Origin of the sequence: Hyphomicrobium sp. 99, from assembly GCF_000384335.2 — a bacterium.
Lineage (GTDB): Bacteria > Pseudomonadota > Alphaproteobacteria > Rhizobiales > Hyphomicrobiaceae > Hyphomicrobium_B.
On record NZ_KQ031382.1, the window covers coordinates 283790 to 340255 of the forward strand.

General features: G+C 60.5%; 58 protein-coding genes (2 of these 58 only partly in view). 23 read left to right on the forward strand and 35 right to left on the reverse strand.

Translation table 11 applies throughout. From position 1 onward, the window contains the following. On the forward strand, window positions 1-1025 hold the 3' portion of the coding sequence (gene leuB / locus G359_RS01710; protein WP_045834721.1) for a 3-isopropylmalate dehydrogenase. Its footprint begins 91 nt before the window's first position; 1025 of the gene's 1116 nt are visible here — the last part of the coding sequence; its start codon lies beyond the left edge, outside the window; its stop codon occupies window positions 1023-1025. A 124-nt stretch (window positions 1026-1149) separates the two neighbouring features. On the opposite strand, the gene G359_RS01715 is transcribed toward leuB, so the two are convergent. After that, window positions 1150-1578 carry a hypothetical protein gene (locus G359_RS01715; RefSeq protein WP_245279895.1) on the reverse strand — a complete coding sequence of 143 codons (429 nt, stop codon included), beginning with the start codon at window positions 1576-1578 and terminating at the stop codon, window positions 1150-1152. Window positions 1579-1886: 308 nt separating this feature from the next. On the opposite strand from G359_RS01715, the gene G359_RS01720 reads away from it, so the two are divergent. Beyond that, on the forward strand, window positions 1887-2915 hold the full coding sequence (locus G359_RS01720; protein WP_045834722.1) for an aspartate-semialdehyde dehydrogenase: 1029 nt from the start codon (window positions 1887-1889) through the stop codon (window positions 2913-2915). A 5-nt stretch (window positions 2916-2920) separates the two neighbouring features. Here G359_RS01720 and G359_RS01725 read toward each other — a convergent pair whose 3' ends face one another. The 6 genes from G359_RS01725 to dapF all read right to left on the reverse strand — a co-directional run bounded on the left by G359_RS01725 (window position 2921) and on the right by dapF (window position 8248). Beyond that, window positions 2921-3424: a MarR family winged helix-turn-helix transcriptional regulator gene (locus G359_RS01725; protein ID WP_045834723.1), complete on the reverse strand. Its 504-nt coding sequence runs from the start codon at window positions 3422-3424 to the stop codon at window positions 2921-2923. Window positions 3425-3639: 215 nt separating this feature from the next. After that, window positions 3640-4251, reverse strand: a complete 612-nt coding sequence (locus G359_RS01730) for a septation protein A (RefSeq protein ID WP_045834724.1) — start codon at window positions 4249-4251, stop codon at window positions 3640-3642. 4 nt (window positions 4252-4255) lie between these two features. After that, window positions 4256-4888 (reverse strand): inner membrane-spanning protein YciB, encoded by a 633-nt coding sequence (locus G359_RS01735; RefSeq protein WP_245279896.1) that lies wholly within the window; start codon window positions 4886-4888, stop codon window positions 4256-4258. A 59-nt stretch (window positions 4889-4947) separates the two neighbouring features. Next, the gene (gene ftsY / locus G359_RS01740) at window positions 4948-6048 is read right to left on the reverse strand and encodes a signal recognition particle-docking protein FtsY (RefSeq protein ID WP_045834726.1); all 1101 of its coding nucleotides are present in this window, start codon (window positions 6046-6048) and stop codon (window positions 4948-4950) included. Beyond that, window positions 6045-7307, reverse strand: coding sequence for a tRNA (N(6)-L-threonylcarbamoyladenosine(37)-C(2))-methylthiotransferase MtaB (gene mtaB, locus G359_RS01745; RefSeq protein ID WP_045834727.1), 1263 nt, complete (start codon window positions 7305-7307; stop codon window positions 6045-6047). The genes ftsY and mtaB overlap by 4 nt, the downstream gene beginning before the upstream one ends. A 71-nt stretch (window positions 7308-7378) precedes the next feature. Continuing rightward, a complete protein-coding gene (dapF, locus tag G359_RS01750) occupies window positions 7379-8248 on the reverse strand; it encodes a diaminopimelate epimerase (RefSeq protein WP_045834728.1) in 870 nt (289 codons plus the stop codon). A gap of 521 nt (window positions 8249-8769) precedes the next feature. Between dapF and G359_RS01755 the strand changes: the two genes are divergently transcribed. From G359_RS01755 to rimM, 5 genes are all read left to right on the forward strand, one after another. Continuing rightward, window positions 8770-9330 carry an acyloxyacyl hydrolase gene (locus G359_RS01755; protein WP_045834729.1) on the forward strand — a complete coding sequence of 187 codons (561 nt, stop codon included), beginning with the start codon at window positions 8770-8772 and terminating at the stop codon, window positions 9328-9330. A gap of 418 nt (window positions 9331-9748) precedes the next feature. After that, window positions 9749-11341: a signal recognition particle protein gene (gene ffh / locus G359_RS01760; RefSeq protein ID WP_045834730.1), complete on the forward strand. Its 1593-nt coding sequence runs from the start codon at window positions 9749-9751 to the stop codon at window positions 11339-11341. Window positions 11342-11392: 51 nt separating this feature from the next. Then, window positions 11393-11764: a 30S ribosomal protein S16 gene (gene rpsP, locus G359_RS01765; protein ID WP_045834731.1), complete on the forward strand. Its 372-nt coding sequence runs from the start codon at window positions 11393-11395 to the stop codon at window positions 11762-11764. 121 nt (window positions 11765-11885) lie between these two features. Next, a complete protein-coding gene (locus G359_RS01770; RefSeq protein WP_045834732.1) occupies window positions 11886-12266 on the forward strand; it encodes a hypothetical protein in 381 nt (126 codons plus the stop codon). A gap of 134 nt (window positions 12267-12400) precedes the next feature. Further along, window positions 12401-12982: a ribosome maturation factor RimM gene (gene rimM / locus G359_RS01775; protein WP_045834733.1), complete on the forward strand. Its 582-nt coding sequence runs from the start codon at window positions 12401-12403 to the stop codon at window positions 12980-12982. Here rimM and G359_RS01780 read toward each other — a convergent pair. After that, on the reverse strand, window positions 12979-14163 hold the full coding sequence (locus tag G359_RS01780; protein ID WP_245279897.1) for an FAD-dependent monooxygenase: 1185 nt from the start codon (window positions 14161-14163) through the stop codon (window positions 12979-12981). The two genes, rimM and G359_RS01780, sit on opposite strands and share 4 nt — an antisense overlap. A gap of 169 nt (window positions 14164-14332) precedes the next feature. On the opposite strand from G359_RS01780, the gene tesB reads away from it, so the two are divergent. From tesB to G359_RS01795, 3 genes are all read left to right on the forward strand, one after another. Beyond that, window positions 14333-15229, forward strand: a complete 897-nt coding sequence (gene tesB, locus G359_RS01785) for an acyl-CoA thioesterase II (RefSeq protein WP_045834735.1) — start codon at window positions 14333-14335, stop codon at window positions 15227-15229. A gap of 231 nt (window positions 15230-15460) precedes the next feature. After that, window positions 15461-15799, forward strand: coding sequence for a P-II family nitrogen regulator (locus G359_RS01790; RefSeq protein WP_045837530.1), 339 nt, complete (start codon window positions 15461-15463; stop codon window positions 15797-15799). Window positions 15800-15844: 45 nt separating this feature from the next. Then, window positions 15845-17359: an ammonium transporter gene (locus tag G359_RS01795; RefSeq protein ID WP_045834736.1), complete on the forward strand. Its 1515-nt coding sequence runs from the start codon at window positions 15845-15847 to the stop codon at window positions 17357-17359. 120 nt (window positions 17360-17479) lie between these two features. Here G359_RS01795 and G359_RS01800 read toward each other — a convergent pair whose 3' ends face one another. Beyond that, on the reverse strand, window positions 17480-17923 hold the full coding sequence (locus G359_RS01800) for a L,D-transpeptidase family protein (RefSeq protein WP_371198987.1): 444 nt from the start codon (window positions 17921-17923) through the stop codon (window positions 17480-17482). A 220-nt stretch (window positions 17924-18143) separates the two neighbouring features. On the opposite strand from G359_RS01800, the gene G359_RS01805 reads away from it, so the two are divergent. Next, entirely contained in the window at window positions 18144-18830 is a 687-nt protein-coding gene (locus G359_RS01805; protein WP_045834737.1) for a response regulator transcription factor, read from the forward strand. A 197-nt stretch (window positions 18831-19027) separates the two neighbouring features. Next, entirely contained in the window at window positions 19028-19552 is a 525-nt protein-coding gene (locus G359_RS01810; protein WP_045834738.1) for a cyclic nucleotide-binding domain-containing protein, read from the forward strand. A 330-nt stretch (window positions 19553-19882) separates the two neighbouring features. Here G359_RS01810 and G359_RS01815 read toward each other — a convergent pair whose 3' ends face one another. From G359_RS01815 to G359_RS01830, 4 genes are all read right to left on the reverse strand, one after another. Then, window positions 19883-20644 carry a LolA family protein gene (locus G359_RS01815; RefSeq protein WP_245279898.1) on the reverse strand — a complete coding sequence of 254 codons (762 nt, stop codon included), beginning with the start codon at window positions 20642-20644 and terminating at the stop codon, window positions 19883-19885. A gap of 203 nt (window positions 20645-20847) precedes the next feature. Beyond that, window positions 20848-23637 (reverse strand): DNA translocase FtsK, encoded by a 2790-nt coding sequence (locus G359_RS01820; protein WP_045834740.1) that lies wholly within the window; start codon window positions 23635-23637, stop codon window positions 20848-20850. 17 nt (window positions 23638-23654) lie between these two features. After that, on the reverse strand, window positions 23655-24866 hold the full coding sequence (locus G359_RS01825) for an aminotransferase class I/II-fold pyridoxal phosphate-dependent enzyme (RefSeq protein ID WP_045834741.1): 1212 nt from the start codon (window positions 24864-24866) through the stop codon (window positions 23655-23657). Window positions 24867-24936: 70 nt separating this feature from the next. After that, window positions 24937-25695 carry a helix-turn-helix transcriptional regulator gene (locus tag G359_RS01830; protein ID WP_045834742.1) on the reverse strand — a complete coding sequence of 253 codons (759 nt, stop codon included), beginning with the start codon at window positions 25693-25695 and terminating at the stop codon, window positions 24937-24939. Window positions 25696-25792: 97 nt separating this feature from the next. Between G359_RS01830 and G359_RS01835 the strand changes: the two genes are divergently transcribed. After that, window positions 25793-26821 carry an MBL fold metallo-hydrolase gene (locus G359_RS01835; protein ID WP_045834743.1) on the forward strand — a complete coding sequence of 343 codons (1029 nt, stop codon included), beginning with the start codon at window positions 25793-25795 and terminating at the stop codon, window positions 26819-26821. Window positions 26822-26834: 13 nt separating this feature from the next. On the opposite strand, the gene G359_RS01840 is transcribed toward G359_RS01835, so the two are convergent. The 9 genes from G359_RS01840 to G359_RS01880 all read right to left on the reverse strand — a co-directional run bounded on the left by G359_RS01840 (window position 26835) and on the right by G359_RS01880 (window position 34314). After that, window positions 26835-27218, reverse strand: a complete 384-nt coding sequence (locus tag G359_RS01840) for a VOC family protein (protein WP_045837532.1) — start codon at window positions 27216-27218, stop codon at window positions 26835-26837. A 54-nt stretch (window positions 27219-27272) separates the two neighbouring features. Then, on the reverse strand, window positions 27273-28052 hold the full coding sequence (locus G359_RS01845; protein ID WP_045834744.1) for a succinate dehydrogenase iron-sulfur subunit: 780 nt from the start codon (window positions 28050-28052) through the stop codon (window positions 27273-27275). Window positions 28053-28156: 104 nt separating this feature from the next. Next, window positions 28157-28756 (reverse strand): hypothetical protein, encoded by a 600-nt coding sequence (locus G359_RS01850; RefSeq protein ID WP_045834745.1) that lies wholly within the window; start codon window positions 28754-28756, stop codon window positions 28157-28159. 84 nt (window positions 28757-28840) lie between these two features. Then, entirely contained in the window at window positions 28841-30688 is a 1848-nt protein-coding gene (gene sdhA, locus G359_RS01855) for a succinate dehydrogenase flavoprotein subunit (RefSeq protein WP_045834746.1), read from the reverse strand. 5 nt (window positions 30689-30693) lie between these two features. Next, window positions 30694-31077, reverse strand: a complete 384-nt coding sequence (sdhD, locus tag G359_RS01860; RefSeq protein ID WP_045834747.1) for a succinate dehydrogenase, hydrophobic membrane anchor protein — start codon at window positions 31075-31077, stop codon at window positions 30694-30696. Next, window positions 31077-31487 carry a succinate dehydrogenase, cytochrome b556 subunit gene (gene sdhC, locus G359_RS01865; RefSeq protein WP_045834748.1) on the reverse strand — a complete coding sequence of 137 codons (411 nt, stop codon included), beginning with the start codon at window positions 31485-31487 and terminating at the stop codon, window positions 31077-31079. Before sdhC ends, sdhD begins: the two co-directional genes overlap by 1 nt. Before the next feature lie 122 nt (window positions 31488-31609). Next, a complete protein-coding gene (locus tag G359_RS01870; protein ID WP_052699143.1) occupies window positions 31610-32137 on the reverse strand; it encodes a superoxide dismutase family protein in 528 nt (175 codons plus the stop codon). A 69-nt stretch (window positions 32138-32206) separates the two neighbouring features. Beyond that, window positions 32207-33271 carry a MaoC family dehydratase gene (locus tag G359_RS01875; protein ID WP_045834749.1) on the reverse strand — a complete coding sequence of 355 codons (1065 nt, stop codon included), beginning with the start codon at window positions 33269-33271 and terminating at the stop codon, window positions 32207-32209. Between the two features lie 143 nt (window positions 33272-33414). Beyond that, window positions 33415-34314, reverse strand: coding sequence for an HpcH/HpaI aldolase/citrate lyase family protein (locus tag G359_RS01880; protein ID WP_045834750.1), 900 nt, complete (start codon window positions 34312-34314; stop codon window positions 33415-33417). Window positions 34315-34484: 170 nt separating this feature from the next. Between G359_RS01880 and pdxY the strand changes: the two genes are divergently transcribed. The 3 genes from pdxY (at window position 34485) to G359_RS01895 (ending at window position 37227) form a co-directional block, all read left to right on the forward strand. Next, the gene (pdxY, locus tag G359_RS01885; RefSeq protein ID WP_045834751.1) at window positions 34485-35324 is read left to right on the forward strand and encodes a pyridoxal kinase; all 840 of its coding nucleotides are present in this window, start codon (window positions 34485-34487) and stop codon (window positions 35322-35324) included. A gap of 77 nt (window positions 35325-35401) precedes the next feature. Then, on the forward strand, window positions 35402-36589 hold the full coding sequence (gene nhaA / locus G359_RS01890; protein WP_045834752.1) for a Na+/H+ antiporter NhaA: 1188 nt from the start codon (window positions 35402-35404) through the stop codon (window positions 36587-36589). Continuing rightward, window positions 36589-37227: a carbonic anhydrase gene (locus G359_RS01895; protein WP_045834753.1), complete on the forward strand. Its 639-nt coding sequence runs from the start codon at window positions 36589-36591 to the stop codon at window positions 37225-37227. Before nhaA ends, G359_RS01895 begins: the two co-directional genes overlap by 1 nt. A 29-nt stretch (window positions 37228-37256) precedes the next feature. Here the strand turns inward: G359_RS01895 and G359_RS01900 are convergent, their stop codons facing one another. The 5 genes from G359_RS01900 to ccmA are packed head-to-tail and all read right to left on the reverse strand — an operon-like array spanning window position 37257 to window position 40109. Beyond that, the gene (locus tag G359_RS01900) at window positions 37257-37835 is read right to left on the reverse strand and encodes a DsbE family thiol:disulfide interchange protein (protein ID WP_045834754.1); all 579 of its coding nucleotides are present in this window, start codon (window positions 37833-37835) and stop codon (window positions 37257-37259) included. A 1-nt stretch (window position 37836) separates the two neighbouring features. After that, on the reverse strand, window positions 37837-38007 hold the full coding sequence (gene ccmD / locus G359_RS01905) for a heme exporter protein CcmD (RefSeq protein WP_045834755.1): 171 nt from the start codon (window positions 38005-38007) through the stop codon (window positions 37837-37839). Window positions 38008-38013: 6 nt separating this feature from the next. After that, window positions 38014-38769 carry a heme ABC transporter permease gene (locus G359_RS01910; RefSeq protein ID WP_045834756.1) on the reverse strand — a complete coding sequence of 252 codons (756 nt, stop codon included), beginning with the start codon at window positions 38767-38769 and terminating at the stop codon, window positions 38014-38016. Window positions 38770-38823: 54 nt separating this feature from the next. Beyond that, a complete protein-coding gene (ccmB, locus tag G359_RS01915) occupies window positions 38824-39489 on the reverse strand; it encodes a heme exporter protein CcmB (RefSeq protein WP_045834757.1) in 666 nt (221 codons plus the stop codon). Next, window positions 39486-40109 (reverse strand): heme ABC exporter ATP-binding protein CcmA, encoded by a 624-nt coding sequence (gene ccmA / locus G359_RS01920; protein WP_045837534.1) that lies wholly within the window; start codon window positions 40107-40109, stop codon window positions 39486-39488. Before ccmA ends, ccmB begins: the two co-directional genes overlap by 4 nt. Window positions 40110-40346: 237 nt before the next feature. Here ccmA and acnA point away from each other — a divergent pair, with 237 nt between their 5' ends. Next, window positions 40347-43061, forward strand: coding sequence for an aconitate hydratase AcnA (gene acnA, locus G359_RS01925; RefSeq protein ID WP_045834758.1), 2715 nt, complete (start codon window positions 40347-40349; stop codon window positions 43059-43061). A 205-nt stretch (window positions 43062-43266) separates the two neighbouring features. Next, complete coding sequence (locus tag G359_RS01930; protein ID WP_245279900.1) at window positions 43267-44073, forward strand: DUF1223 domain-containing protein; 807 nt, start codon at window positions 43267-43269, stop codon at window positions 44071-44073. A gap of 29 nt (window positions 44074-44102) precedes the next feature. Here the strand turns inward: G359_RS01930 and G359_RS01935 are convergent, their stop codons facing one another. Continuing rightward, window positions 44103-46181 (reverse strand): M3 family metallopeptidase, encoded by a 2079-nt coding sequence (locus G359_RS01935; protein ID WP_045834759.1) that lies wholly within the window; start codon window positions 46179-46181, stop codon window positions 44103-44105. A 465-nt stretch (window positions 46182-46646) separates the two neighbouring features. Here G359_RS01935 and G359_RS01940 point away from each other — a divergent pair, with 465 nt between their 5' ends. Continuing rightward, entirely contained in the window at window positions 46647-47027 is a 381-nt protein-coding gene (locus G359_RS01940) for a DUF2794 domain-containing protein (protein WP_045834760.1), read from the forward strand. Window positions 47028-47135: 108 nt separating this feature from the next. Here the strand turns inward: G359_RS01940 and G359_RS01945 are convergent, their stop codons facing one another. The 3 genes from G359_RS01945 to G359_RS01955 all read right to left on the reverse strand — a co-directional run bounded on the left by G359_RS01945 (window position 47136) and on the right by G359_RS01955 (window position 51290). Beyond that, window positions 47136-47903 (reverse strand): Bax inhibitor-1/YccA family protein, encoded by a 768-nt coding sequence (locus tag G359_RS01945; RefSeq protein WP_045834761.1) that lies wholly within the window; start codon window positions 47901-47903, stop codon window positions 47136-47138. 103 nt (window positions 47904-48006) lie between these two features. Continuing rightward, the gene (locus tag G359_RS01950) at window positions 48007-50577 is read right to left on the reverse strand and encodes an ABC transporter permease (RefSeq protein ID WP_045834762.1); all 2571 of its coding nucleotides are present in this window, start codon (window positions 50575-50577) and stop codon (window positions 48007-48009) included. Window positions 50578-50579: 2 nt separating this feature from the next. Further along, the gene (locus G359_RS01955) at window positions 50580-51290 is read right to left on the reverse strand and encodes an ABC transporter ATP-binding protein (protein WP_045834763.1); all 711 of its coding nucleotides are present in this window, start codon (window positions 51288-51290) and stop codon (window positions 50580-50582) included. A gap of 93 nt (window positions 51291-51383) precedes the next feature. Here G359_RS01955 and G359_RS01960 point away from each other — a divergent pair, with 93 nt between their 5' ends. Together G359_RS01960 and thpR are read left to right on the forward strand one after the other, a co-directional pair. Then, entirely contained in the window at window positions 51384-52079 is a 696-nt protein-coding gene (locus tag G359_RS01960; protein ID WP_052699145.1) for an arylesterase, read from the forward strand. A 36-nt stretch (window positions 52080-52115) separates the two neighbouring features. Continuing rightward, window positions 52116-52688, forward strand: a complete 573-nt coding sequence (gene thpR / locus G359_RS01965; protein ID WP_045834764.1) for an RNA 2',3'-cyclic phosphodiesterase — start codon at window positions 52116-52118, stop codon at window positions 52686-52688. A 5-nt stretch (window positions 52689-52693) separates the two neighbouring features. Here thpR and G359_RS01970 read toward each other — a convergent pair whose 3' ends face one another. Both G359_RS01970 and G359_RS01975 read right to left on the reverse strand, forming a co-directional pair. Further along, window positions 52694-53128, reverse strand: a complete 435-nt coding sequence (locus G359_RS01970; protein ID WP_045834765.1) for a DUF2865 domain-containing protein — start codon at window positions 53126-53128, stop codon at window positions 52694-52696. Window positions 53129-53249: 121 nt separating this feature from the next. Then, on the reverse strand, window positions 53250-54230 hold the full coding sequence (locus G359_RS01975) for an NADPH:quinone oxidoreductase family protein (RefSeq protein WP_045834766.1): 981 nt from the start codon (window positions 54228-54230) through the stop codon (window positions 53250-53252). 52 nt (window positions 54231-54282) lie between these two features. On the opposite strand from G359_RS01975, the gene G359_RS01980 reads away from it, so the two are divergent. Then, a complete protein-coding gene (locus tag G359_RS01980; RefSeq protein WP_045834767.1) occupies window positions 54283-54789 on the forward strand; it encodes an RNA methyltransferase in 507 nt (168 codons plus the stop codon). Then, window positions 54789-55310 (forward strand): invasion associated locus B family protein, encoded by a 522-nt coding sequence (locus G359_RS01985; protein WP_045834768.1) that lies wholly within the window; start codon window positions 54789-54791, stop codon window positions 55308-55310. Before G359_RS01980 ends, G359_RS01985 begins: the two co-directional genes overlap by 1 nt. Here G359_RS01985 and G359_RS20860 read toward each other — a convergent pair whose 3' ends face one another. Together G359_RS20860 and G359_RS01995 are read right to left on the reverse strand one after the other, a co-directional pair. After that, complete coding sequence (locus tag G359_RS20860) at window positions 55311-55955, reverse strand: Smr/MutS family protein (RefSeq protein WP_052699146.1); 645 nt, start codon at window positions 55953-55955, stop codon at window positions 55311-55313. Then, a protein-coding gene (locus tag G359_RS01995; RefSeq protein WP_045837538.1) for a murein transglycosylase A crosses the window boundary here: on the reverse strand, window positions 55952-56466 show its 3' portion. Its footprint extends 625 nt past the window's final position; the window shows 515 of its 1140 coding nt (coding positions 626-1140); the start codon falls outside the window, past its right edge; the stop codon is at window positions 55952-55954. The genes G359_RS20860 and G359_RS01995 overlap by 4 nt, the downstream gene beginning before the upstream one ends.

Consider the following 56466-nt stretch of genomic DNA (forward strand, 5'->3'; position numbering starts at 1 on the left):
ACAAGAGCAAAACCGTCCGCTTCGACGTCGAACGCGATCTCGTCGGCGGCGCAGCATACGACGCTCACGGCGTCGCTATCACCGACGAAGCCATGGCCAAGGCTGAAAAAGCCGACGCTGTGATTTTCGGCGCCGTTGGCGGACCGAAGTGGGCAAATGTTCCCTATCAGCATCGTCCGGAAGCGGGCCTCCTTCGCCTCAGAAAGGATCTCGATCTCTTCGCCAACCTTCGCCCGGCGATCTGCTATCCCGCGCTCGCCGACGCTTCGAGCTTGAAGCGCGAGCTGGTCGAGGGCCTCGATATCATGATCGTGCGCGAACTGACCGGCGGTGTCTATTTCGGCGAACCCAAGGAAATCGTAACGCTTGAAAACGGTGAGCAGCGCGCCGTCGATACGCAGGTCTACACCACGCACGAAATCGAACGCATTACGAAGGTCGCATTCGACCTCGCCCGGAAGCGCAGGAATCTCGTCCACTCGGCCGAGAAGCACAATGTGATGCGCTCCGGCGTGCTTTGGAAGAAGGTCGCGACCGAAGTCCACAAGTCCTACGCGGCCGACGTCACGCTCGAGCATATCCTGGCCGACAACTGCGCGATGCAGCTGATCCGCAATCCGAAGCAGTTCGACGTCATCGTCACGGACAATCTGTTCGGCGACATCCTCTCCGACGAAGCCGCGATGATGACGGGCTCGCTCGGCATGCTGCCGTCGGCGTCGCTCGGCGCCCCGGATCCCAAGACAGGCCGCCCCAAAGCGCTCTACGAGCCCGTTCACGGTTCGGCACCCGATATCGCAGGCAAGGGCCTCGCCAACCCGATCGCGACGATCGCTTCGTTCGCGATGGCGCTGCGCTATTCGTTCGATCTCGGAAAAGAAGCCGATCTCGTCGATAAGGCGATCGCGCGCGTTCTCGAAAAGGGGCTCCGCACCGGCGACATCATGCAGCCGGGAATGACCAAGGTCGGCACGAGCGAAATGGGCAAGGCCATCGAAACTGAACTGCAGGCGCTCGCCGCCTGATCGCACTTCACAAAGTGCTCTAGATCGAGCTCTCCGCTTCGCTACGGCGGGGATGACAGCCGAAGAACGAAGACACATCCCGCGCTTGGCGGCCGGCTCGCGTAACGCAAGTCGCCAAGCGCAATTAAACGCTCGGCTCGTCCTTGCACGCGCTTGGTTGGCCTTGAATAGCTCCGCGCGCAGTCCAGCGCGGCTTGCCATCGCTCGGCCCTGGCGCCGCCTGTTCGGTACGCGACACGAAATAGAATTCGTAGCAGTTCGTATCGACTTGGGCGACGCGATAGCATCCGCCCGTCTCGTCGTAATCATAGATCGTGCACAAGGTGCCTTGGGTAATCGACCAATGGCCCGTGAGCGTCATGTCGCGCTCGACGTACTTGAGCCGTCCATCAGCGCCGTAGTGCTCGGTGAAAACCTTCCCGCTCACATAGCGGCCATCGAGCGTCGCGTCCTTGAACCGCTGAAGCTCCTCGTCGTCGAGCCAGGCGCTCATCGCCGATGTCGACGGCGCGAATGCTGGAGCGCACAGCGCGAGCGCTCCAATGACAAGCATCGTCAACGTCTTCAACGGATACACGGGCGGCCCCCTTCTCTTCTGTCGCGCACTGCGAGCTGCGGCCGCTACTAACCGCATAAATTGTTTCCTTCGCGGCGTCGTCAGACGATCCGCATGGCAGACCATTCGTCCTAGTCGAAGTTCCATTAAGAACGCGTGCAACGGCGCGCGCCGCGGCTACATCGCCTCGAACCTCAAGAATCCTTGAAAATCATGGGCTGGCCGCGTATGTGAAGCCCCTAGAAGACATGCGTCGTGCGGGCAAAATTCGTCGACAAAACCAAGATTTTCAAGGACATAACGTCATGGGCTATAAGGTCGCCATCGTCGGCGCCACGGGCAACGTAGGCCGCGAAATGCTGAATGTGCTCGCGGAACGGAAATTTCCCGTCAGCGAGCTTCATGCATTGGCTTCGCGCCGTTCGCTGGGCACGGAAGTTTCATTCGGCGATCGCGTCATCAAATGCGAGGACCTGGAGACGTTCGACTTCAAGGGCATCGACTTCTGCTTGATGTCGGCAGGATCGACCGTTTCGAAGGAATGGTCGCCACGCATCGGTGCTCAGGGAACGATCGTCATCGATAACTCGTCGTGCTGGCGCTACGACCAGGACGTGCCCCTCGTGGTGCCGGAAGTGAACGCCGACGCCGTGCGCGGCTTCGCGAAGAAGAACATCATCGCCAATCCGAACTGCTCGACCGCTCAGCTCGTCGTCGCACTGAAGCCGCTGCACGACGCGGCAACCATCAAGCGTGTCGTCGTTTCGACCTATCAGTCCGTCTCAGGCGCCGGCAAGGACGCCATGGACGAACTTTGGCAGCAGACCAAAGGCAAGTACGTGCCCGGTCAGGAAGTCGATCCGAAGAAGTTTCCCAAGCAGATCGCTTTCAACTGCATTCCTCACATCGACGTCTTCATGGAAGACGGATACACGAAAGAGGAATGGAAGATGCTCGCCGAAACGAAGAAGATCTTGGATCCCAAGATCAAGCTATCGGCGACGTGCGTCCGCGTGCCGGTGTTCGTCGGCCACTCGGAATCCGTCAACATCGAGTTCGAAAAGCCGATCAGCCCTGAGGAAGCCCGCGAGATCCTGCGCGCGTCCCCCGGCATCGTCGTCATCGATAAGCGGGAGCCCGGCGGCTACATCACGCCGGTTGAGGCTGCAGGCGAATTCTCGACGTTCGTATCCCGCATCCGCGAGGACGCAACCGTCGAGAACGGCTTAGCGATGTGGATCGTCTCCGACAACCTTCTGAAAGGCGCTGCACTCAACGCCGTCCAGATCGCAGAGACGATCGTCAATCAGCGCCTCATACCCAAGGCCGCTTAATAATTTCAGCGTCGCTGAGCTGAAGAGAGGGCGCCTGCAGATTTGCTGGCGCCTTCTTTGTCACTCAGGCGATTGAGCGCCTGAATGATCGCACCGAGATCCTGAAGAAAACGATCTCTGTGCTGCGCGGGCAAGCCCGACAGAATGCGTTCATCGACCTTGCGCGCCAGCGGCTCGCGGGCTTTCAGAACCTTCGCGCCCTCGTCCGTCACCTTGACAGCATAAGCACGCGCATCGTCACGCGTACGCCGCCGCTGCAGCAAGCCCTTCTTGATCATACGGCGAACCACGTCCGCCAGCGTCGACCGGTCGATGCCGGTAAGATCGACGAGCTGGGTCTGGCTGACGCCCTCATTCTGAGCAACCGTCAGCAGAATGGCATACTGACGAGGTGTTAGATCGTCGCCGCCAAGTTCAGTTTGGAAGAGTTCGGCCGCACATTGTCCGGCTCGATGTAGAAGGTGCAAAGGCGACCGCTCGAGGCGGTTGATTGCGATTTCACGTGCCATTCCATGCCCCAGTGCATTCCGCCCATCTCCCCCCGGGGACGACCGGCATTCCGAGACCACGGCCTCGGCCGGCGATAAGACGAAATGATCAAACCCTCAGTTTTAATCCGTAGTTCCTGTAAAGAAACACTACACGGAGTGCTCAGTCCAGCGAAAACGGAAACGCTGTTCAAAATTTTGCGAATAGCGGAAGGGCAGCGAGGAGGGCATGCGAATTACGACGCATTCGGACGATTATCGGCAGCGGACTCGTGTTTCTTCAGAAGACCTATTTGTGCAAGCGCAAAAAGGAATGTGATCGGCATGATGCCGAAAACTTTGAACGCCACCCACGTGTCGGTGGAGAAGAAGCGCCACATCACTTCGTTGAGGATCGCTAGGAACACAAAGAAAAGCGCCCAGCGAAGCGTCAGGATTCGCCAACCCTCTTCCGATAGGCGCATGACGTCTCCAAACACGATCTTGAGGAACAGACGCCCCGAGAGCAGGCCCGCGATTAAAATAGCGGCGAACAGCCCATTCACGATGGTCGGTTTGATCTTGATGAAATGATCGTCCTGCAACCACAGCGTCAGGCCGCCGAACACCAATACGAAAACGCCCGTGACGAGCGGCATCGTTGCGATGCGTCCGAGAAGGATCCGCGAAGCTACAAGCGAAATGACTGTTGCGACCATGAAGGCCCCGGTCCCAGCGAAGATACCGAAGCGGCTGTTGCCGATGAAAAATACAACGAGCGGGCCAAGCTCGACGAGCAGCTTGATGAGCTGCTTGCGATCGAACTGCGGCTCCTCGCTCGTACCCGGCACCTTTTGCTGATCCGACATGTCTCTAGCCTTCAACGTGAGCCGGGTCTGGGAGGCGATATTTCTGCATGAATCTCGTCAGGATCCATGCGTAGAGGCCGGATACCGGCAGGACAATGGCGACCTTGAACAAGATCCAAACGTTCACGCCGTCCATCTCATGGCCCAGGATTTCGTACATACGGTTTTCTTGAAAGGTCTGGCGCACATATTCGTTCGCCGCAGCCGTCAAGAAAAAGAAGAGCGCGAAGCTCCACGTGAACTTGTGCCAGCCTTCGTCGGTATAGTGAAACGTCTTGTCGAAGACGTACTTGAAAAAATTCTGATTGAGCCAAAGCCCTGAGATCAGGAACACGCCGAACAAGGCGTTGAAAATTGTAACCTTGATCTGCACCCACATCGGATCGTGCGTGATGATCGTCAGCGTCGCGAAGACGATGGTGACGCTCGACGCGATGAGCGGAAAGATCGGCGGCCGGTGGAACATATAAAGCATCACGGCGATGGCCAGAAACGTTGTGCCGATGAGCGCCCAGGTGCCCGTGTTGATGCCGAAGAACGCGTTGACGACGAACATCGTCACCAACGGGCCGAATTCGCTGAGAATGTTGATCGTCTGCTCTGCGTTGAATGGAAAAAAGCGCTTCCGTGCCTTCATCAGTGGAGCATTCCCGATATTTAAGTCCTGGGTCATATGAAGTTCAGTTCCCTGAAAGGTCAGATACCTGCGATGGCTTGCGCAAAATCTGCGGCAGAAAAGGCTTGCAGATCGTCCGCCCCTTCACCAACGCCGATGGCATGCACAGGCAGACCGAACTTGGCTGCAATCGCGACAAGAATGCCCCCGCGAGCTGTCCCATCGAGTTTTGTCATAATCAAACCTGTCACTCCCGCGCGATCCCGAAAGACTTCGACTTGGTTTAACGCGTTCTGACCCGTCGTCGCGTCGAGCACAAGAACAACGTCGTGCGGCGCGCTTGGATCTAGTTTCTTTAAAACGCGTGTGACTTTTTCGAGTTCTTCCATGAGCACCTGCTTGTTTTGCAGGCGTCCTGCCGTATCGAGCAAAAGTATATCTGCGCCAGTCGCTTGCGCCTGCTTCAACGCATCATAGGCAAGACCTGAGGAATCGCCGCCGACATCCCGCGCAACAACGGGCACGCCTGCGCGCTCGCCCCACACCTTCAACTGATCGATGGCCGCGGCGCGAAATGTATCACCCGCAGCGAGCACAACCGATTTGCCTTCGGCTTTGTATTTATTGGCGAGCTTGCCGATCGTCGTCGTCTTGCCCGTCCCGTTGACGCCGACCATCATGACCACATGCGGTTTATGCGACGTCTCGATGACAAGAGGCTTTGCGACCGGCGTCAGCACGCGCTCGACCTCGGTCGCTAGAACGGCTCTCACCTCGTCGGCCGAGATGCCCTTCTCGAAGCGACCTTTCCCAATGGCGTTGGTGATGCGGCTTGTCGTTTCGAGGCCGAGATCCGACTGGATCAACAGGTCTTCCAAATCGTCGATCGTATTGGCGTCGAGCTTTCGCTTCGAGAAGAGATCCGTGATACCGGACGTCAGCTTCGACGACGTTTTGCCGAGCCCCGATTTGAGCCGCTGAAACCAGCTCTGCTTAACGGGCGCAGGCTCGGCTTTGACGGTGACGTCTTTCGGCGGAGTTGGAGCGACAGTCTCCGGTGCCGCGACTTCGGGCACCGCTTGCTCCTCACCGTGCTTTGGTGCCTGTTCTTGGACCGGTTCGGATGCACCTCTGAAAAAGCGGCCGAAGATCCCTTTGCCTTTTTCCTTGGATTCGCTCACGAGGCTGCCTCGCCGACGAGCCGCTGCGTGTCAGCGCGCTTGATGTGTGTTCGAACGATTGTCCCCGCGCGGTGCGCGCGTTCGCCCTCCATCAGAACCTCAGCATATTGGGGCGTGCGTCCATTGCCATCGCGCTCGATCAGCACGTCGACCACCTGTCCGCGTTGACTTTCGAGATAGGAACTCAACACCGCGCTGCCTTTTGCACGAAGCTTCGCCGCGCGCTCCTTGGCGATGTTTCCCGGGACTTGCGGCATACGCGCCGCCGGCGTCCCTTTGCGAGGAGAAAATGGAAAGACGTGCAGATACGTCAGTCCACATTCATCCACGATATTCAGAGAATTTTCGAACATATCATCCGTTTCAGTTGGAAATCCCGCGATGAGATCGGCGCCAAACACGATGTCAGGTCTGAGCGCTCGCGCTTTCTCGCAAAAGGCAATTGCATCGGCGCGCAGATGACGCCGCTTCATCCGCTTCAATGTTAAGTCGTCGCCGGCTTGCAACGACAGATGCAAATGCGGCATCAACCGCTCCTCTTCGCCGAGCGCGATCATCAAATCGGCATCGGCTTCGACTTGATCGATCGACGACAGTCTGAGACGCGCAAGCTCCGGCACATGCTTCAACACTTGGCGAACGAGTTTACCGAGCGTCGCAGTTCCCGGAAGATCGCGGCCATACGAGGTGATGTCGACACCCGTCAGCACGACTTCGAAGTACCCACGTTCGACGAGCGCCCGCACCTGATTGACGACCTCGCCCGCAGGAACCGAACGCGACGGGCCACGCCCGAACGGGATGATGCAAAACGTGCAACGATGATCGCATCCATTCTGAATCTGCAAGTAAGCACGCGTGTGAGACTGGAAACCATCGAGCATATGAAGCGCCGACTCGCGCACACTCATGATGTCGTTTACCAGAACCCGCTCACTCGTCGCGGTCGATAATCCGGCGAAGGTCTCGGCCTTCATCTTCTCGGCATTGCCGATGATGTGATCGACTTCTGCCATATCGGCAAAGCGTTCAGGCTCGATCTGCGCCGCGCATCCGGTAACGATGATGCGCGCGTCGGGTCGCGTACGCCGCAGCTTGCGAACAGTCTGCGCGGCCTGTCGCACGGCTTCGCCTGTCACAGCACACGTATTGACGATGACGGCGTTATCAAGCCCCGCTTCGCGCGCGTGGCGTCGCATAACCTCGGACTCGTAAACGTTCAGCCGGCAGCCGAGCGTTATGACTTCAGGTTCGGACATGGGCTCTGTTGTCGTTCCTTTTGAGAGGCGCCCGCGAAAGGTTCGGCTCGAGATCCGATTGAGACGCCGGACTAAACCGACACCTTCGCCAATTTCGAAAAATCGATCGCGCCCTCGTACTCGAATTCAACGGGACCGGTCATCAGGATATGGTTGTTGGCCGCCCATTCGATGCTGAGATCGCCGCCAGGCAAAGTCACTTTGACACTACGGCCCGTCAACTTCTTTCGCGCTGCCGACACCGCCGCAGCGCACGCCGCTGATCCGCATGCCAACGTCAGGCCCGCACCACGCTCCCAGGTTCTGAGCAGAATGGATTGAGGCGAAGTCACCTGGGCCAGCGAAATGTTCGCGCGCTCCGGAAAAATCGGATGGTTCTCGAGCAATGGTCCGAACCGCCCGAGATCGTAAAGATCGAGATCCTCGACCCAGAAGATCGCATGCGGATTGCCGACATTCACGACTGATGGCGAATGCAGCACCGGATCGTCGATCGGCCCGACTTGCAATTCGATCGCGCGCGTATCGTGAAACTCTTCAGCTAGCGGAATGTCCTGCCAGTCGAATTTGGGCTCGCCCATATCGACTGTTATCGACGCCTGGTTTTTGACGACGGTCCCGAGAACGCCCGCGCGCGTTTCGACCAGAAAGCGCTCGCCCGCGCCGCCTTGCGCCAGAAACCACCCGACGCAGCGCATGCCGTTACCGCACGCGCCCGCTTCCGATCCGTCGGCATTGTAGATGCGCACGTACGATAGCGTGCCCGCCGTTTTAGGCGCGTGCAGCACCATCATCTGGTCGAACCGCGAGATGCGATCGGCGGCCACGGCCGCAACCTCTTCCGGCGTGAACGTGCGGGAGCTGTTCCGCAGATCGACAACGACGATCTCGTTGCCGAGTCCGTTCATTTTGAGGAAGGGGATGGTCGATGCGCTATTCATGCGAGCCTATATGGCGAGAAGCGCCAAGATTGACAATCGGAACGCGTGACGCCCCTGGTAGCTTCGCCACGGGCAGTCTTGCTATGATCGAGTGCCGGACAGCTAACTCGACCTCCGGCGGAACAAACCAGCAGCCTGCCCCGTTGAGGGAGGCAAAAGCTTGTTTTGTTTCAGTTAACGGCATGCGTCGTTCAGATCCCATGAGATTTTAAATGGCGCGATACTCGAAGCCGCTCCTCTTCAAGTTTGCCCTGGCCCGCGCTCGCCCCTGCTATTGCTACGGTTGTATTTGCCTCACCCCCGACGAACGAGCCTATGAGCGCCGCGTCTTCAGATTGGCACGCGCATGGGGACGGCACCGCAAGCGAACACATCCGGCTTTGCAAGGTTAGCAACTAGGCCGACCGGACAGTGTGACAAGGGCGCAAGCTCGCTCGCGATTCTGTGGCGCGTGCCTTGCCGCAAATACCGAAACCCTGCACAACTACCACCTTAAGTCGTTGCAGACGGGGCGGTTTGGAATGAGGGTTTTCGCGCGCATCGCCGCGACGGTCGGTCTGGCCGCCATCTTGGCGACAGGAGCGGCAAGCGGCGCGTCGGCCGATGGCCTTCTCTACGCCCTGAAAATCGGCGTTCTCGCCCACGACGTGCCGGACCTGTGGAGCGGCTTCCAGGTCGAACACAACGCGGCCGACATCAACATAGAAGCGCAGTTCGCCGCAGCTTGGGCGCTCCCCTGGGGCGCCATTCGCCCGGTAATCGGCGGCTCGATCAACACCCGTGGCGACACCAGCGACGGCTATGTCGACGCCCGCTGGCAGGGCGACTGCCCGTCGGGACTATTCTTCGGCCTGGGCCTCGGCGCCGCCATCCACGACGGCGAAATCGGCGGACCCGGCTCCGATCCCGACAAGAAATGGCTGGGCTCGCGCGTCCTGTTCCACATTCCGCTCGAGGTCGGCTACCATCTTGACGCACATAGCGACGTCTCGGTCTATTTCGAGCACATGTCGAACGCTTATACCGAGAAATACAACGAAGGCATGGACCGCATCGGCCTCCGCTACGGCTACCGGTTCTAGGCGCACGTGCGGCCGGCTCCCGCAAGGCGGGTGTCGCACGCGCAAAAGAAAGAGCCTGCGCGTGCGGCCGGCTCCGAAGGCGGAGTCGCACGCGCCATAAAATTTGACTTTTAGGGCCCTTTCCCCCATACCCACGACATTCCGACGGCCCTGACTTCAGTGCCGCCGCCCTGCACATGGCCTTTTTTCGCGAAAAGCGTCCGGGAGGCAGGGGGGTTAACATCCGGCGGCGCGTGGCGCTCCCGGGTGCGTTTGTGCTTTGCGCGCGATACGGATTTGCGCATGGGACGGACGTTCCCACATCTAACGTCATCCCGGCGAAGGCCGGGATCCATCCAGGCTTCAGGCTTGGGCGGATCCCCGCCTGCGCGGGGATGACGACCGAAACGAGTTAGGAAGCACGGGTTTGCAAGGCTGAATGTTTCAGAGTCTCACAGAACGCCTTTCGGGCGTCCTCGATAAGCTGACACGCCGTGGCGCGCTGACCGAAAGCGACGTCGTCGAGGCCATGCGCGAAGTTCGCCGCGCCCTCCTCGAAGCCGACGTCGCGCTCGATGTCGTCAAAGATTTCACAGACAAGGTCAAAGCCAAGGCCGTCGGCGCCGAGGTCCTGCGCTCCGTCACGCCCGGCCAGATGGTCGTCAAGATCGTCAACGACGAGCTCGTGGCGATGCTTGGCTCCGACGCGCAGCCGATCGATCTCCACGCGGCGCCACCCGTCGGCATCCTGATGGTCGGCCTGCAGGGCTCGGGCAAGACGACGACGACCGCCAAGATCGCCTACCGCCTGACGAACCGGGATCGCAAGAAAGTGCTGATGGCGTCGCTCGATACGCGGCGCCCGGCGGCACAGGAACAGCTGCGCGTCCTCGGCGAGCAGACGAGCGTCGCGACGCTTCCGATCATCGCTGGACAGACGCCGCTGCAGATCGCCCGCCGCGCCCAAGACGCGGCCAAGCTCGGCGGCTTCGACGCCATCATTTACGATACCGCCGGTCGCGTCACCGTCGACGAAGAGTTGATGGACGAGGTTCGCGACGTCAAAGCCGCGATCCATCCGCACGAAGTCCTTCTCGTTGCCGACTCGCTCACCGGCCAGGACGCCGTCAACACCGCCAAAGCCTTCGACGGCCATATCGGCGTGACAGGCATCGTCCTGACCCGTGCCGACGGCGATGGCCGCGGCGGCGCCGCGCTCTCGATGCGCGCTGTTACCGGCAAGCCCATCAAGCTCATCGGCGTCGGCGAAAAATGGGACGCGCTCGAAGATTTCCATCCGGGCCGCATCGCCTCGCGCATTCTCGGCATGGGCGACGTTGTCTCGCTCGTCGAAAAAGCCGCTCAAACGATCGACGTCGAAAAGGCGACGAAGATCGCCGAGAAGATGAAGAAGGGGTCGTTCGACCTCGAAGACCTTTCCGACCAATTGCAGCAGATGCAGAAGCTCGGCGGCATGGGCGGCGTGCTTGGCATGTTGCCCGGCGTCGCCAAGATCAAGGGCCAGATCAACGAAGCCGGTCTCGACAAGAGCCTCGTTCATCAGCGCGCGATCATTTCGTCGATGACGCCGAAGGAACGGCGTAATCCGAAGCTTCTCGACGCCAAGCGCAAGCGCCGCATCGCCTCTGGATCGGGCACCAAGGTCGAAGAGATCAACAAGCTTCTAAAAATGCACCGCCAGATGGCGGACATGATGAAGACCATGGGCCGCAGCGGCGGCATGCTGAACAAATTCCTCGGGCGCACCGGTGGTGGACCTTCCGAAGCCGAACTGCAGGCGATGCAGGCCGACCTCGCAAAGCTAGACCCGAAGGCGCTCGAACAGCTTCCCGAAGAACTCAAGGAACAGGTCACCAAGGGTCTGACAGGCGGAGGTGGCGGAATGCCGGGCCTTCCTTCGGGTCTGGGCCGCGGCGGCCTTCCCGGGCTCGGGAGCGGGCTACCGAGAGGCCTGCCGGGCCTCGGTGGCGGAATGCCGAAGTTCCCCGGGTTTCCCGGAAAGAAAAGATAACGCTTCGAACCAACTCTAGAACACATTCGATTTGAACAGGAGAACAGAACTATGTCGGTGAAAATTCGCTTGTCGCGCGGTGGCGCCAAGAAGCGTCCCTACTACTATGTGGTTGTTGCCCACCACTCGGCGCCGCGCGATGGCCGTTACATCGAACAGATCGGCACCTTCGATCCGATGCTCAAGAAGGACGATCCGAACCGCATCAAGCTCATTGAAGATCGCGTGAAGCACTGGCTGAGCGTCGGCGCGCAGCCGACCGATCGCGTTCTCCGCCTGCTCGACATCACCGGTCTTGCTAAGCGCGAAGCCTCGGTCAATCCCGAGAAGGCGAAGCCGAAGAAGAAGGCTCAGGAGCGCGCCGCAGCTGCAGCCGAGAAGGCCGCCAAGGCAGCCGAAGCCGCACAGGGCGAAACCGCCTGAACCGCGTGACATTTCGCGTTTCCAAAAACCTCTCGAGTGCAACTCGGGAGGTTTTTTTGTTGCAGCTCTGACTGGCCCGAATTTTGGAGCACATCCTTCGGGTGAGTGGGAGAAGACTGCGATGAAAGACCAAAAGGCGGTTGATGGCCTGTTTGAGGTCATTAGGACACGTGTGCCTGAGCCGGCACACGCATCTGATCGATTCATTTTGATATGCCGCAAGGGCCGCCTGTTCGGCGCGGACCCACGCGGCAGGGTTTACATGGGTGAGCTTCACGCGCAGCCAAAGCATGCGCCGCGGAGAACATCTTTGTGCGGCACTTACAGAATTCCGCTTCGGCAGAGATCGCCGCGTCGCCCTGCGCCACCCGAACCAAGCTTCGCCATCCCGATTACCGGCGAGATCGATCCGTTCGCGCTCTCTCAAAATGCGACCGTTCGCGTCGGCGGCAAAGAGATCGACATTCAGATTACGTATCTCGGTCCGTTGCCGAGGAACTAGCACCGACGGCCGGCGCGACTAGGCATCGCGTTTTCGAGGAAGAGCCGTTATACGCAGTCGTGAAAATCTGAAAAATTCCAACTGCGATATCGCGCTCTTAAAAATGCGATGCCCCTTTCAACCTGAGACCTCAATTGCCGAACAATAAAAATCCGCAGCGAATTCTCGTCGGCGAAATCTCCGGCGCTCACGGCATCCGTGGCGACGTTCTCGTCCGCACGTACACGGAGACACCAGATGCCGTCGCGGCGTACGGCCCGCTGACTGACGAAACCGGAAAACGAAGTTTTTCGCTCCGCGTCGTGCGCGTGACGAGCAAAGGCATCGTCGCGCGGATTAAGGGAGTTGAGGATCGCAATGCTGCCGAGCCATTGCGCGGGATCAAGCTCTACATAGGCCGCGATAAATTGCCGGAGCCGAAAGCCGCTGAATACTATCATGCCGACCTCATCGGGCTCGACGCTGTATCGGAGGACGGCACTGCGCTCGGAAAAATCGTCTCCGTACAGAATTTCGGCGCCGGCGATCTACTCGAGCTGAAACCAAACGATGGCTCGGCGACAGAGTTCATCCCTTTCGAGGACAGATACGTTCCGAGCATCGATCTTCAGGCGCGCACCATCGTCATCAATCGTCCGGAACTGACCGGCAGCGAAGATGACGAGCAGAAGGATGGTGAAGACGAAGAAAATCCCGAAGAGTACGATCGCTCTTAGACGGGGCAGCCTCTCGCGAGCTTCGGCAAATCTCCGGTAACACCCGCGGCTTCCGCGATGATGTAATCCTTGAGCGTCGGAAGCTTGTCGAGAACACCCAGCGCCGCGCCGCGGCCCGCCCGGAGCACGATGCTGTCGACTGCGAAGGCGCGATTGATCCCGTCGTAAAGCGATGCGGACATCGTGGAATCGAAACGGCGCCAGCGCTGATAACGCTCAAGATGCGTTCCATTGCCGAAGTCGAGCCCCAGGCGTCCTGCGTCCGCCAGAACCTCGATCATCGCTGCCGCATCACGGAGCGCGAGGTTGACGCCTTGCCCCGCAACCGGATGCACACCGTGTGCGGCGTCGCCGACCAGTGCGAACCTTGGCGCGATGAGCCGCCGCGCGAGACGCACGTCGAGCGGCCAGGATTGCCGCGGTCCATCGAGCGTGATCGCACCGAAGCGGCCGCCAATCCGCCGGTCGAGTTCGCCGAGAAAGGCGGCATCATCGAGAGCCGTCACCCGCGCGGCTTCGTCTTTATCGGCGCTCCACGTGATGCACGCGCGATTATGCGGCAGCGGCAGGATGGCGAACGGACCGCCAGGCAGAAAATGCTGGATCGCAACCCCGCCATGCGGCTCTTCGAATTTCACGCGCGCCACGATGCCGGTTTGCGGATAGGCCCAACCGATCGTCTTGATGCCGGCGTCGTCCCTGAGCTTCGAATTTTTGCCGTCGGCGGCAATCGTGAGCGCAGCGCTGATCACCCGTCCGTCGCGCAGCGTGAGTTCGCTCGAATATTCACCGAGCAGCAACCCATCAATTTCCGCCGGAGCGAACCACGTAACGGACGGATCGTTGGCGACGGACTTGTAGAGCGCCGTCGCAAGCGATGCCGCCGGCACAATGTAAGCAGCGGGCGAACCGTCTTTTGTATGCGCGTCGTACGTCACCTTTGTCGGCCGGAAAGCATCGTCGATATTGGAGTCCGAAATCTCGATCGAAGTGACGGCCTCGGCATCGCCGCTCATGGCGTCCGAGACGCCGAGCCCTTCGAGGATCTTCTTTGTACCCGCCCAAATGGCGAATGCCCGGCTGTCGGCAGTCGTGGGGATCGCCGCAGGATCGGTGCGGTCGATGACGGCGAGCCTCACATCCGGCCCAAGCGCCTGCGCGAGGCCGCGCGCAACCGCCATGCCTGCGAAACTGCCGCCTGCAATTGCCACATCGAATTTCAATTTACGCACCACCAACTTGCTGACTGCGCTACCGCAACTTGCTTTTCGTACCAGCCATGACAGCCTAGATATCTACCTGCCATCTTCATGGTTTCATCTCACTACAACTTCTCTACGAAAGTCCACCATGACAGCTTTGCCTCCGCCCCACCCCGCTCTGGATAAGCTTATCCAAACGCTGACCCTCGAACCGCTTGAAGACAATCTGTTTCGCGGCGCGAAGGCGAGCGAAGGCTGGCAACGTGTTTACGGCGGCCTCGTGCTTGGCCAAGCCCTGGTTGCAGCCGCATCAACGGTCGACGAAAAACGCCCGATCCATTCGTTGCATGGGTATTTCCTGCTCGCCGGCGATCCCGAGCGTGAGATCGTCTACGATGTTGAACGCATCCGGGACGGCGGCAGTTTCACGACCCGTAGGGTGCGTGCCATCCAGCACGGACGCGCCATTTTCTCGATGAGCGCATCGTTTCACAAGCCGGAAACGGGTTTCGAACATCAGTCGAAGATGCCCGCCGTTCCGCCGCCGGAAGCCTTGCCCAGCACCCAGGAACTCCTGAGCGCCGGTAACACCGAATTGCCCGAAAGCATGCGCGCCTATCTGAGCCGCGACCGGCCGATCGACGTGCGCATCGTCGATCCCTCGCGTTATACGAGCCGCGAACCGAGACCCCCGGAGCAATCGATCTGGCTGAGATCCAACGGCCCCCTGGCCGACAACGCCTATATCAATCAGGCCGTTCTCGCCTACGCCTCGGACTTCACGTTACTCGACACCGCCCTGGTCGCCCACGGCAAGCTTCTGTTCGACACCGACGTCCAGCTGGCGAGCCTCGACCATGCCATGTGGTTCCACCGGCCGTTCCGGGCCGATGACTGGCTTCTCTACGTCCAGGACAGCCCCAGCGCCTCCGCCGCGCGCGCCTATTGCCGTGGGTCCATCTTCGACCGCCAGGGGCGTTTGGTGGCATCTACAGTCCAGGAAGGACTGATGCGCCCCCGAGAAACCGCATTCTTGCCCAAATAGCATTCAATCCATCAAAGATGCACATTTTTTGTGCTTGTTTTGTGTGCTGAACGCGCACCGGTCTCGCACGCCCGTAAACTTTCCGTTGTCTAATCAATGCCTTGAGCAAACGCGGTCCAACTGGCACGCGTCTTGACTCCTATCACGCGAAGTCTGCGTCCCGGCGTGGGGATGGAAGGCTATTTTGTCGAGCACCCGGTTACGGCCGGTTCAAAGAGAAAAGGGGGCCCTATGAAGCTCATTACCGCGGTAATCAAGCCATTCAAGCTCGAGGAGGTTCGTTCAGCACTGACCGACCTCGGCCTGCAGGGCATGACTGTCACCGAAGTCAAAGGTTACGGCCGTCAGAAGGGCCATACCGAAATCTACCGCGGCGCCGAGTACGCCGTGAGCTTTCTTCCCAAGATCAAGATCGAAGTCGTCGTACCCAGCGCGCAGGTAGACAAGGCGCTCGCTGCGATCCAGCGCGCCGCGAAAACCGGCCAAATCGGCGACGGCAAGATTTTCGTTTCGCCGATCGAGCACACGGTCCGCATCCGGACCGGGGAATCGGACGACGACGCGCTCTAAGCCGAGGATTTTCGCTTTTCGAACGTCAATCAGGGAGCACACAACATGGAGTTTCGTACTATAGCGCGGTGCGCAGGGGTCTTGGGGGCCCTCGGTGCCATCGCGCTTATTATCGACCCGGCGTTGGCCCAGGAAGCAGCAACGACAGCTGCCCCTGCGGCTCCCGCCGCGGCCGCACCACCAATTCCGAATAAGGGCGACTCGGCCTTTATGTACATCGCATCAGTTCTCGTTTTGCTGATGACGGTGCCCGGCCTTGCACTGTTCTACGGCGGTCTCGTTCGTTCGAAGAACATGCTCTCGATGATGATGCAGGTGTTTGCAACGCTCTGCCTCGTCGCGATCCTCTGGGTGCTCTACGGTTACTCGATGGCCTTCACCAACGGCGGCAGTCTCAACGATTTCGTCGGTGGATTCTCGAAAGCCTTCCTGAAGGGCGTCGATTCAAACTCGCTCGCCGCAACCTTCTCGAACGGCGTCTACATTCCTGAATACACCTACATCATCTTCCAGATGACGTTCGCGTGCATCACGCCGTGCCTCATCTTGGGCGCCGTCGCCGAGCGTTTGAAATTCTCGGCGATGCTCGTCTTCATGGCCCTCTGGGTCACGTTCATCTACTTCCCGATCGCGCATATGGTCTGGTACTGGGGCGGTCCGGATGCGTTCGGTAACGCTGCCAAGGCCGTTGCGACGGCGACAGGCGACGCCAAGGTGCAGGCACAGACGGCTCTCGATGCCGTTCTGAAAGATGCCGGCATCGGCTTCCAGTGGGGCGCACTCGACTTCGCCGGCGGCACCGTCGTTCACATCAACTCCGGTATCGCAGCATTCGTCGGCTGTCTGATCCTCGGCAAGCGCGTCGGCTACGGCAAGGAAGCCATGCCTCCGCACTCGCTGGTGATGACGATGATCGGCGCTGCCCTTCTGTGGGTTGGCTGGTTCGGCTTCAACGTCGGCTCGAACCTCGAAGTCAACCAGTTCGCAGGTGTGCCCTTCATCAACACGTTCATCGCAACTTGCGCTGCAGGCCTCTCCTGGACGCTCGTTGAATGGATCGCGAAGGGTAAGCCGTCGGCACTCGGCATGGCGTCGGGCGTCGTCGCCGGTCTCGTGGCGATCACGCCGGCTTGCGGCTTCTCTGGTGTCATGGGCTCGATCATCCTCGGCCTCGTCGTCAGCCCGATCTGCTTCTTCTTCTGCTCCGCAGTGAAGGGCGCGCTCGGTTACGACGACAGCTTGGATGTCTTCGGCGTCCACTGCATCGGCGGCATCGTCGGTGCAATCGGCACGGGCCTTCTCGTCAATCCGGAATGGGGCGGAGCCGGCATCGCCGACTACCTCTCGAAACCCGGCGAGTTGGCCTCAGGCACCTACGACATGATCCCTCAGGTCATCGCGCAGGCGAAGATGGTTGGCTTGACGCTCCTCTGGAGCGGCATCGGCTCCGCCATCCTCTTCAAGCTGGTCGACATCGTCATCGGTCTTCGCCCGTCGGAAGAGAAAGAGCGCGAGGGTCTCGATCTCGTCGACCACGGCGAGAGCGCCTACCACTACTAAGTCACGCATTCCCCGTGGCTGGCGACGGCCACGGGATCTCTCCTCCCGAGCACGCGTCTCCACCTAGACGTGCTCAACTTGGGCCCGGCGCTTCGAGCCGTCGGGCCCTTTTTTATGTCTTCAAATTGAAACGATGATCTCGCAGTTGCGCGGCAGGATCGATAAAAGCCGCCGAAGATCCTTCGACTTCAAGGCGACACAACCTTCCGTAGGCTGCAAATCGCCTCGCGCGATATGCATGAAGATAGCGCTACCCCGATTGCGCTTGCGCGGCACATCATTATAGCCGAGCACCACGACGAGATCGTAAAGCCCGTCGGAGCGCCAAAGATTCTCCGCGCTGGCTTTATAGGGGAGCTTCACCGGACGATTGTAATTCCGGTCGAGAGGGCTGTCGCACCACCCGTCGTCTCGGCGAATGGTATGGAGAGCGAGCGCCGTCCGAGGCCGCTTTGTTCCCGGTTGGTAGAATGCATAACGCACGGCAAACCGGCCTCGAGGTGTCGCACCGTCGCCCTCGCGCTTCAAGGCTTTGATGCCGGAACGGCCCAATGCGCAGGGCACGCTGAACTGGCCGAAATCCAACCGACCTTGCCGCGCACCCTGCGACAACGCCCTAACGATCAGTTTCGCCGGGGACTTTGATACCCGGGGCTTCAACGCCGTCCATCCAAGGAACTACCCATTCCCCTTGCCTGTTTGCCTGCAGAGCCTATGTTGCCCCCGCACGCGATGCTAGTGTCCCACGCTTAAAAGCAAAGCCAAGAAACTGGAGCCCCCGTCCATGAGCACGGCCCGAAAGGTCCTCCTCGTCGACGACGATGAAGATCTGCGTACGTCGTTGAAAGATCAACTCGTCCTACACGATGAATTCGAGGTTTCAGAAGCGGCGACCGCGAGCAAAGGAATAGAAGCGGCAAAGACGGGCCGTTTCGATCTCGTTGTTTTCGACGTCGGCCTACCGGACATGGACGGCCGCGAGGCGGTCAAACTGCTTCGCAAATCGGGTTTCAAAACGCCGATTGTGATGCTGACGGGGAATACGTCCGATGCCGACCAGATCTTGGGTCTGGATGCGGGCGCGAACGATTACGTTCTGAAACCATTCAAATTCGCCGTGCTCCTCGCGCGCATTCGCGCACAGCTCCGTCAACATGAGCAAAGCGAGGATGCCGTCTTCGCGATCGGCAGTTACACATTCAAGCCGGCATCCAAGCTTCTGATCGATCAGACGGGCAGCAAGATTCGCCTGACGGAGAAAGAGACGTCCATCCTGAAGTATCTCTATCGCTCCGGCGACAAGGTCGTCTCGCGAGATGTCCTGTTGCACGAAGTCTGGGGTTACAACGCCGGGGTCACCACCCACACGCTCGAAACGCACATCTACCGGTTGCGCCAGAAAATCGAGAAAGACCCCTCCAACGCCGAGCTTCTGATTACCGAGAGCGGTGGCTACAAGCTCGCGCCTTAAGAGAGTTGCACTAGCCTCTTAGGACGCAGAACGGCCACGAATCCGTTGCCAATCGGATGCATCCACAGTCCCCTTCGCCCTTTAGCCCGGCGAATGTTTCAGGCGCTGGCGAGTCGTGTTTTAAACTTTGTTCGCATGCGGCCAAGCCACGTCGCTGGCGCGTTCGCTTTGTCCTGTCGGCATGGAGTCACCGAACGATGGCTATCGACGCCCTCGTCAAACCGCTTTTGGCCTTACCGCTCTTTAAAGGCCTTACTCCGCTGCAATTGACCGAGATCGTTCGGCGCGCGGAGCGCATTATCTATAGGCCCGGCGATGTCATCATCGCAGAGGATGAGACAAGCGACGCCGCCATCGTCATCGTCTCCGGCAGCAGTGTTCGCATCAACGATAATGGTGAAGCTCCGCAAAAATCGGGCGGCGAGCCTCTCCCTGAAGGCGCGATGATCGCCGAATTGGCGATGTTCATCGAAATCGTTCACACGACCACGGTGATAGCTCAAAGCCCGGTCAAAGCGCTCCGGCTGACCCGACAGAAAATGCACGAGATGATGCAGGCCGACACCGAGTTGGCGCAGCACTTCTCGTCGTGCATCATCACGCGGCTAAAATTGTTGGCCAACGACGTGAAAGCTGTTGATACGCTGATGGAGCAGGCGACGATCGCCCCACCGCCACCTCAGATACGCACCAATATGCCTGTCGACGCGCACCCGGCCTGACGCCGGAGCACCTCGACACTGCGCGCTTTAATGAACGGGGATCAGAAAAGAGTGCGCCCAGTCCCGGGGGGAGGAACTGGGCGCTATGCGCTTATCGCGCTCGGCACCGGGAGGGAAGCCGGTACCAGAGGCGGCGTCTTCGGCTAGACGGGGGGCACTACCGAATACAGGGTGACGCCACCTGCATGACAGGACTTAAGCGCAAGCAGAAAGAATTCAATAGTGCCCACACGGGCACATCACGAAATTGTGATGACTAAGCCGAGTTTATCCACAGGTTGGGTATTGCATCGGGTCACGAATGCAACAGCCTGATTTGCTTCAAAAAACTCAATACGGCATGGTCTTTCTCGGCCCAAGCGATTGAATTTTAAACAAATTTCCATCGAGATCGTCGCTTTTGACAAGCTGCGATAATTCGATTCGCGTGTCCTGGCCTTGGGCGTCCGTAGTCACCCATTCCTTCAATTCCAACGCCGGCTTGGTCGCGAGGAAGAGCTTTATCTTGCCCGGAGAATTCGGATCTTTGTCCTCGATGGTAAGGACGATGAGATCGTCGGCCTGTTGCACTTCGATGATGCGCGCATCGCGCATGAGATCGACGTCTTTGCGCAGCAGGAGCCGGAAAGGCGTCTGATCGAGAGAAACGCGATCCTCATTATTCAGATCGAGATCTTGAATGGCGAGGTTCTCGCCGTCCGAAACGATGACTTGCTTCGAGGGCAGCGCGTAATCGAAACGAAAGCGACCCGGCCGCTTGACGAAAAACTTGCCCTTCATCCGCTTGTTAGCGGCATCGATCTGAACGAATGACCCCTTCAGGCTATCCAGCGATTCAAAATACGCGCTGACCTTGTGAACGAGTTCGGTTTGGTGCGCATCGAGCGTGATGCCGTCGGGGCTGTTCGCCGGTGCGACCTGTCCCGTCCAACCCTTGACCGCCGTGTTGGCCGGATCTGCGGGCTTGGTTGTATTGGCCGACGGGTTGACGATCGTATTCGTCGGGCCGTCCGGATCCTGAGCCGTGGCAGCCCCGATAGATGCGAGGGCAAAACCCATCGCCATGGCGCCAACGCGCAAAATTTCGCTCATTCTTGGTCCCATCGTGGCCCCCCAAAGCCCCGAAAGCCCCATCAGTGGGGCTCTGTACGCAGATTACGGTTTCGGCAAAGATTGCGTCCAGAACTAGGCGGAAACCCCTTCGCAATTGTTGCGTAAGGCCATTGGCCCGTCACAGGCAAGCCGCGAGAAGATTGCCCCCGCGATTATCCTCAACTGCCTGCAGTTTATCGAGCTCACGCGGCAGCATCGGCACCACCACCGCGCGGAACGAGAATTTCACGCTTTCCGACCGAATTTGCAGCCGAGATAAGCCCCTCCCGCTCCATGCGCTCGATCAAATCCGCAGCCCGGTTATAACCGATCGAAAGCCGGCGCTGAACGTAGCTCGTTGAAGCTTTGCCATCCCGAAGAACGATCGCGACGGCGCGATCGTAGAGATCGTCATCGCTCGCTTCCCGGACGCCGCCCGCGACTTCCGACTGCGGCGGAGTGTCCGTGATGCCCTCGATGTATTTCGGCGATGCCTCTTGCCTGAGCGCATCCGCAAACGCCACGACTTCTTCGTCCGTGACGAACGCACCGTGCACGCGCACGAGCTGCCCTGCCCCGGTCGAATAGAGCATGTCGCCCTGACCGAGAAGTTGCTCCGCGCCCTGCTCGTTGAGAATGGTGCGGCTGTCGATCTTCGATGTGACTTTGAACGAGATGCGCGTCGGGAAGTTGGCCTTGATCGTGCCGGTGATGATATCGACCGACGGACGTTGCGTCGCCATGATCAGATGAATTCCGGCAGCACGCGCCATCTGCGCAAGGCGCTGCACGGACGCCTCGACTTCACGTCCCGCGACGATCATCAGGTCGGCGAACTCATCGACGATGATGACGATGCGCGGCAACGGCTCGAGATCCATCTTCTGCGTTTCGAAACGCGCCTGCCCCGATTTATCGAAGCCCGTTTGAACCGTGCGAGACAACATCTCGCCGCGCTTCTTCGCGTTGCGCACACGGTTGTTGAAGACATCGATGTTGCGCACCGAAAGCCCGGCCATGCGCTTGTAGCGCTCTTCCATCTCTCGCACGGCCCAATTGAGCGCGGCGACAGCTTTGTGCGGATCGGTGATGACCGGCGTCAACAAATGCGGAATGCCGTTGTAGACCGAAAGCTCGAGCATCTTCGGATCGATCATCAGCACGCGGCAATCGTCGGGCGAATGACGATAGAGAAGCGAAAGCACCATCGAATTGATGCCGACGGACTTGCCTGATCCGGTCGTACCGGCAACGAGCAGATGCGGCATACGCGCGAGATCGGCGACGACCGGATCTCCACTGATCGATTTGCCGAGTCCAAGAGGTAAGCCCGCGCTCTCGGCCTTGAAGGCGTCGGCTTCGAGAATCTCGCGGAGAAGCACGGTTTCGCGGCGCGTATTCGGCAATTCGAGACCGATGGCGTTGCGGCCAGGCACGACGGCGGCGCGAACGCTCGCCACGCTCATCGAACGTGCAATGTCTTCCGCAAGCCCGATGACGCGCGAAGATTTCGTGCCGCGCGACGGCTCGAGCTCATATAGCGTCACGACCGGACCCGGACGGATATCCTTGATCTCGCCTTTGATGCCGAAGTCCGCGAGCACGTCTTCAAGCAGTCGCGCGTTGCCGCGCATGACGGTCTGCGACAGTTCCGGGCGCGGCTTTTGTGCGCCGGGACGCTTCAGCATGTTGAGAGACGGACGCTTCCATTGCGGCTGAATACGAGCGCGCGCGATACCCGCAAGAATACCGTTGCTCGCCGCAGGCTTCGCTGGTGCGCTGACGACTTCCGAAGGCGCGGGCGCCGGTGTCGCTGCAGCCGAAGCTGACGGAATTGGCGGCGGCATGACGGCCTGCGGCCTCTCGGAGCGCCGATCCAATTCACGCCTGTCCGAATCCCTCGCGAGCGCCGATGCAGGTGCAAAACGCGCGGCGATTTGGCGGCTGGAACTATCGATGGTGTCGTCGAAATCGAAATCGTGGCTGAGAATATCGTGGGCCGAATGATCGCGAGAAATGGTCTCGATCGCGCCGTCGGCTGGCGGCAGATCGAGTTCACCTTGCGAGTCGTGATGCGCACTATGCGCGTCTTCATCCGGTCGAGCGGTGAGCGACAGGCTGGAATGCTCCGCTGCGTCCCAGTCCACATCCCGGCCCAAATCCCGACGGGAACGCGCGGTGCGCTCCGGGTTGAGATCGAGCGTCGGCGTCGTCTCGCCTGAGAACGCATCAAGCGACGAATATGAGTTGGCCGGATCGTTCGTGGCCGCAGCCGACGAGCGCTTGAACCAGCCCTGCCGCACGCGGTCGGCGCTGGCGGCAATCGTCGGAGCGAGGGCTGCCGCCTCTTCCCAACGGCGCTTGCTCGTCGCGAACCGCAAGCCCGAACTCAACGAACGCAGAACGGACTTGAAAACGGCCTCGGCCTCGAAGCCGATCGCTTTCCCCGATGTCTGAAACGCCGCGGCCAAAAGCACGCAGCCCGCCGCGAGCGGCGCCCGCTCTTCATTCAGCGACGCGAAGATTTTGAGAATCAGATGATAGACGCCGTCGCCAAGAAGGCCGCCATAGCCATGACGCAGCGGCCAGCCGGTCATAATCGGCAAAGCCGAGATCGCGCCAGCGAGCGCCAGAATAGAAAGCGGATAAAATCCAAGCCTCACGCGGCCATCGGTGACGCGTTCGGATCGCAGCATCTCGATTCCCCATACGACGGGAGCGATGAGCGCGAGCACCGCGCCAAATCCCAGCATCTGGAAAAGAAGATCGGAAATGATCGCGCCGACGGGACCGGCGAAATTCCGCGCGGCAACCGTCGTCGTATGGGTCAGGCTCGGATCGAGCACCGACCACGACACAAGACTGATCCAGATGAGCCCCGTCGAGCCGAGCAAAATTGCTCCGCCAAAGCGGCCTACCCAGCCTAACAGCCGGTCCTCCAGAGACTGCGGAAGCAGACGCTGAGGATCCAATCCACGCGTATCAAGCGACATCTCGGCGAACGTACTCTTTAACGCAGCACGGAAATCGTGCGTTCGAGCGCTTCCCGGATCGTCGAAGAGTCTTGCACCATGGCGACGCGAACATAGTCCGCGCCGGGGTTGGTGCCGTCCCGTCCCGTCTGAGCCAGAAAGCTGCCGGGAATAACCTTGACGCCTGCACGTTGCCATAAGGTTACCGCCGCCTGAGCGCCGCCACCGAATTGGCTCAAATTAAGCCACAGACAAAAACCGCCCGCCGGCCGTTTATATCCGTAGCGGTCACCTAACACATTGTCTGCAATAAGAAATTTGTCTCGATAAGCGTTGCGAGAGGTCTCAACATGAGCCTCGTCGCGCCAAATGGCGGCCGACGCATGTTGTACAGGTAGCGGCACAGTCGGAGCACACATGTTCCGGACTTCGCCGTAGGCCTCGAGGAATGTCTCATCTCCAGCACAAAAGCCGGATCGCAGCCCTGGAAGGTTCGAGCGCTTCGACAGCGAATTGAAAACGACGAGATTGCGGAAGCGCTCGGGCGTTTGAAGAGCGACTTCGAGACCGCCCGTCGGCGCGGCTTCGGTATAAATTTCCGAGTAGCACTCATCGAGAAACAACATGAAGTCGTAGGCGCGCGCGAGTTCGAGCGCCTTCAAGATGTATCGGCGATCCGCGACGGCACCCTGCGGATTGGCAGGTGAGTTGATAAAAAGTGCCGCCGTCCGCGCCAGCAAAGCTTCGTCACGCGCAATCTCGTCGAGGTCCGGAAGGAAGCCCGTCGCCTTCGTCGCGTTGAGGTACACGGGCTCGGCCCCGACAGCTAACGCGCCTGCGACGTAGGCCGAATAATAGGGATTGCACATCAAGATCGCGGGACGCCCGTTGATGTCCTTGCGCCCGACGGCCGGAAGACACGCGAAGAACAGCCCTTCCCGCGAGCCGCTGAGCATCAGAACTTCCCGCTCGGGATCGACGGCAGACGACAAGGCATAACGCTTCGACAGCCACTCCGAGATGGCAAGCCTTGCATCCTCCGCGCCTCGGATCGGCGGATATTTCCCGTAAAGCGCCGTCGCCTCGGCGAGCTTCGCCGCGATGAAATCCGGCATCGCCTCGCGCGGTTCGCCAATCGTCAGCTCGATCGGCTTCGCATGGCCGGACGGAATCCCGGCGAGAAGCTTCCGAAGCTGCGTGAAGGGCGAAGAGATCGCGCCGGAGGTGAGAGAAGAAAGCGGGTGAGTCATCTGCGAACGGTCGGTGCTGCGTCTCAGCCGCTATCGCACGCCAGGGGCCGCGAGGGAAGCGCCGCGACCTTTACGACCTGACATTCGCAAGGCTCTTCGACGCCGGCGCGCCGAATATCCGGCGAAACTCGTGCGCGAAGTGCGGCTGATCATAAAAACCTGCAGCATGCGCAGCGGCCGTGAAGTTGCTACCTTTCACGATCTCCGCCACTGCGGCTCGCATCCTGGCCCACGCAGCGTATCGGCGATAAGAAACGCCGGTCTCCTGCTTGAAGAGATGTTGAAAGCGCGACGTCGAAATCCCGGCAGCCCGTGCGGCAGCCGAAACGCTCGGCGACCTGGCCAAGTCGCTTTCCTCATCCTCATTTTCGACAACCATCGAGATGGCCCGCACCACCCTGAGATCGAGCATGCGCCGAACCCTGGCTTTCGAAAATCCGATGAGGTCGGCCAGCGCTTCATCCGCCCAGCGAAGTCCATCGGCATCCTCATAGAGCGCGCGAAGATGAGCGAGATCTGATTTCCTTCCGATCAACGCGCCTTGGTCTTCGCGCGTCTCGTGGATCAATGCAGCAAGGCCTTCGGCGGACGTTTCAGTGGGCTCGACGTAAACGACCGCGAACGGCCGACCGCCCGCATCGAATTCATATGCATCGCCCGCGCGAATGATCGCGGCGCGGCAGGAGAACCAACCTCCGCGCGCCAGCTTCAAATAAAAATCATCGTAGAGCCCGGCAAGCAGAACTGCCACACTGTGACTGTGAGGCGCGTTCCGCCCGAGGCGCCCGGCGAAAAGCATCCGCCCTTTTCCCACGTGCCACAAGGGCATCAAGCTCTCGTTCCCGCCCGCAGCAGGTTCGTACAAGCGCGCTTCCCCTATTAAGTCTAGCTTCACTGCAGCTTGAACATCTGCCTAGGACGCGACAATGGCAAAGACAATCGCAAACGAAACCGAAGCCAGCCTCCCTGCACTGAACGTCGATCGCCGCAAACTTCTCACTGCCGGTCTCGGCCTTGCCGCCATGCCGGCCCTAACGTTGGGAGGAGCGCAGCAAGCCGAAGCAGCAGCCGCGCATCTCGGCGGCGCACAGCCGAAATTCTACCGCTTCAAGCTTGGCGATTTCGAGATCACCACGATCTCGGACTCGGAAGCCATGATCGACGGCCCTTACCCGATCATCGGCCAGAACACCGACGAGGCGAGCGTGCGCAAGCTGATGCACGACAATCTTTTGCCCGAGCAGAAATATCAGCCGGGCTTTTCGCCAACGGTGATCAACACGGGCAAGGAACTTGTCCTGATCGATACCGGGAATGGCGAGAACGGCTTTGTCCCGCGCCCGGCTGGCGGCTGGCTTGCAAAGGGGCTCGGACCAGCGGGATTCAAGCCGGAAGATATCGACATCGTCCTGGTGAGCCACGGCCATCTCGACCACGTCGGCGGCATCATTGAAAACGGTAAGCCACTCTTCCCCAATGCACGCTACGTCATCGGCGGCATCGAGCACAACTTCTGGGCGCCCGAAGGCAAATTCTCTGGCGAAATGGAAAAGTTGGCAAGTATCTACCGGGCCAATACGGTTCCTGTTGCCGGCAAATTGACGTTCATCAAACCAGGCGACGACGTCGTGACCGGCATTCGCGCCATCGAAGCCTACGGCCACACGCCCGGGCACCTCGCTTTCATGATCGAGAGTGGTGGCAAGTCCCTATTGTTCTGGGGCGACTGCGCCCACCATCAGGTGGCGTCACTCGCACATCCCGAATGGCACTGCGATTTCGACGCCGACAAAGAGCAGGCCGTCGCAACGCGCCGCCGCATTTTCGATATGGCGGCAACGGATCGCCTGCCGGTCATCGGCTATCACATGCCATTCCCGTCGATCGGGTTCGTAGAGAGGATCGCGCCCGGCAGCTACCGCTGGCTCGCTCACACCTACCAGCTCAACTTGTGACGCCTGCGGATGATTATTCCGGCAGGTGCGTCACGGCCTCGATGTTGTGTCCGTCGGGGTCGATGACGAAGCCACCGTAATAGTTGGCATGATAATGCGGCCGGAGCCCCGGCGGCCCGTTGTCCTTGCCGCCCGCGGCAATCGCCGCATCGTAGAAGGCTTGAACTTCCGCCCGGTTTTGCGCGGCAAAAGCGACGTGCAGACGCCCCTGCAACGGCGAGCCGGTCCCGATCCAGAACTGCGGACGCTCGCGCCCGAAGCCCGCGTAGCCGTCGTCATCCTCTTCCGAGAACTTCATTTCCTTGAGGAGCACGATACCGAGCGGCGCCAGTGCCTTCGTGTAAAAATTCAGCGACCGCTTGTAGTCGGTAATCGGGAAACCGATGTGATCGAGAATATCCAGCACGAGGGGCTCCTATCGACTGGCTGATCTGATCGACGGCGAGAACGATTAGACGCGGCGTTCCACCATCAGCTTTTTCAGTTCCGCAATGGCTTTGGCAGGCGATAGCCCTTTCGGGCACGCCTTCGCGCAGTTCATGATCGTGTGGCAGCGATAGAGGCGGAACGGATCTTCAAGATTGTCGAGCCGTTCGCCTGTCGCTTCATCGCGGCTGTCGATAACCCAGCGATACGCCTGCAATAGAATCGCCGGACCGAGATAGCGGTCCGAGTTCCACCAATAGCTCGGGCACGAAGCCGAACAGCAGGCGCAAAGAATACACTCGTACAGACCGTCGAGCTTCTCGCGATCGTCGCGCGACTGCCGCCACTCTTTCGGCGGCGTCGGCGTATCCGTCTTGAGCCACGGCTCGATGGAGGCATGCTGCGCGTAGAAGTTCGTGAGATCGGGGACGAGGTCCTTCACGACCTGCATGTGCGGCAGCGGATAGACCTTTACAGCGCCCTTGACCTCTTCGATGCTCTTCAAGCACGCGAGCGTGTTCGTGCCGTCGATGTTCATCGAGCACGAGCCGCAGATGCCTTCGCGGCACGAGCGGCGGAACGTCAACGTCGGGTCGATCTCGTTCTTGATCTTGATGAGCGCGTCGAGCACCATCGGCCCGCACTGCTTCTGATCGATATGGTAGGTGTCGATGCGCGGGTTCCGGGCGTCGTCCGGGTTCCAGCGATAGATGCGGAATTCCTTCCAATCGCCGCCATGGTCCGGCTTGTTCCAGGTCTTGCCCTCGGAAATCTTCGAATTTTTTGGAAGCGTGAGCTGAACCATGAGACTTCGGGGTCCCGTCTGCGGAGGAATGAACTGTCCAGTGACAGAAGCTTGAACAGGCCCCCAGTGTCAACATGCGGGACCGCCGCGCGCGGTTCTTTCGCTTAACCGGCCTTCTGGTGCTTCTTGAGTTCGCGGACGAGGGCTATCAGCTGATCGGCGATCTCGCTCCCCGTATCGACGGCGACACGCAGCGGCACCCGCGACTGAATAATTTCGTTGAGCCGCTCCTGCTGCTCGCCGAAACCGAAAAAGATCTCTTCCGGTGCGTCGATATCGCCGTCCTCGATGGCCGTCATTACGTCGAAGGCATTCTGGGCAGCCAGAACGAGCATCGACGCGATATCGTTCATCAGTTGCAGATAAAGGCGTTGGGCGTCGGCCCTAATGCGCTGGCCGTGCACCCCGAACTTGAGCGGCGCCGAGGCCTGCCCGCCTTCGCCAGCAAACACGCGCGGGTGACGCTGAAAGCGCCTGAAAATCTCGGAGAGCCCGATACAGCACGTTTCGAGATCGCGAAGCGCAGCCCCCGTTTTGCGCTTGGTTCGCGTCCGTGTCGCGAGCTTCCCCTGCCCCGACCAGTTGATCGAAGCAATCGACGCGACGGCTCCGAGCGCCGCCAGCGCCGGCAAGACCGCCGCGAACGGATCGGGCGACATCCGGGTGTCGGTGTCGTCGATGTCGTCTTTCGGAACTTTGCTCAAGTCTGGTGCGCCCCTCGATCAGCGGCCGCACCATAGTCGACTTCCGATGACAGCGCTATTTCTACGCGCGCCATCCAGAACCGCTCAATAGACCCGAGCCTTGGGCTCGATGTACTTGACCTCGTTGGTCATCGTCCGTGTGTGCACCGGCCTGTCGTCGATCGTGACGGTCTTCGTCGCGTAATCGGCCCAGGTGAGCGTATGCTTCATCCAGTTGACGTCATCGCGCTTCGGAAAATCTTCGCGCGCGTGCGCACCGCGGCTCTCTTTGCGGTTCTCGGCCCCGACGACCGTCACCGCGGCCTGCGCGATCAGGTTGTCGAATTCAAGCGTCTCGACGAGATCCGAATTCCAGACGAGCGAACGATCCGTGACCGAGATATCCTCAGCGTCGCGCCACACCGCGTGGATCTTCTCGATCCCTTCCTTCAGCACCGGCCCGTCGCGGAACACCGCGCAGTTCGCCTGCATGATCTTCTGCATGCGAAGTCTCAGCGCCGCCGTCGGCGTCGAGCCCTTGGCGTACCGGAAACGGTCGAGACGCGTGAGCGTCGGTTCATTCGCGTCTTTCGGCAGGTCCGGCTGCATCTCACCCGACTCGATTGTCTCCGCGCAGCGAAGCCCCGCCGCACGGCCGAAAACGACCAGATCGATGAGCGAATTCGAACCGAGCCGATTGGCGCCATGTACCGAAACGCACGCCGCTTCGCCGATCGCCATCAAGCCCGGCACCACGTGATCGGGATCGCCGTTCTTCTTCGTCAGAACCTCGCCGTGATAATTCGTCGGTATGCCGCCCATGTTGTAATGGACCGTCGGCAGCACGGGAATCGGCTGTCGCCGCAGATCGACGCCGGCGAAGACTTTCGCGTTCTCCGTGATGCCCGGCAAACGCTCGGCCAGAATTTTTGGATCGAGATGATCGAGATGCAGATAGATGTGATCGGCTTCCGGTCCGACGCCCCGGCCCTCACGAATCTCGATCGTCATCGAGCGCGAGACGACATCGCGCGATGCGAGATCCTTGGCGTGCGGAGCATAACGCTCCATGAAGCGCTCGCCCTTGGAATTCGTCAGATACCCGCCTTCGCCGCGCGCACCCTCGGTGATCAGCACGCCCGCGCCGTAAATGCCCGTCGGGTGGAACTGCACGAACTCCATGTCCTGAAGCGGCAACCCAGCGCGCAGAACCATCGCATTGCCATCGCCGGTGCAGGTGTGCGCTGACGTGCACGAGAAATACGTGCGTCCATATCCGCCGGTCGCCAGAATGGTCTTCTTGGCGCGGAAACGATGCAGCGTGCCATCGTCGAGATTGAGCGCAATGATCCCGCGGCAGACACCATCGCGGTCCATGATCAGATCGAGCGCGAAATACTCGATGAAGAACTCCGCCGACTGGCGCAACGACTGCCCATAAAGGGTGTGCAGCATCGCATGACCGGTGCGATCGGCAGCCGCGCACGTGCGCTGCGCCGGCGGCCCCTCGCCGTAATCGGTCGTCATGCCGCCGAAGGGCCGCTGATAGATTTTGCCGTCCTCGGTGCGCGAGAACGGAACGCCGTAATGCTCGAGCTCGTAAACCGCGGCCGGAGCGTTGCGGCAAAGATATTCGATCGCGTCCTGGTCCCCGAGCCAGTCGGAACCCTTGACGGTGTCGTACATGTGCCAGCGCCAGTCATCGCGGCCCATGTTGCCGAGCGCGGCGGCAACGCCACCCTGCGCTGCGACGGTGTGCGAACGCGTCGGAAAAACCTTCGTCACGCACGCCGTCTTGAGGCCAGCCTCGGCACAGCCGAGCGTCGCCCGAAGTCCCGCGCCACCCGCGCCGACCACGACGACGTCATAGACATGATCCTGGACGGGATACGCCTTGCCGACTTGGGAAGGCGCGGCAATCGCACCGTTGGCTTTGCCATTCGCTGCCGACATCAGGCTCAGGCTCCAAAACTCAGTTTCAAGACGGCGAACACGCTCGCGAGCGCGATGAAGATCGCGAAGAACGTATTCAGCACGAGCGCCGCAAGCTTCGGCCCTTCCTCGTGCACGTAGTCCTCAATGATCGTTTGCATGCCGAGCCGCATGTGGATCGTGCCCGACAGGATCAGCGCCAGCAATGCGAGCGCAATCAGCGGATGCGCGAGCTTCTGGCGAACGGTCGCGTAATCGGCGCCGAGCAGCGACGCGATCAGCCAAACCAGAAAGGCACCGAGAAACACGTTGGCGATTGCCGTAACGCGCTGCTTCCAGAAGTGGTCGGCACCTTCTTTCGCCGACCCGAGATAGCGAACTTTCTTGAGCGGCGTGCGCATCGTTTTCATCAGATGCCCCCGAGAGCGACGAACGCCCAGATGATGGCGGTCAGCGCGAAAGACGCAGCGAGCGTCCCCCACGAAAGAATATCGATCGTCCGGAGATCATAGCCGTGGCCGGTGTCCCAGATGAAATGACGCAGCCCGCCCATCATATGGTGCATCAAGACCCAGGTGTATCCGAGGAGCACGACCTTGCCGGGCCAAGTGGCGAACCAGCTCAAGACGTAATTGTAATAGTCAGGCCCGGAGGCGGCCGCGATCAGCCACCAGGCGAGCAGCAGCGAACCGGCATACAGCGCCGCTCCCGTGATGCGATGCATGATCGACATCACCATATTGATGAGCGGAGAATAGATTTGAAGGTGTGGCGAGAGCGGCCGCTCGGGTCGCACGCCGCGGCCTGATGTGGCTTCCATCGGACGTCCTTCTGGTGCGTGTGTAGCAAACGTGTAACGGCTCGAAGCGAGCGCGGCAATTCGCCAAATGCCACAGAGACTAGGGCGAGGCCAGCGAATTGACGATCGCTTCGAAGAACAGCCTACTGCGATTTGAGAACGCCGCAGGCAACCCGCGAACCGGCATTCCCGTCCGGATCGGTCTGATAATCGTCGGCCTTTTCGAACAATACGAGCGATGACCCGTCCGCATCGAAAAGCGTGTCTTCGGTTTCTTTGCTGAGGTGTAGATAGGGACTGAGAACCTCGGCCAAAGCCGTGCCGTCCGCTCCTGCGACCACATTCGGCAGATCTCCGGCCATCGGACCCTCCTCAGTGAGGAAGCCATGCTTGGCCCCGAGCGGATTATAGATGGCGCCAGCTGACGAAAAATCGCCTTCGCATTTGCCGGCTTCATGTAAATGCAAGCCGTGTGCGCCCGGCGCCAATCCTTTCAGGTCGAACTTCAAGAGCACGCCCGCGGCGATTTCCGTTAGCGTGATGGTGCCGGCGCTGGTGCCATTGGCGAGCTTGATCTCGGCAACCGCCGTCTCGCCTATGGCTTCCGCCTCGTGAGATGCCGCAAAGAGAAAGATCGCCGCCGCCGCGGCCGCCGTCTTTGTGATTTTCATGCGACTGCTCCCCTTACGCGCCGCCGGACGGCCCTGTCCCCCCGAGCGGCTACACGGTAGCCGGTTCGATCACGCCCGGCGAGGCAGGACAAGCCACGTATCGAGATCGAGGACAACCCCCTCGGCATACTCCCCGGTCGGGGTTTTGAGCGGCAGCGACGCGCAATCCTGATTTTTGACCCCGACGAGCCGCACCCTGAGCGCGCCGACGTCCTTCCGGCCCGGTATCTCGGCTTTCTCGAGCACCTCAGACCAGGCGTAGATCGTATCCCCGGCAAAGGTCGGAGCCACATGGCGGCCGCCGTTGATCGCGGCGAGATGAAACGCGTTGCCGAGACCGTTGTAGGAAAGCGCCCTGACGAGCGAGATCACGACGCCGCCATAGACGATCCGCTTGCCGAAGCGTCCCTTCGACTCTGTGTGCTGATTGAAGTGCACCTTCGCGGTGTTCTGATAAAGCCGCGTTGCCGTCTGATGCTCGGCTTCCTCGAGCGTCATGCCATCGACGTGGTCGATCTTCTCGCCGGGCTCATAATCGTCCCAGCGATGCGGCGATCCCGAGAGAGCGTAATCGTACTTGCTGACGTCGATCTGCGGCACCGCGCGGGCGAGATCCTGCGGATCGACGCGTTCGGGGAGCTTCGGAACGACGGCTTCGGGTGCGGGCGAGCCTTTCGAACGCTTGCGCACCATCACCCAGCGGCAATACTCGAGCACTGTCTCGCCGTGCTGGTTGCGGCCTGTCGAGCGGACATAAACGGTGCCCGTCTCGCCGTTGGAATTTTCCTTGAGGCCAATCACTTCCGACGTCGAGGAGAGCGTATCGCCCGGATAAACCGGCTTCAGAAACCGGCAATCGGCATAGCCGAGGTTGGCGATGGCATTGAGCGAGATATCCGGCGTCGTCTTTCCAAAGACGACATGAAACGTCAGCATGTCGTCGAGCGGCGCCTTCGGATATCCGATCGCCGTCGCGAAGGTGTCAGCCGATTGAACGGCAAAGCGCGAGCCGTAAAGCGCCGTATAGAGCGCGACGTCGCCGTCGGTGACGGTGCGCGGCGTCGCGTGATTGATGACTTGGCCGAATGTGAAATCTTCGAAGAAATTGCCTGCGTTGGTCTTTGTTCCGGCCATCGTCCCCGCCCTGAATTTTCGGGAAGCCCAAAAATTGGGCTTCGGCTGTTCACGCCTTTTTCGGGATGTCCAACCCGAACCGCAACTTTTTTCGCCGATTGAGGACGCGCCCTAGGGCCGCAGAAGGGCCGGGGAACCCATGCTCAGAACCAGGGCTCTTCCACTTTGGAGCGGGCGCTGATCGCCTCGGCGATCGCCGCCACCCGCTTCGCCATGACGAGGTGCAGCCGTTCCACCATGCGGCCCTCGACCGTGATGACGCCCTTGCGCGCATTCTCCGGCTCTTCGAAAGCCTTGATGATCTTGCGCGCCCACGCAATTTCATCACCCGTCGGCGAAAAGACCTCGTTGCAAGGCACCACCTGCGACGGATGGATGAGCGTTTTGCCGTCCATCCCGAGCGTTCTGCCGTGCTCGCACTCCGCCCGAAACCCGAGATCGTCCTTAAAATCGTTGTACACGCCATCAATGACGTCGAGGCCGTAAGCCCTGGCCGCAACGAGCGTCATCGCGAGCCACGGAACGACCGCGAACCGGTTGCTGCTGGCCAGGGCCCTGCTTTCCTTCAAAAGATCGTTCGTGCCGAGCACGAAACAGGAGAGCCGGTTATCGGGATCGGGGCCGCACGCCGCGATTTCCTTGGCATTGATGATGCCCATCGGCGTCTCGATCATCGCCCAAAGCCTGATCCGCGGATCGGCTTCCGCCGCCTTCACGACCTTCGCCGTGCCGGTTATGTCGCCCGCCGTTGAAACCTTCGGAATGAGGATAGCGTCCGGGACGGCCGCGATCGCCGCATGAAGATCGGCCATGCCCCACGGCGTTTCGATCGGGTTGACGCGCAGGACAACCTCTCGCGATCCGAAGCCCGCCTCGTGGATGGCGGCCGTCGCCTGATTACGCGCCTTTTCCTTGTTTGCAGGAGCAACCGAGTCTTCGAGATCGATGATGATCGCGTCCGCCGGCAGCGTCCGGGCTTTCTCCAGCGCTCGCTCGTTGTCGCCCGGAAGATAAAGGACGCTGCGTCTCGGTCTCATAACCATTGCAAAACTCCGAGATGAATTCCCCCAATTGTGCAACGCACCATCCTGCTTTGCAACCTTGGGGGCGCCGCTGGTTGCAGAGGTTTCACATGAATCAAAGTGCTCCCGCTGGGTACCTCTCCCGCGTACTGGTATAGGACACCAGTCCCTCCAACGTTCTTTTCGGCCTCATGTCGCGAATTTTGATGATTTCCTCGTACGTCGCCCGCGATCCCGTGGGGCTGACCGCCACGATGCCGCCGCTTGAACAAGCCGGGATAGAGGTGGTGGGCCTACCGACGGTCGTGCTCTCCAACCACCCGATCCGGCCTCATATCGCCGGTATGAAGCTCGATCCTGAGCTTCTCGAAAATATGATCGGCGCGCTTGAGAAGAACGGTTGGCTTGGATCGTTCAACGCCGTTTTCTCGGGCTACCTGCCATCTGCGCGGCACGTGGAAATCGTCGCCTCAGCGGTCAAGCGCCTGCGCGAACTCAACCCGTCGATCACCTACGTTTGCGACCCGATCTTCGGCGACGATCCCAAAGGCCACTACATCGACGAGCAAGCAGCGGCGGCGACCCGCGATCTGCTGCTTCCCCTGGCTGACGTGCTGACGCCCAACCGGTTCGAGCTCTCTTGGCTCTCGGGTGTCGATGTCAGGTCTCCTTCAGATGCCGTCGAAGCCATTCACCGCCTCGGACGCCCGATCGTCGCCGGCACATCGATACCCGCTGGACCATCACGGCTGGCGACCGTGCTCGTCACCGACAAGCAGGCTTTCATAGGAAGCGTCGAGAAATGGAGCGATGTCCCCCACGGTACCGGCGATATCTTCGCAGGCTGCCTGACGGCCAAACTGATGCTTGGCCAATCGCCTGAACAGGCTCTCGCCTACGCGATTGCAGGCGTGCGGCGCGCGCTCGAAGTCAGCCGCGGCAACGATCGTTTGCTGCCGCATCTCGTGGACTGGAAAAACAGTGTATCGCCCGTCGAAATCGAGAAACTTCCGCTGCACATCCGCACGTAGAGTCTCTTGAGGGTTGCCGCGACCGTCTTCCGATTGCATACCTGCCCGAAATCATTCGTGTCGAAGGGGCCGCCAGAATGGAGCCAGAGACAAGCGCCGCAGGCGTAACCCGCGAAGCGGCCGCCGGATTGACGCTGCTGAGCGCCGCGGTGCTCGCGCTGATCGTCGCCAACTCGCCCCTCAGCGAGCTGTATCAGCATCTGCTTTCGACGCACGTGCAGATCGGAGTAGCGCCCTTCGCTCTGACCAAGGAAGTCATTCACTGGATCAACGACGGACTGATGTCCGTCTTTTTCTTTGTCGTCGGGTTGGAGATAAAACGGGAAGCAATCCGCGGCACACTCTCGAACCGCCGCGTAGCGATACTCCCGATCGTCGGCGCATTGGGCGGCATGGTCGTTCCCGCGCTGATCTACTCGATCATCAACTGGAATAACGACATCGCGCTCCGCGGCTGGGCTATCCCCGCCGCCACCGACATCGCCTTTGCCGTGGGCGTCATGGCGGCGCTCGGCAGCCGGGTGCCCCCGGCGCTCAAGGTATTTTTGCTGGCCCTCGCCATCATCGATGACCTCGGCGCCATCCTGATCATCGCCTTCTTCTATACGGACGATCTGTCGATACTGGCGCTCGGACTTGCAGCAGCCGGCATCACCGGCCTTATCCTGTTCAATCGAGCAGGCGTTATGCGTACGTGGCCGTACTTGGTGGTTGGCGCCTTCGTCTGGGTTTGTGTCTTGAAATCCGGCGTTCACGCCACATTGGCGGGCGTCGCAACCGCCCTGGCCATTCCGCTCTCAGGCGTCAAAAAGGGCACCAATGGCCCCCTCGTCCGCCTTGAGCACGCGCTGACCCCCTGGGTCAGCTTCCTCATTGTGCCGATTTTCGCATTTGCCAACGCCGGGCTGAAGCTCACTGACCTGTCAGTGAATGACATCCTGTCGCAAATCCCGATTGGCATCGCATTGGGTCTTTTCGTCGGCAAGCCTCTCGGAATATACGCCGCCGTCAGGACTGCCCTCGCGACGGGTCTCGGACATATGCCCCACGGTGCTTCCCAGATGCAGCTATTCGGCACAGCCATTTTAGGCGGCATCGGTTTTACCATGAGCCTATTCATCGGCACGTTGGCATTTCCCGATCCTGACTCGAGCGCAGAAGTTCGTCTGGGCGTTCTGGCGGGCTCAGTAATGTCGGCGATTGTCGGCTACATCGTTCTTGTAAGAAGCGCTCGGGACCGAGAATTCAGGAGCAGAGAGCATTAATGAGCAGTTTCCCCGAATCCCTCACCGACCGGTATCGTCGCTTCAGACACCGCCACTTCGTTCTCAACGCCGATCATTATGAAGAGCTAGCCACCTACGGGCAGAGCCCGGAGACAATGGTTATTTCCTGCTCGGATAGCCGCGTCGATCCGGAAACGATCTTCAGCGCGATGCCTGGCGAGCTGTTCATCGTCCGCAACGTGGCGAACCTCGTGCCACCCTACGAAACGGGCGGCAAATATCACGGTGTCAGTACGGCCGTCGAATTCGCGGTGATGAATCTCCGCATCAAAAATCTCATCATCATGGGCCACTCCGGATGCGGTGGCATCAAGGCGGCCCTCGATCAGAGCGCCGCCATCCAGACGGAAGCGCAATTCATTTCGCGTTGGATGTCGATGCTCGACGATGCCCGCCTCTCGGTGCTCGCCTCTCATCAAAATAGCCCCCAGGCCATCAAGCAGGAAGCGCTCGAGAAGGAAGGCATCAAGCAGGCGATCAAAAACCTGCGGACTTTCCCGTTCGTTCGCGATCAGGAAGAACGCGGCCGGCTCTCGCTCCACGGCGCACACTTCGACATCAGAACGGGAACGCTGACGGTGCTCAACCACTCACGCGGCATGTTCTATCCGCTGTAAGTTCCAACCGACACTAACGCCGGCGCACTTCAAGACCCAGCGCCGGCCTTCGCCTTCTCGATGATCGGCAGAAGCTTCGTCTTCAAGGAGTCGTCCGAAATCGGCCCGACGTGCTTGTAGACGACTTCGCCGCGGCCGTTGACGATGAAGGTCTCGGGCGTGCCGTAAACGCCCCAGTCGATCGCCGCCCGCCCGCTCGCATCCGTTCCGACCGCTGAATACGGATTGCCGAACCGGCCGATGAAGCGGCGCGCCGCGTCCGGCTGATCCTTATAATTCACGCCGTAGAGATCGACGCCCGACTGCTCCTTGAGCGCTTCGAGGAATGGATGCTCATCGACGCACGGCTGACACCACGATGCAAAATAGTTGACGACCGAGACCTTGCCTTTGGCGAGATCGGCAGAGTTGAACCCGGGGGCCGGCTTGCCGTCTGACTCAAGCCCGGCCAGCGCCGGAAAATCGGTTTGTGGAACAGACTTCCCGACCAGCGTCGACGGCAGCCGCGACGGGTCGCCGGACCGCAAGGCCATCGCGAAAAATCCGGCGACTACCGCGAAAACGACAACGGGCAATACGCGCACCAGCGAGGACTTGCCTTCGGCCACTTTATTTCACTCCAGCCGCTGAGCGGCGCTTTATGCCCTGCCGCTCGAGCGCATCGAGATCGGCCGCCTGTTTCCGGCCGTCGGCGATGAGCCAAAGAATGAGCCCGGTCACCGTCACCGTTACGGCGGCGTAGGAAATCCAAATGAAGGCGGCGTGCGGTCCGAGATCCATGATCGTTTACTCCGCTGCCCCTTGCGTCGCGAGCCTGTCGCGACCCGCGACAGCCTGCGTTCTGAGCGCCTTGACGCGCCGCCGAAGAATTTCATTTCGCATGGCTTTGAGATGCATGGCGAAGAACAGAAGCGTGAAAGCGATCGCCATTACGAGAAGCGGCAGCCTCATGCTCGGATCGACGGTCGAGGTGAAATCGGTCGACGGCTGGTGCAGCGTATTCCACCAGTCGACCGAGAATTTGATGATCGGCAGGATGGTGACGCCGACGAGCGCCAAGATCGCCGTCAACTTTGCGGCCGCACCCTCGTCCTCCAGCGCCGAACGCAGCGCAATCAGCCCGAGATAAAGAAAGAACAAGATCAGCACCGACGTCAGCCGCGCATCCCAGACCCAATAGGTGCCCCACATCGGCTTGCCCCAGAGCGAGCCGGTCAGCAGCGCCAGGAACGTGAAAGCAGCCCCGAGTGGCGCCGCAGCCTTGGCTGAAACATCCGCGAGTGGATGCCGGAAAACGAGCAGCCCGAAACTCGAAAGGGCGATCAGCCCATAGACCATCATCGAGAGCCACGCGCATGGCACGTGGATGTACATGATCCGCACCGTCTCGCCCTGCTGATAGTCCGCGGGCGAGGCGAAGAACGCCAGATACAGCCCTACGGCCAGCAGGATGGCAGCCGCCGCCGAAATCCACGGCAGAAGGCGAGCGGAAAGCTCCATGAAGCGGGTCGGATTGGCGAGGCGTTGCGTCAGGGTCTGCATGTTGGGGGACTTAAGGCTTTCAGGGGAAAGGCGCAATGAAGGCCGAGATTACAATTATTGAAGCTGGACCTTGAGCGCGGCTGCTGCGGCGAGCGGCCCCAGCACGATTGTGACAAGGGAAATCGCCGCCAGGATGAGAAACGACGCCCCGATCCCGGCCGGTCCGGCTCCAGCGCTCACCGCCGATATGCCGAAAATCAGGGTAGGAACGTAAAGCGGCAGCACGATGAGCGCCAGCAGCAGACCCCCGCGACGTGTCTTCATCGTCAACGCCGCCCCAATGGCGCCGAGAAAACTGACGGCAGGCGTCCCGACCAGCGTCGTCGCAACCAGAACCGGATAGGCTGCCAGATCGAGGTTCAAGAGAATGCCGAGCACCGGCGCCATGATCGCCAGCGGAATGCCGGTCGTGACCCAATGCGCCAGGGATTTCGCGGCGGTAACCAATTCGAGCGGCAGAGGGCCCGTCGCGAGCACATCGAGCGTTCCGTCCTCATGGTCCGCCTCGAAGATCCGGTTGAGCGACAGCAGCGCCGCGAGCAGCAGCGCGATCCATAAGATCCCCGCCGCGATCCGCGACAGCAGATTGAGATCCGGCCCGAGGCCGAGAGGCATCAGCGAAACGACGACGAGAAAGAACCCGAGCGCCGTTCCGATCGCGCCGCCCTCGCGGATCGCAAGCGTCACGTCCCGATGAAGGAGAGCCCAGAAGCTCTTCAAGCCGCCACCTTTTGCGCTGTAAGGTCCAGCGTCCGCACGCGTTCGAGCGCTAACGGCAGATGGGTGGCGATGACGGCAAGGCCGCCGCCCTTTGTATGATCGTTGACGGCTGCGACGAGCCGTTCCGATGATGCGGTGTCAAGCGACGCCGTCGGCTCATCGAGCAACCAGACCGGACGCCGGGCAACCAGAAGCCGGACGAGCCCCAATCGCCGTTTTTGTCCGGCCGACAAGTACGCAGCGGGAAATTCGCTCAGATCCTCGAGCCCGAAATGCCGAAGCGCCGCTTCGATCCGTGATCCGGCATCGGCTCCGGCATCGAGATACGCATTCCAAAAACCAGCATTCTCAGCGACCGACAGGCTCGACTTGACCGCGTTGGTATGCCCGACGACATGCGCCTGCTCCCCGAGCGTCAACTCGTCATCCCCGCCGTCGAGCCGAATGCGGCCGCGAAACGGCCGTATGAATCCCGCGAGCGTGCGAAGCAAAGTCGTCTTCCCGACGCCGTTGGCGCCCGTGAGAAGCAGGGCCTCCCCGGCCTTGACGGCAAACGAAAGCCCGTCGACGACCCGGCGCGCACCCCGATCTATGACCAAGTCTTCGGCAATCAGCTGCACAGCGATGAGATTCCGTGACGTCGGATTGAGCAAGATGGCGGCATTTGCGCGCTATTTTGCCCGTCTGGCGATTGGTGTTTTCTTTTTCAAGCGATTATATAGAAGGCACGTTGTATCCTTCGCTAGCGCAAAAGCGAGGGGTCGCGCGGACCGACGAGCTCGTGCCCGCGGGACATCCTCGATCCGCCGGCACTCCGGCGGCGCAGCCCTTCGTCTTAATCTTTCGGAGGCCTGACCTTGAGCGCCGTGACACCCATTTCCGACGACAGCTTCAAATGCCGCAAGACCCTCACCGTCGAGGGCAAGGAATACATTTACTATTCGCTCCCCGACGCGGAAGCGAACGGCCTGACCGGCATCTCGCGGCTTCCTTACGCGATGAAGGTGCTGCTCGAAAACCTTCTCCGCCACGAAGACGGCCGCTCGGTCACCAAGGCCGACATCGCCGCGATGGCCGCATGGCTCGACAACAAGGGCAAGACCGAGCAGGAAATCGGCTTTCGCCCCGCCCGCGTCCTGATGCAGGATTTCACCGGCGTTCCCGCCGTCGTCGATCTCGCCGCCATGCGTGACGGCATGACGAAGCTCGGCGGCGACCCGACGAAGATCAACCCGCTCGTTCCCGTCGATCTCGTCATCGACCATTCGGTCATCGTCGATGAGTTCGGCACGCCGAAAGCCTTGGCCGACAACGTCGCGCTCGAATATGCCCGCAACGGCGAGCGCTATAACTTCCTGAAGTGGGGCCAGGGCGCCTTTCAGAATTTCCGCGTCGTGCCGCCCGGCACCGGCATCTGCCACCAGGTCAATCTGGAATATCTCTCGCAGACGGTGTGGACCAACGAAATGGCCGACGGCAAAACCGTCGCCTATCCCGATACGCTCGTCGGCACCGATAGCCACACGACGATGGTCAACGGTCTCGCCGTACTCGGCTGGGGCGTCGGCGGCATCGAAGCTGAAGCCGCAATGCTCGGCCAGCCGCAATCGATGCTCATTCCGGAAGTCATCGGCTTCCGTCTGACAGGAAAGCTCAAAGAAGGCGTGACCGCGACCGACCTCGTGCTGACCGTCACGCAGATGCTGCGCAAGAAGGGCGTCGTCAATAAGTTCGTCGAATTCTTCGGGCCCGGCCTCGACTCGATGTCGCTCGCCGATCGCGCCACCATCGCCAACATGGCGCCCGAATACGGCGCGACGTGCGGTTTCTTCCCCGTCGATAAGGAAACGGTCAACTACCTGACGATGTCGGGCCGTGACTCGCACCGCATCGCGCTCGTCGAAGCCTACTGCAAAGCCCAGGGCCTTTATCGCGAGACAGGTTCAGCCGATCCGGTCTTCACCGATACGCTCTCGCTCGAATTGGGCGACGTCGTGCCGTCGATGGCGGGTCCGAAACGCCCCGAAGGCCGAATCGCGCTGACCGATATCAAGACCGGCTTCGCGACCGCCCTCGCCGGTGAATACAAAAAGCCGGATGAACTCGGAAAGCGCGTGCCCGTCGAAGGCGAAAACTTCGACATCGGCCACGGCGACGTCGTTATCGCCGCGATCACGAGCTGCACGAACACATCCAACCCGAGCGTCCTCATCGCGGCTGGCCTCCTCGCTCGCAATGCCGCGAAGCTCGGTCTGAAAAGCAAGCCGTGGGTGAAAACCTCGCTGGCACCCGGATCGCAAGTCGTCGCCGCCTATCTCGAGAAATCGGGCCTGCAGCCCTATCTCGACGAGATCGGCTTCAATCTCGTCGGCTTCGGCTGCACCACCTGCATCGGAAACTCTGGGCCTCTGGCCCCGGAGATTTCAAAGGCGATCAACGGCAACGGCATCGTCGCCGCTGCTGTGCTCTCCGGAAACCGCAACTTCGAAGGCCGCGTCAGCCCGGATGTCCAGGCGAATTACCTGGCGTCGCCTCCGCTCGTCGTGGCGTACGCGCTCGCAGGCTCCGTGCAGAAGGATCTCACCACCGAACCACTCGGCAACGACAGCACGGGCAAGCCGGTCTTCCTGAAAGACATCTGGCCGACGACGCAGGAAATCCAGAAGTTCATCATCGAGAACGTCACGCGCGAGATGTTCAAATCCCGCTATGCCGACGTCTTCAAAGGTGATGGCAACTGGCAGGGCATCGCGACGAGCGGCGGTCTGACGTACGGCTGGAACGGCGCGTCGACCTACGTTCAGAACCCGCCCTATTTCCAGACCATCTCGCGCGACGCGAAGCCGGTCAGCGATGTCGTCAATGCCCGCATTCTTGGTCTCTTCGGCGACAAGATCACGACCGACCACATCTCGCCCGCTGGCTCGATCAAAGCCGCGAGCCCGGCAGGAAAGTATCTCCTCGACCATGGCGTTCAGCCAGCCGACTTCAACCAGTACGGCACGCGGCGTGGCAACCATGAAGTGATGATGCGCGGCACGTTCGCCAACATCCGCATCAAGAACCACATGGTGAAGGATGCGAACGGCAACGTGAAGGAAGGCGGCCTGACGATCCACTATCCGTCGGGCACGGAAATGCCGATCTACGACGCGGCGATGCAGTACGAAGCGGAGGGCGTGCCGCTCGTCGTCTTCGCCGGCATCGAATACGGCAACGGCTCGTCACGCGACTGGGCGGCGAAGGGCACGAACCTTTTGGGCGTCCGCGCCGTGATCGCCCAATCGTTTGAGCGCATCCACCGCTCGAACCTCGTAGGCATGGGCATTGCCCCGTTCGTCCTCACCGAAGGCGCCTCGTGGCAGTCCCTCGACCTCAAGGGCGACGAGCGCGTAACGATCCCCGGCCTCGCGAACCTGAAACCGCGCGAAGTCGTAACGCTGACCATCACCCGCGCCAACGGAACCTCGGTTCCCGTGCCGGTCCTCTGCCGGATCGATACCCTCGACGAGCTCGAGTACTTCCGAAACGGCGGCATCCTGCACTACGTGCTGAGAAACTTGGCGGCTTAGAACCTCCTACGGCCCGGCTCCGCGAAGCGTCAGCCGGGCCAGACGACCCTGGCTCCAAGGTATCCGGAGCCAGAGTTGCATAGCCTTTCGCAGGCGGTAACAATCAGCCTCCCGGCAGCGAACCACCTAATGCTCACCCGTTCGTGAGAAGGCTTTCGAGCCTTTCACTTTTTCAACGAAGGGCACCGGGCTAAATAGGATCATTGTGGCAGATGCCACTTGGGACTCGAAGGCTGACCCCGCCATGCGCCTCCGCGGCATCACACTGGTAGTTCTGACGGCCTTCGCAGCGGCGGTGTCGCCTCCGGCGTCGGCGCAAGAAGTTTCGCTCGACACTCAAACGGCAAAGCCGATCAGGGGCGTCATCGAACTCTTCACCAGCCAGGGATGCTCATCGTGTCCTCCGGCCGACGCGCTCCTCAAGACGCTGTCGGATGATCCCTCGATCATCGCGCTCTCTCTTCCGGTCGATTACTGGAACTATCTCGGCTGGAAAGACACGTTCGCTTCACCGCGCAATACCGAGCGCCAGCGAAATTACGCTCGCAACCGCGGCGACGGAGCGATCTACACGCCGCAAGCGATCGTCAACGGCGTCGCGCACGTCAACGGCGCATCGAAAACCGCAATTGAACAGGCCATCGACGACACCTCGAAAATGGGCGGCCCCGCTCAGGTTCCCGTTCGATTTTGGCAGGAACGCAATACCTTAAACTTCGCTGTGGCGGGTGATCCTCCCGGACACAACCCACGCGAAGCGACGGTCTGGCTCGGCGTCGTTCAAATGACCGGATCAGTGCCGATCAAGGAAGGCGAGAACGCCGGCAAAACACTCACCTACACCAACGTCGTCCGCGAACTGACGCCCATCGGTATCTGGAAGGGTACGCCCCTCAAAGTGCAGCTGCCGCGCGCCGCGATGATGCAGGCCGACGTGCAAAAAATCGTCGTGCTCGTTCAGGAAGGCCGCAGCGGCCCAATCATCGGCGCGACGATGGCGGGTCTCTGGTAACCGACGACCCGCCCGCCGCTACGATCTCTTCACGCGGCGAGCCCGCGCTTCTTCAACAATCCGTCGATCTTCGGTGGCCGTCCGCGAAACGCCACGTAAGCCGCGTGTGGATCGCGCCGGTTTCCGGCCGAATAAATGAACTCATGAAGCTTCTTCGCCGTCGCCGGATGAAACACGTTTCCGGTTTCCTCGAACGCGGCGAAGGCGTCGGCGTCCATCACCTCGGACCACAAGTAGCTGTAATAGCCCGCCGCATAACCCGACATGATGTGCATGAAGTGCGGCAAGCGATGCCGCATCACGATCTCTTTCGGCATCTCGATCTCGCTGAGCGTCGCGCTCTCGAAACCTTCGACATCGCCGACCGATGCCGGCTCGGCAGAATAAAGCGCCATGTCGACGAGCGCCGACGACGTATATTCGATCGTCGCAAAGCCCTGATTGAAGTTCCGCGCTGCAGCTAACCGCTGCCGCAAAACCTTCGGCATCGGCTTGCCAGTCTTGTAATGGAGTGCATGCTTTTCGAGAACATCCGGCGTCGAGAGCCAGTGCTCGTAAAGCTGTGACGGCAGCTCCACGAAATCGCGCGATACCGACGTTCCTGAAATCGACGGATACGTCACGTTGGAAAGCAACCCGTGCAGCCCGTGACCGAACTCATGGAAAAGCGTCCGCGCATCATCGAACGAGAGGAGCGCAGGCTCGCCCTCGCCGCCCTTCGTAAAGTTCAGCACGTTGACGATGATCGGGCTCTGCCCCTTGCCGAGCTTATGCTGCGTGCGGAATGCCGACATCCAGGCGCCGGAACGCTTCGTCGGCCGCGCGAAATAATCGCCCATGAAAATGCCGACGTGCGCGCCCTTCTTGTCGAGAACCTCCCAGACCCGAACTTCCGGGTGATAGCGCGGAAGATCCTTCCGCTCCTGGAACTTCAAGCCGAACAAGCGTGACGCTGTATCGAACGCCGCTTTGATCATGTGATCAAGCTCCAGATAGGGCTGAAGCTTCGATTCATCGAAATCGTATTTCGCTTTGCGGACCTTCTCTGAATAATACCGCCAGTCCCACGGCATGATCTCGGCGTTGTCGCCGGAATTCTGAGCCTCGGCGGCGAGCGCATCGCGTTCTTCTTTGGCGCGCACGACCGCTTTCTGCCAGACCGCGCGAAGAAGCTCGTCGACCGTCCCCGGCGTTTTCGCCATCGTGTCTTGCAGGCTGAATTCGGCGAACGTCGGGAAACCCATCAACCGCGCGTATTCTCCGCGCAGCGCCACGGCCTCGGCGACGATCTGACGGTTGTCAGTCTCGCCCTCATGCGCGCCACGGCTTGTCCATGCATTGAAAGCCTGCTCGCGCAAATCGCGCCGGCTCGAATAGGTGAGAAAGCCTTCCACACTCGAACGCGCGAGCGTGATCATCGCCTTGCCCGCAAACCCCGCATCGGCGGCAGCGCGCTCGGCGCTTTCTCTCAGCGTGTCCGGCAGGCCAGCGAGATCGTTCTCGCCATCGAGAACAAGCCGCCACGACTGCTCGTCCTTCAGCACATTCTGCATGAACTGTGTAACGAGGGTCGCGAGCCGCGCATTGATTTCTTTGACGCGCGATTTGTCCGCAGCCGAAAGCCGGGCGCCTGCGCGAACGAATTCGAGATGATGCCGCTCGAGAACGCGCAAGTCTTCTTCGCCAAGCTTCAGAGCATTGCGCCGCTCGTAGAGATCGTCGATGCGTTTGAAGAGGCGCTTGTCGAGCAGGATCTGTGTTTCATGCGCAGCAAATCGCGGCGCCATCTCGCGCGCTATTTCCTGAAACTCCGGCGTCGAATCGGAACCCTCGAGATTCCAGAAAACGGACGCGACACGTGAAAGCTGAGTGCCGCTCTTCTCGAAAGCCACGATGGTGTTGGCGAATGTCGGCTTGGCGGTATTCTTCGCGATCAGCTCAATCTCGGCTTTATGTTCGCGAAAGGCCGCATCGAGCGCCGGTTTGAAATGACGCGCTTCGATCTTTTCGAACGGCGGCATGCCGAACGGGCCGTTCCACTTTGTTGTAAGCGGATTGACACTCGGCTTGGATCGCGGCTTCGGAGCCACTCTGCGCTTTGCTATCATCTTGAGATCGGTCTCTAATTACCCCGGCAATGTTACTTTATATACGCACAAAACTTTGCGTCCGCTAATGAAACAGTTGCAATGCACAAAGACGAAGAACCAGCCTTTTGGACTGGTTCTCCGGGAGTGTCTGACAATCGGGGGAAGAGGGTCAGCTTGGACGGGGGAGCCAAGCTGCAGGAGGGGAAGAGTTGCCTGAGAATCCCGCCTCGAAACTATGGCCCCGGGGGGCTGGGGGGCTATAAGTCCAGAGCCGGTCCTTTGAAGCTTGACCCTAAGGCAACGGTTATCTTTATTGCGTTTTATTACGGCTGTTTGTGGCCCCGCGAGAGTCCTGATTTTGTCAGTCTCACGGTCTTTCCGTGCACCCCTCATTGAGTCTCGTCATAAGATTATCAAAGGTGCTCTCTTGCATTCCGCGAGCGTTGGCGCGATCTTTAAGATGCCAACGATGGACAAGACCATTTGAGCGAAACAACCGACCCGATAGTTTTCCGCCCGCGTCCAGCGGGCAAGCTTGGATCCTCCGAGACAGCGGAGCCAAGTCGGCGTACCACTTTTGATCGATACGAGCTGACCGCAATCCTGGACCTCTATGGTCGCAAGGTCGCCTCAGGCGCTTGGCGCGATTACGCCATCGACCTCCTCCGCGACAAGGCAGTCTTCTCGGTTTATCGAAAATCCAGCGAATATCCGCTCTACCGCATCGAGAAGGATTTGCGGCTGGCGCGCAAGCAGGGCGCTTACAGCGTCATCGCCGCCGGCGGCCTGATCATGAAGCGCGGCCAGGATCTGAAGCGCGTTCTAAGCGTGCTGGAAGATCGCCCAGGCGTCGTCGGGGTCTAATCCATTATCCGAGCTGGCCCAGACGCCGCTCGGCACGCGCATCCGTCGAACCCAATAAGAAAGGCCCCGGAGACCGGGGCCTTTCTCAATTCCGGGACGTCTCGAACGTTAGTTGTTGTTCGAGTTCGCCAATCCCAACAGGTTCAGGATGTGGATGAACAGCGTCACGAACGAGCCATAGAGCATGAAGGCGCCGAAGATCGACGAACGCTTCAGCTGGGCTTCGTTACCGTAAGCCGCCTGCTCGATGTACATCGACTTGATCGCCTGGGTTTCGAATGCCGTGACGACCGAGAAGAGCAGCACGACGACGGCCGAGATACCCATGCTCACCATCTTGCTGGTGCCGGCATCGTTGATGAAGAAATAGCTGCCCAGCATGACGATGATCAAACCGATCGACGCCATCGAGAGGAAGCCGCTCCAGCCCGTCATGTCCTTCTTCGTCGTGTAACCGACGAGGCTCGTCACGCCGAACGTCGCGGCCGCGATGAAGAATGCCTGACCCACGAGGCCAGCCATGCCCATGCCGACGTACAGCGAAATCATCGGAGCGATCAAAGCGCCCCAGAGCGCGCAATAGAGCCAGTAAGCGCCCTGCGCGAGAACTTCACTGCCGCCGTAGAATAGACGGGGTGCAAACCAGCCGAGGCCGAGCACAGCCGCAAACACGACCCACTTCATCGGGCCCAGTGCAATCGCCGCCATCACCTGCGGGTTTGCCATCAAAAGCATGACCACAACCGCGGTGCCGGCCACGCCGAGCGCCATATAGTTGTAGGTGCCGAGCATAAACGAGCGCAATCCCTGGTCGATCGCGCCAGATGTCCGTGCGCCGCCGTACGGGCTATTAGGGCGCGTAAAAACTTCAGCCATTGTCGTCGTATCCTCGTGTTGTCCGGTCAATGCCGGTCCCGCGTGATCATATGTTGTTCGGGTAGAAGTCTTTCAAGACCGCGTAAATAAAAGACTTATCCTTTTATTCGGAACGTAGATAAGGCGCCGGTGGCGCTCTCAGAATAGCCCACGTACCGAAGCCTCCGAACACGGCGATCATCGCGGCGGCGATTCCCAAACTAAACCCGACGGACCTCAAGGAGAAGACATATTCCAGTTCCATGACCCGGGTGACGGCCACCCAGGCAATCGCACTCCCGAGCAGAATAGCCACCAGCGCGGCAATCAGGGCGAGCAGCGCGTATTCCCAGGCATGAACCTCGAGGATCTGGCGCCGCCGGGCCCCGATCGTTTTCAGGATGACGGCCTCCAGCACGCGCCGGCGCTGGGCAGTCACCAAGGCTCCCGCGAGGACCAGCGCACCCGCCGTCAACGTGACGCTGCCCGCCACCTGCACGGCGACCATGACCTTCGCAAAAATCTTGCTGAACTGATCGATCGCGTCGCGAACCCGGATCGCGCTCACCCCCGGATAGGTCCGGCCGAGGTCGCGAACCATTTCAGATTCAGCTCCGGGCGTGCCGCCCGGCGGCAACCGCACGGTCGCCAGCAGATTGTGCGGAGCAGCCCTGAGCGTATTAGGCGAGAACACCATGATGAAGTTCAGCGCGATGCTTTCCCATTTGACGTCGCGGGTGCTCGCAACCTTCGCCTCGATGTTGCGGCCGAGGACGTTGACGGTGACGCTATCGCCCAAGCCGATCCCGAGCTTTTTCGCAATCTCGCCCTCGAACGAGACGAGCGGCGGACCGTTGTAGTCCTTGTCCCACCACGTCCCGCCCGAAACGGTCGAGCCCTCGGGAACGGTCTCCGAGTAGCTGAGGCCGCGATCGCTGTTCAAAACCCATTGAGTGTCGGCCGGAAACGTCAGCTGTTCGACCGGCTTGCCCTTGAGCGCGACAATCCGGCCCCTAAGCATTGGCGCCTCGACGAGAGACGCGCCGGGTATGTGGTGTGAAACGCGGTCTTTGAGAGCGTCGTAATCTCCGGGCGGGATATCGAGCAGGAAGTAATCGGGCGCCTCAGCCGGCAACCGTTCCTGGAGATCGGCGACGAGAGCCGCATTGGCGAGCCCGACTGCGACGAGCAGCGAGAGCCCTGTCCCGAGCGACAGAAGAACCGACCGCGTCAGGCCGTCGGGCGACGCAATGTTTCGAAGCGCGAGGCCAAGTTCGGGCCGCCGAGGCCGTGGCAGCCGTCCGGCAAGGCGCGAGAGATAACCGCCAAGCCACCCGAACACGGCAAGCATCACGACGAGGCCTGCGATCACGTAGAGCGCGATCGAGCGCGGCTCCGACGTCGCGACGGCAACGCCGACGAGAAGCGCGGCAAGCACTCCCATGATCGCGATGAGCGCCGGACGCGGCCTGCCACCTGGCGAATTGACGGAATCGCGAAACAACACACTCGCTTTGACATTCTCGGCGCGCCCGAGCGGCCAAAGTGCGAATAGCAGCGCGATGAGCGCGCCATAGAGCGCGGCGATCCCCAAACTCTGCGGCGACACCTGAATATTGATGCGGACCGGCAAGAGGTCGCCATAGAACGCGTCGATGAGCGCTGGCAAGGCAACGCCGAGCGCCAAGCCGATCGCGATGCCGATCACAGTCATCAGTCCGAGTTGAACGAGGAAAATCCCCATGATTTGCGACCCGGAAGCGCCAACGCTCCGAAGCGTCGCGATCACCTTCATGCGCTTATCGATGAACGTGGAAACCGCATTCGCGATCCCGACGCCGCCGACGAGAAGCGATGCGAGCCCGATGAGGATCAGGAATTGCCTGAGCCTTTCCAGAACCCTGGTGATTTGCGGCGACGGATCGAAACGATCGCCGCTCGAAAAGCCGCCATCGGGAAGCTTTTGCGCGACGTTAGTCCGCAAAGCGGAGAGGGTTTGCTTGTCAGCCGCCGCCTCGTCCGGAAGCTCGATTGCATAGCGCCAGCGGATCAGCGTCCCTGGCTTGACGAGGTCCGTCTTCTCGAGCGTTGCGAGAGAAACGAAGATCCGCGGCCCGTACGTCATCCGGTCCGCAACGGCATCGGGCTCGTTATGGAGAATGCCCCCGATCCTCACCTCGGCTTCACCGATGCGCATCTTATCGCCGACCTTGAGACCGAGCCGATCGAGAAGCATCGCGTCGGCAACAGCGCCATCGCCAGCAATCGCGTGAGCAAATGAACCGCTGCTCTTGAGAGTCACGTCGCCCGCAAGCGGATAGGCGCTATCGACACCCTTGAGTTCTGCGAGCGCCTGATCCGATCCATCGATGCGGCGCGCCATCGTCCGCATGGTGGCGGTTTCGCTCACCCGCCCGAGGCCTTCGAAAACCGCGCGCTCGGCCGGGGTCGCGCGAACGTGCGCGCGCGCAAACATAACGTCACCACCAAGGATCACCTCGCCTTGCGTCACAAGCCCGGCGCGCAATGCGTCCGCCAGCGCGCCGACCGCCGCGATCACCATGACGCCCAGCGCCAGACACGCAATGAAGATCCGGAAGCCGTCGAAACCGTTACGAAGCTCGCGCAAACCGAGCCGCAGGATCGTCCGCAGTCCAGCCCGCTGGCGGGGCCCAGCGCTTTCCAACACCGACATCGTCACGACGACACCGCGTGCATCGCGGCGTTCGAACTCTCGTCGGAAACGACGGACCCGTCCGTCATGCGAATGACGCGATCCGCCATCGCCGCGAGCTTATTATCGTGCGTAACGATGACGAGCGTCGCGTTGCGCCGTTCGCGAAGCCCAAACAAGAGATCGATGATCTGCCGCCCCGTGCGGCCATCGAGATTCCCCGTCGGCTCGTCGGCGAAAATGATTTCCGGCGATCGGCTGAGCGCCCGCGCAATGGCGACGCGTTGCTGCTCGCCTCCGGAAAGCTCCGCCGGAAAATGATCGACGCGCGCCGAAAGCCCGACCTCGTCCAAAAGACCGCGAGCCGTCTCAAAAGCCTTGCTGTCGCCAGCGAGTTCCATCGGCAAAGCGACGTTCTCGATCGCTGTCATCGTCGGGACAAGGTGGAATGATTGGAAGACAATGCCCATCTCCGCGCCGCGCAGCATGGCAAGCTCATCTTCTGACAGAGGTCCGATGTTCCGCCCCGAAACGATGATCTCACCACTCGTCGCGCGCTCGAGGCCCGCCATCGTCATGAGAAGCGAAGTCTTGCCGGATCCCGATGGTCCAACGATCGCCGCCGACTGTCCTCGCGGGATAGCAAGCGACACGCCGCGCAGAATATGGACTGAGCCTGCCCGGCTCGTCAGAGAGAGATGCACATTGTTGAGTTTGATGATGGGTTCGCTCAAGCTAAGATGCCTTGCATTGTCGGGGCGGGCTTGTACCGCTCGTACGGAGCCTCTACGTCAGCTTATGAAATGCGAGATGTGTGGGGCCGAAAAATGAACGTTGCGTTTTCCCTCACCCCCGGCTGGATCGCGAAAGCGGCACTCTGCCTCACAATGATTTTTGCCTGCATAGCTGCTCCCGGCATGACAGTCTCGGCCGCCGGTCAAACACGACCGTCAACGATTGTAGCTTTCGGGGATAGTCTTACCGCTGGTTATGGCGTCAAAACCAATGAATCGTTTCCCGCTCAGCTTCAGATGGCGCTTGAGGCGAGGGGGCACAAGGTCAATGTGGTCAATGCCGGTGTTTCGGGCGATACGACATCCGATGGCTTGGCGCGGCTCGATTGGGCGCTCGACCCGAAGCCCGACGCTGTGATCGTGGAGCTTGGAGCCAACGACGCCCTCCGAGGCATCGACCCGAAAGTGCCGCGCGCCAATCTCGACAAGATGCTGGCCGCGTTGAAAGCCAACGGCATTCCCGTGCTTCTCACCGGCATGAAGGCGCCCAACAATTGGGGTGCGGACTACGCCAAGACCTTCGATGCGATCTACCCAGATCTTGCCGCGAAATACGAAGTCCCACTCTACCCTTTTTTCCTCGATGGCGTAGCGCTGGATCGATCGTTCACGCAGCCTGATGGCCTGCATCCGACTGGAGCCGGGGTGGCCGAGATCGTCAGGCGCATCCTGCCCGACGCCGAAGCGCTCGTCGCAAGCGTTGAGCAAAAGTCAGCGCTGGGAAAATAACCGCGCAGTCACCCTCTCGCGAGCAAGGACATTCCGATGCCCCGCTTGTTCACCGCCATCGAGTTACCGGATGATATCCGCGAAGAGCTTCATCGCCTTCGTGTGCCGCTGCCCGGCGCGCGCTGGCTGTTGCCCGAGAGCTATCACATCACGCTGAGGTTCGGCGGCGATATCGACAATGCGCTAGCGCGCGAGTTCACAGCAAACCTCGCCATGATCGAACCCGACGGATTCGAAATTCGCCTCTCGGGCCTCGGCGCATTCGGCGGCGATGATCCTCGTTCGATTTTCGCCGCCGTTGAACCTCGCCCCGAGCTTGAGGAATTGGCGCGGACACACGAGAAAGCGGCGCGCAACGCGGGCCTGCCGCCCGATACGCGTCCGTTCAAACCACACGTCACGCTCGCGAGGTTGAAGCACTCGAATGCCGATGTGGTCGCGCGATTTCTTTCGCTTTACGGCGGCTACCGATCCGAGCCGTTCTTTGTCACGCGAACGCTGTTGATGTCGTCGCGGCCCGGCATCGGCGGCGGTCCCTATGGGATCGAAGACCGCTTTCCGATGCGTGGATTGGGATTCCTCGCCGACGACAATGAAGCGAGCTGGTAGCAAGCCTAGCGAACCGCCTTCTGCGATCGCGCTTCGGACGCCTTGGCTGAATATTTCTGATGCCGCGCCGCTGCTTCGCGCGACCAAGGTGCCGGTTTGCAAGCGCATCCCTGGACGATCGCGCGCTGGAATTCGAACGCATGAGGCTCATCGGCATACCTGTGCCCGGCGAGATCGATCATCGTCCCGGGATTGCCGCCATAGAGCGGAAAATAAAAAAGTCGCGCCTCCGACCCGCACGCCGATGCACACGTTTGAGCATCGCGCGAAAAATTCGCCGGACGCTGGTTCTGGTGAATCGGAAAGTAGAAACCATCGCAACTTCGGACGCACATCGTCGTGTAAGGAGCGCCGTTGTCGAGTGCCAACGCCTCGCCACCGATGATGCAAAGAATGGCAACGAGCAAAATGCCTCGCCGCACGCACGAAAAAATGAGCATACGAAAACTCGATTGGCGCCGCTCGGGCTACCCCGCCGCGGGCAAATATCGCCGGCACCATGCGCGCGACGGCCAAAAAAATCTTCGCGTTTGCTGAGCCGAATGGGTAGCCCGGGCGCGCTTATGAAGCTATCGTCAACACGATCTTACCGGTCGCCTCACGCCGCTCCAGAACACCCAGCGCATCGCTGATGCGTTCGAGCGGATAGATGGCATGAGTCCGGGGTTGTAAGCGGCCTTCGCGAACCCAGTTCACGACCTGCAGCATATTGCGGCGATGCGCGGCAGGATCACGCCGCACCGCCTCGCCCCAGAACACACCCGCAATTTCGGCGCCCTTGAGCAAAAGCAGATTGAGCGGAATTTTCGGAATTTCGCCCGCCGCAAATCCGATCACCAGAAAGCGCCCTTGCCAGTTGAGCGCCCGCACCAGAGGTTCGGATGCCTCCCCGCCAATGCAGTCGTAAACGACGTCGGCGCCGGCCCCGTTGGTAAACGCCCTGACCTCAGCCTTGAGATCGGACCCGGGGAACAAAATCACGTCGTCGGCGCCCGCCGCTTTGGCGACAGCGCCCTTTTCCTCCGAAGACACGACCGCGATTACCCGAGCGCCCATCAGTTTCGCGATCTCGACGGCGGCTTGCCCAGCGCCTCCGGCCGCACCCGTGACGACGACCGTCTCACCGGGCTTAAGGCGGCCGCGATCGGCAAGCCCGTGCATCGCCGTGCCGTAGGTCACCGAGAGGCCCGCTGCGATCGTCATCGGCACGTCGCCGGAAAGGGGGATGAGCTTCTCCGCGTCGACGGCAATCTTCTCCGCCGCGCCGCCCCAGTTCACGTACGCCATCACGGCTTGACCCGGCGCGATGTCGCCCACGTCCCCGCCAACGCTCTCGACGAAGCCCGCAATCTCCGCGCCAGGCGAAAACGGCAAGTCCGGCTTGAACTGGTATTTGCCGCGCGTGATCAGGGTATCGGCAAAATTGAGCCCAACCGCTGCCACCCGGACGATCGCCTGCCCGGGCCCCGGAGCCGGTTCCGCTACCGTTTCGACGACGAGGCTTTTTGCTCCGTCAAGGCTCTTGCAAAGAGCTGCCTTCATGTGTGACGTCCCACTCGCTGCATAACCCTCTGACACACACGAGCAGAACACAATGTCAAGAAAAGCGACCACATGGCCGCCGCACCCGAAGGGCTATTTCGCTATCGGCGCAGAGCGCATGTCGAAGTCGCTCAACCTCGGTAACCTGATGCGCTCCGCACACGCCTTCGGCGCGAGCTTCACGTTCACCGTCGGCGCCACCTATAAGGCCATGGAGGCCCACGCCGATACGTCGAAGAGTCAGTTGCACCTGCCGCACTACAATTGGGCCACGCTTGACGATATGGCGCTTCCCGGCGGCTGCAAGCTCGTCGGCATCGAGCTTCTCGACGACGCAATCGACCTGCCGAGCTTCCGCCATCCGTTGCGAGCGGCCTATGTGCTCGGACCCGAGCTTGGATCTCTCTCCGAGCCGCTGATCGAGCGCTGCGACTACGTCGTCAAGATCCCGACGTCCTTTTGCGTCAATGTTGCGATGGCCGGCGCAATCGTGATGTACGATCGCATCAAGAGCTTGGCACGGTTCGCCGATCGCCCGATCGGCGAGGGGGGACCTTGATGGGGAAGCAGAATGTGCGGAACATTTTGTTTGGGGCTCTTTCTCTTGTTCTCGCCGAGTGGAGCCCAGCGCTGGCCGCCGAGTCGGTGACCCGCGTGAATACTTATGGCGACTGGTCTCTAATGGCCGACGCCAACGACCCGCACCTCTTCTGCTTCGTGACGAGTGAGCCGAAAACGAGCGAGCCGCAGGACGCGCCTCGCGAAGCACCGCGCGCCTATATTTCCGCGTGGCCCAAAGATGGCATTCGGGCCGAAGTCAGCTTTCTCATGGGTTATCGCATCAAAAAGAATGCGCAAGGCACCGCCACGGTGAGCCCATCCGGCTTCAAACTTTTTGGCGCGAGCGACCGCGCCTACGTCACCGATTCAACCCAAGAGCTGAAGCTCGTCGAGGCCATGCGGAAAGGCAGCGTGCTGACCATCGCAATCGCCTCCGATCGCGGCGCCAACGTCACCGACACCTATTCGCTGAACGGCATCGGACAGGCGCTGCAGAAGCTTCAGGAAACCTGCTTCTAATCACAGCCGGTTCTTCGAGCGCAGATGAACGTACATCGCGCCTTCGCCGCCGTGCTGAATGGCAGCGACCGTGAAACTGACGACGACCGAGCGCAATTCCGGTTCATCGAGCCAACGCGGGACGTTCCGCTTGAGAACACCGCGCTCCCGTTCGCCGTAACCCTCCTCCGAAGGTGATTTGCTGCTCGTCTTCCCCTTGCCGGTGATGACGAGAACGAACCGCAGGCCGCGCCGATGGCAGCTGAAAAGGAAACTGCGAAGCGCCGCATGGGCCTCGTCCTGGCGCATGCCGTGAAGATCGACGCGGGCTTCGATTTCCGCGCGGCCACCGCGCAATTTTCGCACGCTGTTGCGATCGAAGAGCTGAAGCTCCGGTGTTTTCGCTGACGTAGGCTTCGGAGGCGAAACTTCAGGATGATGCGCCTGCGCAGCCCGAGACTTAACCGGCGGCTTTTCCGGTTCAGCCGAAGGCTTCGGCCTCGGAACACCCGCCTTGACCGCATCGCTCGCCGGATGGAAGCGAGGCTTGGCGCGTTTCAAGGGCTCGATGGTTGCCGCGGCGTGTCGCCAGATTTCGTGATCGAGATCGCTGTCCTCGATTGGGCGCCGGCCTTTGCCACCCCCGTGGCCGTGTTGTTTCTTCACGGTCCATCGCTCGCAGTCTTATGCGCGTGAGAGCGATCGAGAGGTAACAGCGCGTAGAGGTGGCCGGGTTGCTTCGTGACGCCCGCAAGCCGTCCGGCCTTATCGCCGGAACCGAAAAATATGTCGCCGCGCTCCGATCCCTTGATCGCAGAGCCGACGTCATGCGCGATCATCAGCCGGCGAAATTCCCCCGACGCCGTGGCGTGCTTGATTTGCGGAGCATCGACATAGATCGGCGTGCCGATCGCGTAATAAGTCGTGTCGACAGCGAGACTTCTGAGTGGCTGCAGCGGAATGCTGTTGACGCCGACCGGCGCTTTGGCCTCTTGCCCCGACAGCTCTTTGAAGAAGACGTACGACTGATTTTTCCGCATCACCGGTTTCGCCCGGTCTTTATCGGTCTTCAGCCATTTCTTCAGAGTCTTCAGCGACATTTCGTCCGCCGTCAGATGACCATCATCGATCAACACCCGCCCGATCGAGGTATAGGGATAACCGTTTTTGCCGTCGT

Bases quoted from the DNA above. Each gene is read 5' to 3' on its own strand.
- G359_RS01715 (WP_245279895.1), bottom strand. From the start codon at position 1,578: ATGCTTGTCATTGGAGCGCTCGCGCTGTGCGCTCCAGCATTCGCGCCG.
- G359_RS01720 (WP_045834722.1), top strand. From the start codon at position 1,887: ATGGGCTATAAGGTCGCCATCGTCGGCGCCACGGGCAACGTAGGCCGC.
- G359_RS01725 (WP_045834723.1), bottom strand. From the start codon at position 3,424: ATGGCACGTGAAATCGCAATCAACCGCCTCGAGCGGTCGCCTTTGCAC.
- G359_RS01730 (WP_045834724.1), bottom strand. From the start codon at position 4,251: ATGTCGGATCAGCAAAAGGTGCCGGGTACGAGCGAGGAGCCGCAGTTC.
- G359_RS01735 (WP_245279896.1), bottom strand. From the start codon at position 4,888: ATGAAGGCACGGAAGCGCTTTTTTCCATTCAACGCAGAGCAGACGATC.
- mtaB (WP_045834727.1), bottom strand. From the start codon at position 7,307: ATGTCCGAACCTGAAGTCATAACGCTCGGCTGCCGGCTGAACGTTTAC.
- dapF (WP_045834728.1), bottom strand. From the start codon at position 8,248: ATGAATAGCGCATCGACCATCCCCTTCCTCAAAATGAACGGACTCGGC.
- G359_RS01755 (WP_045834729.1), top strand. From the start codon at position 8,770: ATGAGGGTTTTCGCGCGCATCGCCGCGACGGTCGGTCTGGCCGCCATC.
- ffh (WP_045834730.1), top strand. From the start codon at position 9,749: ATGTTTCAGAGTCTCACAGAACGCCTTTCGGGCGTCCTCGATAAGCTG.
- rpsP (WP_045834731.1), top strand. From the start codon at position 11,393: ATGTCGGTGAAAATTCGCTTGTCGCGCGGTGGCGCCAAGAAGCGTCCC.
- G359_RS01770 (WP_045834732.1), top strand. From the start codon at position 11,886: ATGAAAGACCAAAAGGCGGTTGATGGCCTGTTTGAGGTCATTAGGACA.
- G359_RS01780 (WP_245279897.1), bottom strand. From the start codon at position 14,163: ATGGCGGTTGCGCGCGGCCTCGCGCAGGCGCTTGGGCCGGATGTGAGG.
- tesB (WP_045834735.1), top strand. From the start codon at position 14,333: ATGACAGCTTTGCCTCCGCCCCACCCCGCTCTGGATAAGCTTATCCAA.
- G359_RS01790 (WP_045837530.1), top strand. From the start codon at position 15,461: ATGAAGCTCATTACCGCGGTAATCAAGCCATTCAAGCTCGAGGAGGTT.
- G359_RS01795 (WP_045834736.1), top strand. From the start codon at position 15,845: ATGGAGTTTCGTACTATAGCGCGGTGCGCAGGGGTCTTGGGGGCCCTC.
- G359_RS01805 (WP_045834737.1), top strand. From the start codon at position 18,144: ATGAGCACGGCCCGAAAGGTCCTCCTCGTCGACGACGATGAAGATCTG.
- G359_RS01810 (WP_045834738.1), top strand. From the start codon at position 19,028: ATGGCTATCGACGCCCTCGTCAAACCGCTTTTGGCCTTACCGCTCTTT.
- G359_RS01815 (WP_245279898.1), bottom strand. From the start codon at position 20,644: ATGAGCGAAATTTTGCGCGTTGGCGCCATGGCGATGGGTTTTGCCCTC.
- G359_RS01820 (WP_045834740.1), bottom strand. From the start codon at position 23,637: ATGTCGCTTGATACGCGTGGATTGGATCCTCAGCGTCTGCTTCCGCAG.
- G359_RS01825 (WP_045834741.1), bottom strand. From the start codon at position 24,866: ATGACTCACCCGCTTTCTTCTCTCACCTCCGGCGCGATCTCTTCGCCC.
- G359_RS01830 (WP_045834742.1), bottom strand. From the start codon at position 25,695: ATGCCCTTGTGGCACGTGGGAAAAGGGCGGATGCTTTTCGCCGGGCGC.
- G359_RS01835 (WP_045834743.1), top strand. From the start codon at position 25,793: ATGGCAAAGACAATCGCAAACGAAACCGAAGCCAGCCTCCCTGCACTG.
- G359_RS01845 (WP_045834744.1), bottom strand. From the start codon at position 28,052: ATGGTTCAGCTCACGCTTCCAAAAAATTCGAAGATTTCCGAGGGCAAG.
- sdhA (WP_045834746.1), bottom strand. From the start codon at position 30,688: ATGTCGGCAGCGAATGGCAAAGCCAACGGTGCGATTGCCGCGCCTTCC.
- sdhD (WP_045834747.1), bottom strand. From the start codon at position 31,077: ATGAAAACGATGCGCACGCCGCTCAAGAAAGTTCGCTATCTCGGGTCG.
- sdhC (WP_045834748.1), bottom strand. From the start codon at position 31,487: ATGGAAGCCACATCAGGCCGCGGCGTGCGACCCGAGCGGCCGCTCTCG.
- G359_RS01870 (WP_052699143.1), bottom strand. From the start codon at position 32,137: ATGAAAATCACAAAGACGGCGGCCGCGGCGGCGGCGATCTTTCTCTTT.
- G359_RS01875 (WP_045834749.1), bottom strand. From the start codon at position 33,271: ATGGCCGGAACAAAGACCAACGCAGGCAATTTCTTCGAAGATTTCACA.
- G359_RS01880 (WP_045834750.1), bottom strand. From the start codon at position 34,314: ATGGTTATGAGACCGAGACGCAGCGTCCTTTATCTTCCGGGCGACAAC.
- pdxY (WP_045834751.1), top strand. From the start codon at position 34,485: ATGTCGCGAATTTTGATGATTTCCTCGTACGTCGCCCGCGATCCCGTG.
- nhaA (WP_045834752.1), top strand. From the start codon at position 35,402: ATGGAGCCAGAGACAAGCGCCGCAGGCGTAACCCGCGAAGCGGCCGCC.
- G359_RS01895 (WP_045834753.1), top strand. From the start codon at position 36,589: ATGAGCAGTTTCCCCGAATCCCTCACCGACCGGTATCGTCGCTTCAGA.
- ccmD (WP_045834755.1), bottom strand. From the start codon at position 38,007: ATGGATCTCGGACCGCACGCCGCCTTCATTTGGATTTCCTACGCCGCC.
- G359_RS01910 (WP_045834756.1), bottom strand. From the start codon at position 38,769: ATGCAGACCCTGACGCAACGCCTCGCCAATCCGACCCGCTTCATGGAG.
- G359_RS01935 (WP_045834759.1), bottom strand. From the start codon at position 46,181: ATGATAGCAAAGCGCAGAGTGGCTCCGAAGCCGCGATCCAAGCCGAGT.
- G359_RS01945 (WP_045834761.1), bottom strand. From the start codon at position 47,903: ATGGCTGAAGTTTTTACGCGCCCTAATAGCCCGTACGGCGGCGCACGG.
- G359_RS01950 (WP_045834762.1), bottom strand. From the start codon at position 50,577: ATGTCGGTGTTGGAAAGCGCTGGGCCCCGCCAGCGGGCTGGACTGCGG.
- G359_RS01960 (WP_052699145.1), top strand. From the start codon at position 51,384: ATGAACGTTGCGTTTTCCCTCACCCCCGGCTGGATCGCGAAAGCGGCA.
- thpR (WP_045834764.1), top strand. From the start codon at position 52,116: ATGCCCCGCTTGTTCACCGCCATCGAGTTACCGGATGATATCCGCGAA.
- G359_RS01970 (WP_045834765.1), bottom strand. From the start codon at position 53,128: ATGCTCATTTTTTCGTGCGTGCGGCGAGGCATTTTGCTCGTTGCCATT.
- G359_RS01975 (WP_045834766.1), bottom strand. From the start codon at position 54,230: ATGAAGGCAGCTCTTTGCAAGAGCCTTGACGGAGCAAAAAGCCTCGTC.
- G359_RS01980 (WP_045834767.1), top strand. From the start codon at position 54,283: ATGTCAAGAAAAGCGACCACATGGCCGCCGCACCCGAAGGGCTATTTC.
- G359_RS01985 (WP_045834768.1), top strand. From the start codon at position 54,789: ATGGGGAAGCAGAATGTGCGGAACATTTTGTTTGGGGCTCTTTCTCTT.